At 64.3% G+C, this 49,684-nt stretch carries 43 protein-coding genes; 27 read left to right on the plus strand and 16 right to left on the minus strand.

The window, feature by feature from the left end; all coding sequences use genetic code 11:
- Positions 1–447: 447 nt before the first annotated feature.
- Positions 448–1,245: a DUF3047 domain-containing protein gene (locus W930_RS28665; RefSeq protein ID WP_063504897.1), complete on the plus strand. Its 798-nt coding sequence runs from the start codon at positions 448–450 to the stop codon at positions 1,243–1,245.
- A gap of 87 nt (positions 1,246–1,332) precedes the next feature.
- Here the strand turns inward: W930_RS28665 and W930_RS0123550 are convergent, their stop codons facing one another.
- On the minus strand, positions 1,333–2,529 hold the full coding sequence (locus tag W930_RS0123550; protein WP_023872396.1) for a M20 aminoacylase family protein: 1,197 nt from the start codon (positions 2,527–2,529) through the stop codon (positions 1,333–1,335).
- Positions 2,530–2,741: 212 nt separating this feature from the next.
- On the opposite strand from W930_RS0123550, the gene W930_RS0123555 reads away from it, so the two are divergent.
- A complete protein-coding gene (locus W930_RS0123555) occupies positions 2,742–4,817 on the plus strand; it encodes a molybdopterin-dependent oxidoreductase (protein ID WP_023872395.1) in 2,076 nt (691 codons plus the stop codon).
- A 217-nt stretch (positions 4,818–5,034) separates the two neighbouring features.
- On the plus strand, positions 5,035–6,126 hold the full coding sequence (locus tag W930_RS0123560) for an aminopeptidase (protein WP_028731365.1): 1,092 nt from the start codon (positions 5,035–5,037) through the stop codon (positions 6,124–6,126).
- A gap of 166 nt (positions 6,127–6,292) precedes the next feature.
- Here the strand turns inward: W930_RS0123560 and W930_RS0123565 are convergent, their stop codons facing one another.
- A complete protein-coding gene (locus W930_RS0123565; protein ID WP_023594048.1) occupies positions 6,293–6,772 on the minus strand; it encodes a MarR family winged helix-turn-helix transcriptional regulator in 480 nt (159 codons plus the stop codon).
- A gap of 153 nt (positions 6,773–6,925) precedes the next feature.
- The gene (locus W930_RS0123570; RefSeq protein WP_023594049.1) at positions 6,926–8,101 is read right to left on the minus strand and encodes a porin; all 1,176 of its coding nucleotides are present in this window, start codon (positions 8,099–8,101) and stop codon (positions 6,926–6,928) included.
- 318 nt (positions 8,102–8,419) lie between these two features.
- Here W930_RS0123570 and coq7 point away from each other — a divergent pair, with 318 nt between their 5' ends.
- The 17 genes from coq7 to lpxC all read left to right on the plus strand — a co-directional run bounded on the left by coq7 (position 8,420) and on the right by lpxC (position 28,566).
- Complete coding sequence (gene coq7, locus W930_RS0123575; RefSeq protein WP_023594050.1) at positions 8,420–9,070, plus strand: 2-polyprenyl-3-methyl-6-methoxy-1,4-benzoquinone monooxygenase; 651 nt, start codon at positions 8,420–8,422, stop codon at positions 9,068–9,070.
- A 502-nt stretch (positions 9,071–9,572) separates the two neighbouring features.
- On the plus strand, positions 9,573–10,001 hold the full coding sequence (mraZ, locus tag W930_RS0123580) for a division/cell wall cluster transcriptional repressor MraZ (protein ID WP_010806918.1): 429 nt from the start codon (positions 9,573–9,575) through the stop codon (positions 9,999–10,001).
- A gap of 46 nt (positions 10,002–10,047) precedes the next feature.
- Positions 10,048–10,977 (plus strand): 16S rRNA (cytosine(1402)-N(4))-methyltransferase RsmH, encoded by a 930-nt coding sequence (gene rsmH / locus W930_RS0123585; protein ID WP_023594052.1) that lies wholly within the window; start codon positions 10,048–10,050, stop codon positions 10,975–10,977.
- Positions 10,974–11,318, plus strand: coding sequence for a cell division protein FtsL (ftsL, locus tag W930_RS0123590; protein ID WP_023594053.1), 345 nt, complete (start codon positions 10,974–10,976; stop codon positions 11,316–11,318). Before rsmH ends, ftsL begins: the two co-directional genes overlap by 4 nt.
- Positions 11,315–13,090 carry a penicillin-binding protein 2 gene (locus W930_RS0123595; protein ID WP_023594054.1) on the plus strand — a complete coding sequence of 592 codons (1,776 nt, stop codon included), beginning with the start codon at positions 11,315–11,317 and terminating at the stop codon, positions 13,088–13,090. The genes ftsL and W930_RS0123595 overlap by 4 nt, the downstream gene beginning before the upstream one ends.
- A gap of 32 nt (positions 13,091–13,122) precedes the next feature.
- Positions 13,123–14,661: a UDP-N-acetylmuramoyl-L-alanyl-D-glutamate--2,6-diaminopimelate ligase gene (locus tag W930_RS0123600; protein ID WP_023872393.1), complete on the plus strand. Its 1,539-nt coding sequence runs from the start codon at positions 13,123–13,125 to the stop codon at positions 14,659–14,661.
- Positions 14,661–16,064 carry a UDP-N-acetylmuramoyl-tripeptide--D-alanyl-D-alanine ligase gene (gene murF, locus W930_RS0123605; RefSeq protein WP_024788774.1) on the plus strand — a complete coding sequence of 468 codons (1,404 nt, stop codon included), beginning with the start codon at positions 14,661–14,663 and terminating at the stop codon, positions 16,062–16,064. Before W930_RS0123600 ends, murF begins: the two co-directional genes overlap by 1 nt.
- Positions 16,065–16,079: 15 nt before the next feature.
- Complete coding sequence (gene mraY / locus W930_RS0123610) at positions 16,080–17,249, plus strand: phospho-N-acetylmuramoyl-pentapeptide-transferase (RefSeq protein ID WP_023594057.1); 1,170 nt, start codon at positions 16,080–16,082, stop codon at positions 17,247–17,249.
- Positions 17,250–17,381: 132 nt separating this feature from the next.
- Positions 17,382–18,908: a UDP-N-acetylmuramoyl-L-alanine--D-glutamate ligase gene (gene murD, locus W930_RS0123615; RefSeq protein WP_023594058.1), complete on the plus strand. Its 1,527-nt coding sequence runs from the start codon at positions 17,382–17,384 to the stop codon at positions 18,906–18,908.
- Positions 18,905–20,173, plus strand: coding sequence for a putative lipid II flippase FtsW (gene ftsW / locus W930_RS0123620; protein ID WP_023594059.1), 1,269 nt, complete (start codon positions 18,905–18,907; stop codon positions 20,171–20,173). The genes murD and ftsW overlap by 4 nt, the downstream gene beginning before the upstream one ends.
- The gene (gene murG / locus W930_RS0123625; RefSeq protein WP_023872392.1) at positions 20,170–21,273 is read left to right on the plus strand and encodes an undecaprenyldiphospho-muramoylpentapeptide beta-N-acetylglucosaminyltransferase; all 1,104 of its coding nucleotides are present in this window, start codon (positions 20,170–20,172) and stop codon (positions 21,271–21,273) included. Before ftsW ends, murG begins: the two co-directional genes overlap by 4 nt.
- 1 nt (position 21,274) lies before the next feature.
- Positions 21,275–22,684, plus strand: a complete 1,410-nt coding sequence (gene murC, locus W930_RS0123630) for a UDP-N-acetylmuramate--L-alanine ligase (RefSeq protein WP_023872391.1) — start codon at positions 21,275–21,277, stop codon at positions 22,682–22,684.
- Entirely contained in the window at positions 22,611–23,669 is a 1,059-nt protein-coding gene (locus tag W930_RS0123635) for a D-alanine--D-alanine ligase (protein WP_072619124.1), read from the plus strand. The genes murC and W930_RS0123635 overlap by 74 nt, the downstream gene beginning before the upstream one ends.
- Before the next feature lie 56 nt (positions 23,670–23,725).
- Positions 23,726–24,559: a cell division protein FtsQ/DivIB gene (locus W930_RS0123640; protein ID WP_023594063.1), complete on the plus strand. Its 834-nt coding sequence runs from the start codon at positions 23,726–23,728 to the stop codon at positions 24,557–24,559.
- Positions 24,560–24,581: 22 nt separating this feature from the next.
- On the plus strand, positions 24,582–25,814 hold the full coding sequence (gene ftsA, locus W930_RS0123645; RefSeq protein WP_010806905.1) for a cell division protein FtsA: 1,233 nt from the start codon (positions 24,582–24,584) through the stop codon (positions 25,812–25,814).
- 106 nt (positions 25,815–25,920) lie between these two features.
- The gene (gene ftsZ / locus W930_RS0123650; RefSeq protein WP_023594064.1) at positions 25,921–27,111 is read left to right on the plus strand and encodes a cell division protein FtsZ; all 1,191 of its coding nucleotides are present in this window, start codon (positions 25,921–25,923) and stop codon (positions 27,109–27,111) included.
- Between the two features lie 540 nt (positions 27,112–27,651).
- Positions 27,652–28,566 (plus strand): UDP-3-O-acyl-N-acetylglucosamine deacetylase, encoded by a 915-nt coding sequence (gene lpxC / locus W930_RS0123655; RefSeq protein WP_023594065.1) that lies wholly within the window; start codon positions 27,652–27,654, stop codon positions 28,564–28,566.
- A 92-nt stretch (positions 28,567–28,658) separates the two neighbouring features.
- Here lpxC and W930_RS0123660 read toward each other — a convergent pair whose 3' ends face one another.
- Positions 28,659–29,126, minus strand: a complete 468-nt coding sequence (locus W930_RS0123660) for a DciA family protein (RefSeq protein WP_023594066.1) — start codon at positions 29,124–29,126, stop codon at positions 28,659–28,661.
- Between the two features lie 302 nt (positions 29,127–29,428).
- Between W930_RS0123660 and secA the strand changes: the two genes are divergently transcribed.
- The 4 genes from secA (at position 29,429) to W930_RS0123680 (ending at position 35,252) form a co-directional block, all read left to right on the plus strand.
- Positions 29,429–32,239 (plus strand): preprotein translocase subunit SecA, encoded by a 2,811-nt coding sequence (secA, locus tag W930_RS0123665; protein ID WP_023594067.1) that lies wholly within the window; start codon positions 29,429–29,431, stop codon positions 32,237–32,239.
- Between the two features lie 163 nt (positions 32,240–32,402).
- Entirely contained in the window at positions 32,403–33,632 is a 1,230-nt protein-coding gene (gene argJ / locus W930_RS0123670; protein WP_023594068.1) for a bifunctional glutamate N-acetyltransferase/amino-acid acetyltransferase ArgJ, read from the plus strand.
- A gap of 217 nt (positions 33,633–33,849) precedes the next feature.
- Positions 33,850–34,734: an ATP-binding protein gene (locus W930_RS0123675; protein ID WP_023594069.1), complete on the plus strand. Its 885-nt coding sequence runs from the start codon at positions 33,850–33,852 to the stop codon at positions 34,732–34,734.
- An 83-nt stretch (positions 34,735–34,817) separates the two neighbouring features.
- On the plus strand, positions 34,818–35,252 hold the full coding sequence (locus W930_RS0123680) for an NUDIX domain-containing protein (RefSeq protein ID WP_023872389.1): 435 nt from the start codon (positions 34,818–34,820) through the stop codon (positions 35,250–35,252).
- A 138-nt stretch (positions 35,253–35,390) separates the two neighbouring features.
- Here W930_RS0123680 and yacG read toward each other — a convergent pair whose 3' ends face one another.
- The 9 genes from yacG to W930_RS0123730 all read right to left on the minus strand — a co-directional run bounded on the left by yacG (position 35,391) and on the right by W930_RS0123730 (position 43,400).
- Positions 35,391–35,585, minus strand: coding sequence for a DNA gyrase inhibitor YacG (gene yacG / locus W930_RS0123685; RefSeq protein ID WP_023594071.1), 195 nt, complete (start codon positions 35,583–35,585; stop codon positions 35,391–35,393).
- 4 nt (positions 35,586–35,589) lie between these two features.
- Positions 35,590–36,345 carry a cell division protein ZapD gene (zapD, locus tag W930_RS0123690; protein WP_023594072.1) on the minus strand — a complete coding sequence of 252 codons (756 nt, stop codon included), beginning with the start codon at positions 36,343–36,345 and terminating at the stop codon, positions 35,590–35,592.
- Between the two features lie 131 nt (positions 36,346–36,476).
- On the minus strand, positions 36,477–37,100 hold the full coding sequence (coaE, locus tag W930_RS0123695) for a dephospho-CoA kinase (protein WP_023594073.1): 624 nt from the start codon (positions 37,098–37,100) through the stop codon (positions 36,477–36,479).
- Positions 37,097–38,011, minus strand: coding sequence for an A24 family peptidase (locus tag W930_RS0123700; protein ID WP_023594074.1), 915 nt, complete (start codon positions 38,009–38,011; stop codon positions 37,097–37,099). The genes coaE and W930_RS0123700 overlap by 4 nt, the downstream gene beginning before the upstream one ends.
- Positions 38,008–39,228, minus strand: a complete 1,221-nt coding sequence (locus W930_RS0123705; protein ID WP_023872387.1) for a type II secretion system F family protein — start codon at positions 39,226–39,228, stop codon at positions 38,008–38,010. The genes W930_RS0123700 and W930_RS0123705 overlap by 4 nt, the downstream gene beginning before the upstream one ends.
- 150 nt (positions 39,229–39,378) lie before the next feature.
- Entirely contained in the window at positions 39,379–40,599 is a 1,221-nt protein-coding gene (locus W930_RS0123710; RefSeq protein ID WP_024788775.1) for a GspE/PulE family protein, read from the minus strand.
- A 120-nt stretch (positions 40,600–40,719) separates the two neighbouring features.
- Complete coding sequence (locus W930_RS0123715; protein WP_023872384.1) at positions 40,720–42,012, minus strand: HlyC/CorC family transporter; 1,293 nt, start codon at positions 42,010–42,012, stop codon at positions 40,720–40,722.
- 114 nt (positions 42,013–42,126) lie between these two features.
- Positions 42,127–42,882 carry an anti-sigma factor gene (locus tag W930_RS0123725; protein ID WP_023872383.1) on the minus strand — a complete coding sequence of 252 codons (756 nt, stop codon included), beginning with the start codon at positions 42,880–42,882 and terminating at the stop codon, positions 42,127–42,129.
- Complete coding sequence (locus W930_RS0123730; protein WP_023594080.1) at positions 42,879–43,400, minus strand: sigma-70 family RNA polymerase sigma factor; 522 nt, start codon at positions 43,398–43,400, stop codon at positions 42,879–42,881. Before W930_RS0123730 ends, W930_RS0123725 begins: the two co-directional genes overlap by 4 nt.
- 157 nt (positions 43,401–43,557) lie before the next feature.
- Here W930_RS0123730 and W930_RS0123735 point away from each other — a divergent pair, with 157 nt between their 5' ends.
- From W930_RS0123735 to W930_RS0123745, 3 genes are all read left to right on the plus strand, one after another.
- On the plus strand, positions 43,558–44,646 hold the full coding sequence (locus W930_RS0123735; RefSeq protein WP_023872382.1) for a catalase family peroxidase: 1,089 nt from the start codon (positions 43,558–43,560) through the stop codon (positions 44,644–44,646).
- The gene (locus tag W930_RS0123740) at positions 44,646–45,176 is read left to right on the plus strand and encodes a cytochrome b (RefSeq protein ID WP_023872381.1); all 531 of its coding nucleotides are present in this window, start codon (positions 44,646–44,648) and stop codon (positions 45,174–45,176) included. Before W930_RS0123735 ends, W930_RS0123740 begins: the two co-directional genes overlap by 1 nt.
- A gap of 289 nt (positions 45,177–45,465) precedes the next feature.
- Positions 45,466–46,563, plus strand: a complete 1,098-nt coding sequence (locus W930_RS0123745) for a site-specific integrase (protein ID WP_023594098.1) — start codon at positions 45,466–45,468, stop codon at positions 46,561–46,563.
- A gap of 7 nt (positions 46,564–46,570) precedes the next feature.
- Here W930_RS0123745 and W930_RS31020 read toward each other — a convergent pair whose 3' ends face one another.
- From W930_RS31020 to W930_RS28670, 3 genes are all read right to left on the minus strand, one after another.
- On the minus strand, positions 46,571–46,699 hold the full coding sequence (locus tag W930_RS31020) for a hypothetical protein (RefSeq protein ID WP_004541173.1): 129 nt from the start codon (positions 46,697–46,699) through the stop codon (positions 46,571–46,573).
- Positions 46,700–46,775: 76 nt separating this feature from the next.
- The gene (locus tag W930_RS0123755) at positions 46,776–48,296 is read right to left on the minus strand and encodes a hypothetical protein (RefSeq protein WP_004541200.1); all 1,521 of its coding nucleotides are present in this window, start codon (positions 48,294–48,296) and stop codon (positions 46,776–46,778) included.
- Positions 48,297–48,818: 522 nt separating this feature from the next.
- Positions 48,819–49,684 (minus strand): hypothetical protein (locus W930_RS28670; RefSeq protein ID WP_036656362.1); only part of this gene is annotated, 866 nt, incomplete at its 5' end.

The following is a 49,684-nucleotide window of genomic DNA, read 5'->3' on the forward strand; positions in this document are numbered from 1 at the left end:
CGCGATTTGTGTGGCCAGTGCCTGGAGATTCGAAGCAAAAAGCCGATCGATGTCATGGCGCATGATGCACGCGTCCGATGAACGAGCTACGCTGAGCGCGTCCCGCGGGGCGCAATGCGCAGACTCGTCGGTGAGCCGTCGGTGGTAGCCTGGCGGTGTGCGCCGGCCGTGGTCGTCGCATCTTCGGTTTTGAACCGCAAGGGTTTCGGCGTCCGAGCCCCCTGGTGATCGCTGCGTGTTGCGAAGGCCCGGTCGAGCGCGATGCGCGATCTGCTCCAATCCACTGTGCCTTGCCTTCGCTCCGTGTTGCGTCGGCGTCATGAAGTGATAATCCCGCTGGATTCGCATCTGTTTCTCGCTTAGCATTCCGCCACGGGGTTAGCGGTAGTTCGTGGAGCGAAACAGGTGGTAAATCGAGTTCGAAGCAGGCGGCCCATTGCCGCGCGCATGGCGGCGTTCTTTGCGATCGCTGCCGTTATCTCTATCGGCGTAGGCGGATGCGCCACGCCGAGTTCTAAGCCTAGCCGAACCTTATCGGACATCTCGTCGCAATACGAGAGCATTGCACCGTTGTCCGCCGCGATCAATTCAGTAGGACTCCCGCCGTATTGGGAAACCTATCTAGTGACCCGCCAGAAGCGTCTCACACGATACGAGCAAACCATGGACGGTGATGGTGTTGCGATGATTCGTGCGACTGTTGATGGATCCGCTTCGGGGCTCGCGCAGAAGCTCGATATTCCCATCTATCCGGGGGCACATCTGACTTGGCGCTGGCGCGCCGACGCCTTGCCAACGAATGCCGACATTCGCACCAAGCGGTACGACGATGCACCGGTGCGCATCGCGCTGGCGTTCGACGGAGAGCCGTCGAAACTGACGGTCCAGGATCACCTTCATCGGGAACTGGCACGCATGGTCAGCGGCCGTGAGCTGCCATATGCCACGCTTATGTATACGTGGGGTGACGACAAATTCGTTGCCGACGAGGTAGTCGCCAACCCATACACCGCGCGCATCCGCTCCATTGTCGTAGAGCGCGGCACCGCGCATCTGGGGAATTGGCAAACATACTCCCGCGATGTCGCCAAGGATTACGAGAAGGCATTTGGAGAACGCCCAGGGCGTCTCATCGGTATCGCGATCATGAGCGACGGGGATAACACCCAGACCAAATACACGGCTTGGTACGGCGACATCCAACTGCATACCGACCGCATTCCCACGGCAACAGCGTCGAAGTAGGTCGCCTTCGCACGACCCAGACAAAAGGGCCGGCAGATGACTGCGGGCCCTTTGCTGGACTCCTGATCATGCGCTCGCTGAGCGCGTCTACTTATTGCGCTCGAAATACGTCTCCACGAGCTTCACCCAGTAGGTGCCGCCCAGTGGGAGCAGGTCGTCGTTGAAGTCATAGCTGGCGTTATGCAGGTTGCACGGGCCCAGGCCATGACCGCTATCGCGGTGTGTGCCGTCGCCGTTACCAATGAAGACGTAGGCCCCCGGTTTCTCCAGAAGCATGAAGGAGAAGTCCTCCGCGCCCATCGTCGGTTCGACCTTGTCGTTGACGTTCTCGTCGCCTACCAACTGGCGCATGACATCGGCGCACAGCGCGGCCATGCGCGGCTCGTTGATCGTCGGCGGGTAATTTCGAAGGAATTCGATCTCCGTCGAGCATCCCAGGCCCTTGGCCACGAATTCGGAGATTTCGCGCAGACGCGATTCGATCAAGTCCAACACTTCGATGGAAAAGGTGCGAATGGTGCCACCCAACCACGCCACGTCGGGTACGACGTTCGTCGTGTCGCCGGCGTGAATCTGGGTGATGGATAGTACTGCGGCGTCGATCGGGCGCTTGTTGCGCGTAATGATGCTCTGCAGTGCCTGCGCGACCTGAACGGCGGCGATCACAGGATCGATACCCGCATTCGGAATGCCCGCATGCGTGCCCTTGCCGCGAATCGTGATCTTGAACTCGTTGCTTGAGGCCATCATCGGTCCGGGCGTCACGGCGAACGTGCCGGTCGGCACGCCCGGCCAATTGTGCATGCCGAACACCGCGTCCATGGGGAATCGTTCGAACAGGCCGTCGTTGATCATCTCGCGGGCACCGCCGCCGCCTTCTTCCGCGGGTTGGAAAATCAGGTAGACGGTGCCGTCGAAGTTGCGATGTTCTTGCAGATACTGCGCGGCCGCCAGCAGCATGGCGGTGTGGCCATCATGGCCGCACGCGTGCATCTTGCCCTCGTGCTTCGAGGCATGTTCGAACGTATTGGCTTCGCGAATCGGCAGGGCATCCATATCGGCGCGCAGGCCGATGGCGCGGTCGCTGCTGCCATTCTTGATGATGCCAACGACGCCAGTCTTGCCGAGACCGCGATGAATGGGGATGCCCCACTTCGTCAGCGTATCGGCGACGACGTCCGACGTGCGCTTTTCTTCAAAACACAATTCCGGATGAGCGTGAATGTCGCGTCGGATGGTCTGGATTTCGCCGCGGGCGGCGTCGATTTCTGGAATGAGCTTCATGACGAAATTTCCTGCGGAGCGCAATGACTCATCTTACCCCTATTGGAGAGGTCTGACATCTTGGTAGGAAATGGCTTAGGACGCCACCGGATTTCTCCGGAAAACGTCTCGGGTCCCCGTGTTGCGGGGCGCTGCGGGGGTGAACGTAATACAATATCGCCAGCACGCCACCATTTCCGGGCGCAGCAAACCGGCAGAGAGGAGTAGTTTTCATGACGACCAATACCCACGTCGTTCGGGCCGCGTGTCCGCATGACTGTCCCGACACGTGTGCATTGCACGTAACCGTGGAGAACGGCGTCGCGATCAAGGTCCAGGGAGATCCCGAGCATCCGACGACCAACGGCGTCCTGTGCACGAAAGTCTCGCGCTATACCGAACGAACCTATCACCCGGATCGTCTGCTGCATCCGCTCAAGCGCGTCGGCCCCAAAGGCAGCGGACAGTTCGTGCAGGTCGGTTGGGATGAGGCGCTAGACGGGATCGCAGCGCGGTTGCGCGCCATCGCGGCGCGCGAGCCGGAGGCCATTCTTCCTTACAGCTATGCCGGCACGATGGGGTTCGTGCAGGGCGAATCCATGGCCGCACGGTTTTTCAACAAACTCGGCGCGTCCGACCTCGACCGAACGATCTGCGCCAGCGCGGGTGCCGCAGGGCTGCGGTACACATACGGGGCAGGCGTTGGCATGCATGTCGAGCACTTCGCCGACAGCAAGCTGATCCTGATCTGGGGCAGCAACCCGATCACGTCGAGCGTGCATTTCTGGGCGATTGCGCAGGAGGCCAAGCGCCGCGGCGCGAAGCTGATCGCGATTGACCCCTATCGTTCGCTCACGGCGGAGAAGTGTCATCAGCACATTGCGCTGTTGCCGGGCACCGATGCCGCTCTTGCGCTGGGGATGATGCACGTGCTGATTGCGGAGAATCTCGTCGATCACGAGTACATCTCGCGACATACCGTGGGATACGCCCAACTCAAGGATCGTGTGCGCCGTTATACGCCCGCGCGCGTGGCGGAAATTTGCGGCATCGATGAGGCGACGATCATCACGCTGGCGCGTGAATATGCGAGTGCGAAGCCTGCGGCAATCCGGCTGAACTACGGCATGCAGCGGGCCAAGGGCGGCGGTCAGGCGACGCGCGCGGTGGCTTGCCTGCCGGCATTGATCGGCGCCTGGCGTGATCCTGCCGGCGGGCTGCTGATGTCGACGTCGGGATATGCGCCGGTGGATGCGGGTGCTCAGGCTCGTCCGGATCTGCGTCCGCATCGGGACAAGCCAGCGCGGGTGGTGAACATGAGCGCGATCGGCGATGCGCTTTGCCATCCGGGGGGCGGGACGTTCGGTCCGAAGATCGAGGCGCTCGTCGTGTACAACAGCAATCCGGTGGCCGTTGCGCCCGAATCGGGCAAGGTCGCTGCCGGTTTTGCTCGCGAGGACCTGTTCACGGTCGTGCTGGAGCATTTCCAGACCGACACGGCCGATTACGCCGACTTCGTGCTGCCCGCCACCACGCAGCTCGAGCATCTCGATATTCACAAGGCCTACGGCCATACCTATCTGCTGGCGAACAACCCGGCGATCGCACCGCTCGGTGAGGCCAAGCCCAACTCGGAGATCTTTCGTCTACTGGCCCGAAGAATGGGCTGGCAGGAGGCCTGCTTCTCGGATACGGACGATCAACTCGCGGCGCAATCGATGCGCTGGAGCGACGCGCGCATGGCGGGAAGCGATTGGGAAACGCTCAAACGGGACGGCTGGATTCGCTACGATCTGCCCGAGGCGCCATTCGCGAACGGAGGGTTTTACACGCCGTCCGGAAAATGCGAGTTCTACTCGGAACGCATGCTGGAAGAAGGCTTCGATCCTTTGCCTGATTGGGTACCGCCATACGAGTCGGTGGCGAGTAATCCGGGCCTGGCCGCGCGTTATCCACTCGCAATGATTTCGCCACCGGCACGTAACTTCCTCAATTCGAGCTTTGTGAATGTCGAGAGCCTGCGTGCTTCCGTCGGGGAGCCAACGCTGGACATCCACCCGTCGGACGCCGCGTCGCGTGGCATTGCCGATGGCGCCGGTGTGCGCATCTTCAACGACCGGGGGACGTTGCGCGCCAAGGCCAGAGTCACAGAGAAGGCGCGCGAAGGCGTTGTCGTGGGGCTGTCGATCTGGTGGAAAAAGCTGGCGCCGGATGGCAAGAACGCGAACGAAGTGACTAGCCAACAGTTGACGGATCTGGGCCGGGCACCCACGTTTTACGACTGCCTGGTGGAAGTCGTGCCGGCCTGAACCGATTTTTCATGCTGCCGCCGAAGGGGGCGCGATGCCGTCTTTGTTTGCGAAGCTCCCGGCGCGTTGTCGCCGACTCGCGCGGGAATGGTGGCGGAACGCCCGCATATCCCACATATCGGCGTTCCTGTCAGACGCGCCTGCGCGGCTTCCCGTGAATTTTCCGAGCGTGCCGACGTCCTGTTGGGAGCCGGTTGTCGTGCGGCGCCGGAAACGGGTGACCAGGGCATCGTTGACGTGCGGGTTCGCGCTTGTCCTCGCGGGATGTGGCCAGATCGGCTACTACGCACAGTCTATCAATGGTCATTTCACCGTGCTGCACGATGCGCAGCCGGTGGCCAATCTGCTCGCCGATCCGTCGATCGACCCACGCTTGCGCGCGCGCCTTGTCGAAGCCGAGCAGATTCGCAGCTACGCCGTGACGGCGCTGGATGAGCCGGACAACGGCAGTTACCGCAGTTACGCAGATCTCAAGCGACCCTTCGTCGTGTACAACGTTTTCGCCGCGCCGGCATTGTCACTTAAGCTACGCGAGTCGTGCCTGTTGGTCGTCGGGTGCGTCGAATACCGTGGCTATTACTCGCGGGAGTCGGCGCAAGCCTATGCCGACGAGCTGCACCGCGATGGCTGGGAGACGTTCGTCGCGGGAATTCCCGCCTATTCAACGTTGGGTTACTTCGACGATCCGCTGCTGAACACCTTCATTTATCTTCCCCGCGCGGAAGTCGCGCGCATGATCTTCCACGAACTTGCACACCAGATTCTGTTCGTCCGGGGCGATACACCGTTCAACGAGTCGTTTGCCGTGACGGTGGAAACCGTGGGTGTGCGGCGATGGCTGGCATCACATCCCGATGCCGCTGTGGAGTACGAGCGCTACGACGCGCATCGACGCCAGTTCCGCAGGTTGGTCGACGGCTATCGCAAGCGCCTGGAGGCGCTGTATGGAGGCGGCGGGACAGATGCCGAGAAGGCCAGACAGAAGGACATTCTTTTCGCCGGCATGCGTGCCGACTATGACGCATTGAAGGCCGGATGGGGCGGATATAACGGCTTCGACCGATGGTTTGAGAGCGATCTGAACAACGCCAAGATCGGTGCTTTCTCCACATACAACCAGTGGGTGCCGGCGTTCATGGCCCTGTTGGCGCAGGAGCAGGACGATTTGCCGACCTTCTACAAGGCGGTGAAAGCGCTGTCGAAGCGTCCCGAAGCGGAGCGCAACACCGAACTCGCCGCATTGGATGGCACGCCAGCAGCCGCCGCCGCCCGTGCACTGCTCGATACTCCGTTGCAGGCGAAGCGATAGGAAGCCGTTTCCGTGAGCGACAGGCCACCGTGGCGGCGGCCACCATGGTGCCGAAATACGGCGGCAATGCCGGAAATGACGGCGATGCAGCTACGATGGTGCAGCGATTTCACACGCGTACGGGCCCGCACCAGACGCGAAGGGGGGACCCGAGAACGGACAAGGATCAACCGATGACCGACTTCAGGTCGCCGAGCAGGCCGTAGAGTTGCTGCTGCCGATCCTCCGGCAGTCGGCCCAGACGCTGTTCGATCCAGCTTTCATGCGCTCGCGCCATATTGGAGAACGCCTTCTTGCCACGCGGCGTGAGCTTGATGAGAAAGGCGCGCCGGTCGTTCGCGACTGTCTCGCGCGTGACCCAGCCCTCTTTCTCCAGTTGGTCGGTGATGCCGGTGACATTCCCGCCGGTGACCATCATCCGCTTGCTCAGCTCCCCCATCTTCAGCCCTTCAGGATGCCGATCGAGCTGGGCGAGCAGGTCGAAGCGGGGCAGTGTGCAATCAAACTCCTGACGCAGGCGGGACCGGATATCCGTCTCGATCAGATTGGCACATGTCAGCAGCCGCAGCCAAAGCCGAAGGGCGTCGTGCTCGCGATCGTGGGCTCGCGTTTCGAGATCGAGAGAGTCGGAGTCGGCGAGGCTCATGATGGATGGCGTGAAATTTACAGTATGGAAATTTTAGGTTTGAAATAAACCCGGGGTCAAGCTGGGGGCGCCCCGCAGGGGGGGCGGAGGACATAAAAAAAGGGCACCCGAAGGTGCCCTTTCGTCAAAGACTAAGTGACAGAAGCTGTCAGCTTAGAACTTGTGACGGATACCAGCCGTAACGGCGAACTGGTTCGTGCTTTGCGAGTAGCCCAGGCCGTTCAACGATGCGCCGCCAGGAGCGTCGTTGTTGGCGTGTTGCCACAGACCAACCAGGTACGTGTCCGTGCGCTTCGACAGGAAGTAGTCGACGCCCAGGTTGACTTGGTGGTACTTCGGCGACGTGCCGTTCTTGTTGCCAACCGTACCATTGATCGTCGACCACGTGTACGTGTACGACGCACCCAGTTGCAGAGCCGGGGTCAGCATGTACTTGGCGTTGGCTTCGACGTTGTCGAACTTCCAGCTGCCACCGCCAACGTATTGATACACGCTGTGGCTATAGACCAGACCGATCGTAGCCGGGCCGAAGGCGTACGAGCCGCCTGCCGATGCGATCCACGACTTGTCGTTGGCACCACCAGCCGTCATGGCGGTGCTGGTATCGTTGACTGCGGTCGTCGGGTTGTTCATCAACGAGCCGGTGTTGTTGCTACCCGGGGCGCCGAGGTACAAGTAACCAGCACCGAACGACACCGGGCCGTTAGCGTAGCCCAGACCGAACGAGTATGCGCGGTTGTTAGCGAAGCCCGTACCGTCCGTACCGTTGTTAGCCGAGTTCGAGAAGCTGTACAGACCGCCGGCGCTGAAACCGTTGTAGTTAACCGTCGTGTACTTGATCGAGTTGTTCAGACGGAACGTATTGTTCAGGTTGTCGTTGTCGAACGGGTGAGCGCCCGCGAACGTCGCCCACTGGCTGCCCGAAGCGTACGGACCGACGAAATCAACTACGGAGTCGTACTGACGACCGATGGTCAACGTACCAGCCGTTGCGCTGCTCAGACCGACGTAGGCTTGACGACCGAACATGCGACCGTTTTGGCCCAGCGTGCCGTTACCAAGCGAGAAGCCGTTTTCCAAGACGAAGATCGCCTTCAGGCCGCCACCGAGGTCTTCAGCACCCTTCAAGCCCCAACGCGAGCCTTGCAGGTTGCCGTTGGCGAACTGGAAGTTCTTCGCAGTGGTAGCCGTGCTCGACAGGTTGCCGCCAGTCTTGCTGACGTATTGAACACCAGCGTCGATGATACCGTACAGGGTCACGCTGCTTTGTGCGTGAGCAGCGCCAGCGAATGCGCCGAGCACGCCCAGAGCGAGAAGCGACTTTTTCATTGAGTGATCTCCAAAGGATTGTGAGATTTGTTTAACAAGGTCACTAGTGATAACGTCCTTGCTAATCAACTTCGCGAGAAGTTGGACGTAATGTAACAAATTCAATGTGGGCGGCAAAGGAAAAGGCCGGTTTTGCGCGGGTTTGCGGGCACCTTTGTTTCGTTTACGCAACATCCCGGAAACCGGCTTCTGGCGGGGCTTCCGTGCGTTTGCGCCCGCGCAAGGCGCGCCGGGCAAAGGGGCGTATCATCGGCGGCGGACGCGAAATAATCGTCCAGCGTTCCACATTGTGAAAGATTGAAGTGAGTTGAATGTACGATGTTCTCCGACAGCCTGATCTCCGAACTTGACCGCGGCCTGCGAGCGATCGCCGGCGTCACCCGGGCCTCACGCCCGACGCCCGTTGCGACGACGCCTTCTTCCCCTCAGGATGTATCGATCGGCGATGATGCCCTGACCCCGCAAGAGCGACGCCACGTGGCCGGGCTCATGCGCGTGAATCACGTGGGTGAGGTCTGCGCGCAGGCGCTCTATCAGGCACAGAAGCTGGCGACGAAGCGTTCTGAGTTGCGGGCGGCCTTCGAGCACGCGGGCAAGGAGGAAGAAGACCACCTCGCGTGGACGGCGCATCGCCTGACGGAGCTGGGCTCGCGCCCGAGCTTGCTCAATCCCCTTTGGTACGCCGGGGCGTTCGCGATTGGTTTTGTGGCCGGCAAGTGCGGCGACAAGGTCAGCCTGGGCTTCATGTCGGAGACCGAGCGCCAGGTCGAGCATCATCTGGATGGTCACCTCAACGATCTGCCACCGCATGATCTGCGCTCGCGCGCGATCGTCGATCAGATGCGGCGCGACGAGATCGAGCACGGTCAGGCAGCGCGTGACGCCGGCGGTGTGACGTTGCCGGTGCCGGTACAGCGGGTCATGCGGGCCGCGGCCAAAGTCATGACGACGACCGCCTACTATATATAGAGGGATGCGCGGGGCGATGACAGTTCGCCCGCCCGACCCACAACGGCAACAGGAAGACGAAGCAGCAGAACAGCCCCATCGCGCGACGGCAATACCTCCCCGACTGACCCCCACCTCCCGTGTCGATTTTCCCTTTGCCCCACGGCCGCCGACCGGTATCGACCGGGTTCCGGCACGGCGTGAGCGCGCACTACCCGGTATCGATAGTGCTGGCGGGCCTCCTGCGAGGCGATGCACAAAGTTTGAGGTTCCACTTTCACTATCGCAGTTATGTCTTTAATTTTCCTGACAAAATTCCGTTTTCCGGCTTTAGGAAAGTGCGCTAAGTCATTGTTCTGTCTGACAAATTCCCCTGGAAAAACAGGTGAAACGCTTGACCGCCCAAACACTCTCCTCTAAAGTGGGAAATAGTGTGAGAAAGTGTATTTTTGTGTGGTGTAAGGCACGAAATCTTTCTCTTTCGGCATGACGGGCAGGCGGACGAAACCTCACGGGAGCGCACGTGTTTCAGGGAGCCTCGGCACTTTCACTGGATGCGAAGGGACGGATGTCGATTCCGGCCCGGCATCGTGACGTGCTTCAGGGCGACGCTGAAGGCAAGGTGACGATCACGAAGCACCCGGACGGTTGTCTTTTGCTGTTCCCGCGACCCGAATGGGAAATCTTCCGCGGCAAGATCGCCGCACTGCCGATGGACGCGCACTGGTGGCGGCGCATTTTCCTGGGCAACGCAGCCGACGTCGAGATGGATTCGGCGGGGCGCGTCCTGGTGGCGCCGGAATTGCGCGCGGCTGCGGGCATGGACAAGGAAGTCATGCTGCTGGGTATGGGCAGTCACTTTGAACTCTGGGATGCCGCGACATACGCCGCCAAGGAACAGGCGGCGATGGCGCAGGGCATGCCGGAAGCACTGAAGAACTTCACTTTTTGACAGATCAGGTGGTCCGACGAGCATGGCGCACGCGGTGGAAACGGTAATGCAGCACCGCACGGTCCTGCTGGAGGAGGCCGTGGATGCCTTGCTGTGGCGCGACGACGGCGTTTACGTCGACGGCACGTTCGGCCGCGGCGGGCACAGTCGCAGGGTTCTGGAGCGGCTGGGCGCAAAGGGGAGATTGATCGCGTTCGACAAGGATCCCCAAGCGATCGCGGAGGCGGCGAAGATTGCCGATCCGCGATTTTCGATTGAGCACGAGAGCTTCGCGACGTTGCGCGAAGCGCTGGCCCGACGCGGTATCGACAAGGTGTCGGGCGTTTTGCTGGACCTGGGCGTCTCGTCGCCGCAGATCGACGACCCTGCGCGCGGATTCAGTTTTCGTTACGACGGTCCGCTCGACATGCGCATGGATCCCACGCGCGGCGAGTCGGCGGCGGATTGGCTGGCCCGGGCAACGCTGGAAGAAATGACGGAGGTGATCAAGGACTATGGGGAAGAACGGTTTGCTTTTCAGATTGCAAAGGCGCTTGTTGCTCGCCGGGCAAACGCCGATCGCCTCGGTCCACTCGTCAGTACACGCGAGCTTGCCGAGATCGTGGCGGGTGCCGTCAAGACCCGTGAGAAGGGCAAGGACCCGGCAACACGTACCTTTCAGGCTCTACGGATTCACGTCAATCAAGAGCTTGCGGACCTGCAGATAGCCCTCGATGTGGCGGCCGATGTCCTCGAAACGGGAGGCAGACTCGTGGCGATCAGCTTTCATTCGCTGGAAGACCGTATCGTGAAGCGCTTCATGCAAGCGCGCGCGAGCGCGCCGGCGGTCGATCGCCGCGTGCCGTTGCGCGCCCACGAGATTCCCGAGCCGCCGTTCAAGGCCAGCCGCAAGATCAAGCCGTCCGCCGCCGAGGTGGAGGCCAACCCGCGTGCGCGCTCGGCGATCATGCGGGTCATGGAGCGGGTGTCGACATGAGCCGGCTCAACGTCCTCCTGCTTGTGCTGCTCATCGGTTGCGCATTGTCGTTGATCAACGCGCAATATCGTGCGCGCGGTACGTTCGTCGAACTCAACCGCGAGCAGGCGCTCGAGCATCAACTCCTGCAGGACTGGGATCGCCTCCAATACGAGCAGAGCGCGCAAAGCAAAAGCGCGCGCATCGAAAGCGTGGCGCGCACCGACCTGAAGATGCAGGCCGTCTCGCCGGGCCGCACGCAATATCTGTCCGCGCCCGCCGGCAGCGCCGGCGCCATGGTGGATGTGCCGGTGCCGAGCGCGAGCGCCGCGTCCGCCCCCGCGAGCGGAGGCAAGCGATGATTCGCCGCAAGGACGCCAAGGCCAAGACCAAGGATGTGCAGTTCTCTGCCAGCCCGGTCCTGTCCGTGCGTCTGCCGATGTGGCGCTCCAGGATGCTCGTGTTTGTGATCTTCGGCGCATTCGCGTCGCTGGTCGCGCGCGCGTTCTGGATCCAGGGGCCGGGCAACGCCTTCTATCAGCGTCAGGGCGAGAGTCGTTACGAACGCACACTGGAGATGTCCGCCACGCGCGGCAAAGTGTTCGACCGTAACGGACAGGTGCTTGCCACGAGTCTGCCCGTGAAAGCCATCTGGGCCATTCCCGAAGACGTGCCCGACGACATTTCGGCGCAGCAGGTGCGCCAGCTCGCCAGGTTGCTCGAGATGAGCGAGTCGGATCTGCGCCGCAAGTTCAACCAGGAAAAGAGCTTCGTCTACGTGAAGCGCCAGGTGCTGCCCGACGTGGCCAAGCAGGTGGCCGATCTGGACATCCCGGGCGTTTACCAGCGCAAGGAGTACAAGCGCTTCTATCCGGAAGGCGAGATCGCCGCGCACGTCGTCGGCTTTACCAATGTGGAAGACATCGGCCAGGAAGGCGTCGAGCTGTCGATGCAGAAGGCGCTGGCGGCCACGCCGGGCAGCCGGCGCGTGATCAAGGACCGGCTGGGGCGTGTGGTCGAGGATCTCGACATTCTGGCCCAGCCGCGCGACGGTCACGACATCACGCTGTCGATCGACAGCAAGATTCAGTTCCTCGCCTATAGCGAACTCAAGGATGCCATCGAGCGCACCGGCGCCAAGGCCGGCAGCGCCGTGGTGCTCGACGTGCGCACGGGCGAAGTGCTCGCGCTCGCGAACCTGCCCACGTACAACCCGAACAACCGCACGAACCTGACCGGTGCGCAGCTGCGCAACCGCGTGATCACCGACACGTTCGAGCCAGGCTCGATCATGAAGCCGATCACCATCGCCGCGGCCATCGAGAACGGCCACGTGAAGCCCACGTCGACGGTCATGACCACGGGCCGCGCCAACTTCTTCGGCGCAAACATCACCGATACGCACGACTACGGGCTGCTGACCGTGGCCGGCGTGATCCAGAAGTCGAGCAACATCGGTACCGCGAAGATCGCATTGCAGATGAAGCCACAGGAAATGTGGGACATGTTTACCAGCGTCGGCCTCGGACAGGCGCCGAAGATCGGTTTTCCCGGCGCCGTGGCGGGGCGTTTGCGTCCGGCCAAGAGCTGGCGCCCGATCGAGCAGGCGACGATGGGCTACGGCTACGGCCTTTCCGCCTCGTTGATTCAACTCGCCCGTGCATACACGGTGTTTGCCCACGACGGCGAGCTGCTGCCGATCTCCATCTACAAGACGGATGGCAGCGTGGTGAAGGGCACGCCGGTGATCTCGCCGAACACGGCCCGCGAAGTGCGCAAGATGCTTGAAATGGTGACGTCGCCCGGCGGCACCGCCACGCGTGCCCAGGTCGTGGGTTATCGGGTGGGCGGCAAGACCGGGACCGCCTACAAGCAGTCGGGACGGGGGTACGACAAGAGCAAGTATCGCGCATCGTTCGTCGGCATGGCGCCGATGTCCGAGCCGCGCATCATCGTGGCGGTCACGCTCGACGAGCCGGGACGCGGCTCGCACTACGGTGGCGTGGCGGCCGGACCGGCGTTTGCCGCGATTGTGGGCGGCACGCTGCGGGCGCTGAACGTCGTGCCGGATTCGCCCGTGACGAAGCTCGTCGTGAGCGACAAGGTGGAGGAGAGCGAGCCATGGGCACCGTGACTTCGACGCCCAAGCCCCCCGTCACGCTCGGCATGATCGCCGACGCCGCGCAGCGCGCCGCGCTCGCGCAGGCCTGGGACTGGCTGCGCCGCACGGTGCCGGCCGGGGCGAACCTGCACGCGGACAGCCGCCGCGTGATGCCGGGCGACGTATTCGTCGCGTACGCCGTCAAGGGCGCCGACAGCCGTGGGTTCATTGCCGACGCGGTCGAGCGCGGCGCTGCCGCGGTCGTCTGGCAAAGCGACGACTTCACATGGCCGGCGTCGCTTGCGAGTCTCGGGAATGTGCCCCAGTTCGGCGTGCCTCGCCTCGACTGGCTGGCCGGTCCGCTGGCGGCGCTGTGGTACGGCGAGCCGAGCGTCGGCATGTCGATGCTCGGTGTGACCGGCACGAACGGCAAGACGTCGTGCAGCCAATGGCTCGCGCAACTGCTGTCCAAGGCAGGCACGCGCAGCGCCGTGATCGGCACGCTCGGCAGCGGCTTTCCGGGCCATCTGACGGTGACCGGTTTCACCACGCCCGACGCCGTGCAACTGCAGCGCAGCCTGGCCGACCTGCGCGCGCAAGGCGCCGCCGCACTCGCCATGGAAGTGTCGTCGCACGGCCTGTATCAGGGGCGCGTCAACGGCGTGGCGTTCGACATTGCCGTATTTACCAATCTGACGCAGGACCACCTCGATTACCACGGCACGATGGCCGAGTACGAGGCAGCCAAGACGCGCCTGTTCGACTGGCCGGGCCTGAAGGCCGCCGTCGTCAATCGCGACGACGCCATGGGCCAGCGCCTGCTCGCGCGCCTGGCCGGGAAGACGCCGGTCGTCGAATACGGCATTCACGGCGACGCCACGTCGGCACACGGCAACCGCGTGCTGCGCGCCGAGGATATTCGGGCGACGACGTCCGGTACACGCTTCACGCTGCACGTCGACGACCGGAGTCAGCAGATCACGGTGCCGCTGATCGGCGAGTTCAACGTGAGCAATGCGCTCGCCGTGCTTGGCGCGGCGCTTGCCGGCGGCGTATCGCAGGACGCCGCGATCGCCGGGCTCGCCGCGCTCGCGCCGGTGTCCGGGCGCATGGAGCAGATCGGGCAGCCGGGGCAACCGCTGGTCGTCGTCGACTATGCGCACACGCCCGACGCGCTCGACAAGACGCTCGACGCCCTGCGTCCGGTGGCGACGGCGCGCGGCGGCAAGCTGGTTTGCGTGTTCGGCTGCGGCGGCGACCGCGATGCGGGCAAGCGTCCGCAGATGGGCGCGGTGGCCGAGCGTCTGGCCGACGCGGTGGTGCTCACGAGCGACAACCCGCGGACCGAAGTACCGGCCGAGATCATGGCGCAGATCGCCGCCGGTCTCGCGAACCCCGACGCCGTGCGTCGGATCGAAGACCGCGCCAGCGCGATCCTGCAGGCCGTTCGCGGCGCGCAGGCGGCCGACGTGGTGCTCATCGCCGGCAAGGGCCACGAAAGTACACAGGAAATCATGGGCAAGAAGCGGCCGTTCTCCGATCAGGAGCATGCGCGACTGGCACTCGCCGCGCGCGCGACGACTGTGCGCGGGGGAGGTGAATGATGCATTGGACGCTGAACGACGCCCGGCAGGCGGTGACCGGTTCGCGCGTGACGGGGGCGCAGACGACCGCCTTCGCGCGCGTTGTGACCGACAGTCGATCGGTACAGCCGGGCGACTTGTTCGTCGCGATCAAGGGTGAGCGCTTCGACGCACACGACTTCCTGGCCGACGTGGCGCGCGCCGGCGCGGCCGCCGTGGTTGCCTCGCGCGTGCCCGACGGTTTCGAGACGCCGGCCCTGATCGTGCCGGACACGCGCATCGCGTTGGGCGAGCTGGCCGCCGCATGGCGCCGCCGCTTCGCGATTCCGGTGGTCGCCGTGACGGGCAGCAACGGCAAGACGACGGTCAAGGAAATGATTTCGGCGATCTTCGCCGAGGCGGTCGGCGCCGAGTCGCGTCTGGCCACCGCAGGCAACTTCAACAACGACATCGGGCTGCCGCTCACGTTGTTCCGCCTGAAGGACGGCGACCGACTGGCCGTGCTCGAGCTTGGGATGAACCACCCGGGCGAGACGGCCTACCTGGCAAGGATTGCGCAACCCACGGTGGCGGTAATCAACAACGCCCAGCGGGAGCATCAGGAGTTCATGGTGAGCGTCGCGGCCGTCGCGCAGGAGCATTCGGCGGTGCTCGCGGCCCTGGCCGACGACGGTGTGGCCGTGTTTCCCGCCGAGAGCGAGTTTGCGTCGATGTGGCGCGAGATCGCGGGCAAGCGCCGCGTGCTCGACTTCGCGCTCGACGCCCGAGCCGCCGTCTCGGGGCGCTACGACGTGGCCACCCGCGTGCTGCGCGTGACGTCGCCCGCGGGCGAGTTCTCGCTCACGTTGCCGCTGCTCGGCGAGCACAACGCGCGCAATGCCCTGGCGGCGATTGCCTGCGCGTTGGGCGCGCATGTGGACATTGGCTCGATCGTGCGGGCACTCGAAGGCTTCTCGGCCGTCAAAGGTCGGCTGCAGGTGTCGACGCTCTCGAAGGGGCCGCTCGCCGGTGTCACGCTGATCGACGACACCTATAATGCGAACCCCGATTCGGTCCTCGCCGCCATCGACGTGCTTGCTTCGACGCCTGCGCCGCGTGTGCTGGTGTTGGGCGACATGGGCGAGGTGGGCGACAACGGTCCGGCGTTTCACCGCGAAGTAGGCGAATACGCGGCGCGGCGCGGCATCGATCGATTGCTGGCGATGGGCGAATTGGCGCAGGCCAGCGTGGTGGCGTTCGGCGACGGTGGCCAACATTTTTCGAACGTGGACGATGTGACTCCCCTCGTGGCGGAACTCAACGCCACGCTGAGTGCGCCGGCCACGGTGCTGGTGAAAGGAAGCCGCTTCATGCGGATGGAGCGCGTGCTGGAGCAGTTGCGCGCTACGAGTGAAAGCGGGGGCGGCAACGCCCCGGCCAAGTGATAAAGGATTGATGGAATGTTGCTGACGTTGGCGCAATGGCTGCAAGCGGATGCGAGCTATTTGCGCGTGTTCAACTACCTGACGTTTCGGGCCGTGATGGCAAGCCTCACGGCGCTGGTGATCGGGCTCTCGTTCGGGCCGATGGTCATTCGCAAGCTGACCGAAATGAAGGTGGGCCAGGCCGTGCGCACCGACGGCCCGCAGACCCATCTGGTGAAGTCGGGTACGCCCACGATGGGCGGCGTGCTGATCCTGATCGGCATTACCGTCGCCACGCTGCTCTGGGCGGATCTGAGCAACCGTTTCATCTGGATCGTGCTGACCGTGACGTTGGGCTTCGGCATCATCGGCTGGATCGACGACTACCGGAAGGTGGTCTACAAGGACCCGCGCGGCATGTCGTCGCGCGAAAAGTATTTCTGGCAATCGCTGATCGGTCTGTTCGCCGCCATTTACCTGGCATTTTCGGTGTCGGAGACGAGCAACCTGAAAGTGTTCGAGCTGTTCATCAGCTGGGTGCGCAACGGCTTTCCGCTCGATCTGCCGCCGAAGGCCGACTTCATCGTGCCGTTCTTCAAGACGATGAGCTATCCGCTGGGCGTGTTCGGGTTCATTGCGCTCACGTACTTTGTCATCGTCGGCTCGTCCAACGCCGTTAACCTCACCGACGGTCTCGACGGCCTGGTCATCATGCCGGTGGTGCTGGTCGGCGCGGCGCTGGGCGTGTTCGCGTACGTGATGGGTAACGTGGTGTATTCGAAGTACCTGCTGTTCCCACATATCGCCGGCGCGGGCGAGTTGCTCGTGTTCTGCTCGGCCATGTCGGGGGCGGGTCTCGCCTTCCTTTGGTTCAATACCCATCCCGCCCAGGTGTTCATGGGAGACGTGGGCGCGCTAGCGCTCGGCGGCGCACTCGGCACCGTGGCGGTGATCGTGCGCCAGGAAGTCGTGCTCTTCGTGATGGGCGGCGTGTTCGTGGCCGAGACGCTCTCCGTGATGTTGCAGGTGACCTGGTTCAAGTACACCAAGCGCCGGTTCGGCGAAGGGCGACGCATCTTCAAGATGGCGCCGCTGCATCACCACTTCGAACTGTCGGGATGGAAGGAAACGCAGGTGGTGGTCCGGTTCTGGATCATCACGCTGATGCTGGTGCTGATCGGTCTGTCGACGCTCAAGCTGCGCTGACCGGGCGGCGCACGACCGCGCGTTGTGCGGTGGCAGGACTAAAGGTGGGGCCGCTCGCGCCGATAGCGAAATATCGGCGTCTGGCAAGCGATGCATTCGTAGGTTGTTTGAATCGATAAGGAAAAGAGCGACGTGTTCGGCGAGAAGTTTGGTGAATCCTGGCAACCGCGTGTCCTGATCCTGGGTCTGGGAGAGTCCGGCCTGGCGATGGCGCGTTGGTGCGCGCGTTACGGCTGCCGCGTGCGTGCAGCCGATACGCGCTATGCGTCGTCGGAGACACCGTCGAACGTTGCGACCCTGCGCGCCGACGCGCCGCAGGCCGAATTCGTGGGCGGCAAGTTTGCCGACCAGATCGATGCGTTGCTCGACGACATCGAGCTGATCGGCATCAGCCCGGGTCTCTCGCCGCTCGCGCCCGACGTGGCCGGGCTGCTGGCCGAAGCCGCGCAGCGCGGCATTCCGGTCTGGGGCGAGATCGAGTTCTTCGCGCAGGCGCTGCGTCACATGCAGGCCACGAGCGGCTATGCGCCGAAGGTGCTCGCCATCACGGGCACCAATGGCAAGACGACCACCACCAGCCTGACGGGACTGCTGTGCCGCCGCGCCGGCAAGCGCACGGCGGTGGCGGGCAACATCAGTCCGACGGCGCTCGACCGACTGAGCGAATGCATTGCCGAGGCCACGCTGCCCGACGTGTGGGTGCTGGAACTCTCGAGCTTCCAGCTCGAGACCGTGTACTCCCTCGCGCCCGATGCGGCGGCGATCCTCAACATTACGCAGGACCACCTGGACTGGCACGGCGACATGGACGCCTACGCCAGTGCCAAGGCGCGGATCTTCGGGCCGCAGACCGTGCGCGTGCTCAACCGCGACGACGCCCGCGTGATCGCGTTCGCGTCGCCCGAGGCCAGTGTCGTGACCTTCGGCACGGGCAAGCCCGACGCCGTGGGCGACTTCGGGCTGGAGATGGAAGGCGGCATGTGGTGGCTGGTCGAAGGGTATACGCGCGACGACGCGCCGCCCGCGCCGAAGCGCCGCAAGGCCGGCGCCGTCGAGGCGAGCGTCGAAGTGTTCGGCAAGCGCCTGATGCCCGCCGACGCGCTGCGCATTCGAGGACAGCACAATGCCGCCAACGCGCTGGCGGCGCTCGCACTCGCTCGCGCGATCGATCTCCCCATGGCCAAGCTGTTGCACGGCCTGCGCGAATATCCGGGCGAGCCGCATCGCGTGCAATTGATCGCGAGCATCAACGAAGTCGAGTACTACGACGACAGCAAGGGCACCAATGTGGGCGCCACGGTCGCCGCGATCTCCGGACTGCAGAAGACGCTCGTGCTGATCGCCGGCGGCGACGGCAAGGGCCAGGACTTCTCGCCGCTCGCCAATCCGGTGGCGCATCACGCACGCGCCGTGCTGCTCATCGGTCGCGACGCCGGGATTCTGCGAGAGGCGCTGACCGACACCGGCGTCGAACTCATCGATGCGCCGACGCTCGAGGACGCCACGCGCCAGGCCGCGAAGCTGGCCCAGCCCGGTGACGCCGTGCTGCTCTCGCCGGCGTGCGCGAGCCTCGACATGTTCCGCAACTATGAACATCGCGCACAGGTGTTTCGCGATACCGTGGTTGAACTGGCCGCCGACGCGGGGGTGATGCTATGAACCGTATCAAGTCGTTCTTCAGCAAGAAGCGTCAGGCGGGGTTCGCGGGGGCCGGCACGGCGAGCGCGCCCGGTGCCGCGACGCAGGCCGCCAGTCGTACGCTCGGCAGCATCAAGCCCACCCGCTCGCGCATGCTCGAATACGATCACGCGCTCGTGTGGGTGGTGATCTCGCTGCTGTCGCTGGGCCTGGTGATGGTGTACTCGGCGTCGGTCGCGTTGCCCGACTCGCCGAAATACAGCGGCTACTCGACGTACCACTTCCTCGCGCGCCACATCATCTCGCTGACGATGGGACTGATCGCGGCCATGATCACGCTCCGGATTCCGGTCAAGACGCTCGACAAGCTCGCGCCCAAGCTGTTCCTGCTGGCGCTGGTGTTGCTGGTGATCGTGCTGATCCCGCACGTGGGCAAGGGCGTGAACGGCTCGAAGCGCTGGATTCCGTTCGGCGTGCTCAACCTGCAGCCGTCGGAAATCATGAAGCTCGCCGTCACGCTGTACGCCGCGAACTACACGGTGCGCAAGCAGGAGTTCATGCAGAGCTTCGGCAAGGGCTTCTTGCCGATGGGCATTGCCGTCGTGTTCGTCGGCATGCTGCTGCTGCTCGAGCCGGACATGGGGGCATTCATGGTGGTCGCCGCCATCGCCATGGGCATTCTGTTTCTCGGCGGCGTGAACGGACGCCTGTTCGGCGGCCTGGCGCTCACTGCCGTGGGCACGTTCGCCATGCTGATCTGGCTCTCGCCGTGGCGCCGCGAGCGGATTTTCGCGTACCTCGACCCATGGCGCGAAGACTACGCGCTCGGCAAGGCCTATCAGCTCACGCACTCGCTCATCGCGTTCGGGCGCGGTGAGTGGACCGGTGTCGGGCTCGGCGGCAGCATCGAGAAGTTGCACTACCTGCCCGAAGCGCACACCGACTTCATCCTCGCCGTGATCGGCGAGGAATTCGGCTTTGTCGGCGTGGTCGTCGTCATCCTGATGTTCTATTGGCTGGTGCGCCGTGCCTTCGAGATCGGACGTCAGGCGCTGGCGCTCGAGCGCACGTTCGCGGGGCTGCTCGCCAAGGGCGTGGGTGTCTGGCTGGCCGCGCAAACCTTCATCAACATGGGCGTGAACCTGGGTCTGTTGCCGACCAAGGGGCTTACGCTGCCGCTGGTGAGCTACGGCGGCTCGGGCATTCTGCTCAACTGCGTGGCCGTGGCGATCCTGCTGCGGGTGGATTACGAAAACCGAGTGCTGATGCGGGGAGGCAAAGTATGACCGAGCGCGCTACCGCGATGCCGGCACCGCAGACGAAGACACGCACGCTGCTGGTCATGGCCGGCGGCACGGGCGGTCACGTCTTCCCGGGGCTCGCGGTCGCCAACTTCCTGCGCGTGCAGGGGTGGCGCGTGGTGTGGCTCGGCAATCCGTCGGGCATGGAAGCGACGCTCGTGCCGAAATACGACATCCCGATGGAATTCGTGAAATTCGGCGGGCTGCGCGGCAAGGGCCTGATGACCAAGCTGCTGCTGCCGCTCAACCTGCTGCGCGCGTTCTGGCAGAGCCTCCGTGCCGTGCGCCGCGTGAAACCGTCCGTCGTGTTGGGCATGGGCGGCTACATCACCTTCCCTGCGGGCATGATGGCGTCGCTGCTCGGCCGTCCGCTGGTGCTGCACGAACAGAATTCGGTGGCCGGTCTGGCGAACAAGGTGCTCGCGCGCGTGGCCGACAAGGTGCTGCTCGCGTTCCCGGACACCATCGCCGGCGGCGAATGGGTCGGCAATCCGATCCGGGCCGATTTCGACGAGATGGCGTCGCCGGCCGAGCGCTACAACGCGCGCACCGGGCCGCTACGCATTCTCGTGGTCGGCGGCAGCCTCGGGGCCACCGTGCTCAACGAGATCGTGCCCAAGGCGCTGGCGAAGCTGCCGCGCGAAGATCGCCCGCAAGTCACGCATCAGGCGGGCGTCAAACATATTCAGACCCTGCAGGCGAATTACGCCGCGGCGGGGGTGACGGTCGAGGCCGTGCCGTTCATCGACGACATGGTCGCGGCTTACGCGGCGGCGGATCTGGTGATTTGCCGCGCAGGTGCGATGACGGTGGCCGAAGTGGCCGCGGCCGGGGTGGCGGCGCTGTTCGTGCCGTTCCCGCACGCGGTCGACGACCACCAGACAACGAATGCGCGTTTCCTCGCCGACAAGGGCGCGGCAACGCTGATCGACCAGCGCGAGCTGTCGGTCGAGACCCTGGCCGAGTGGCTGCGCCGTCAGACGCGCGCGTCGCTGCTCGCGATGGGAGAGAAAGCCAGGGCGCTCGCCAAGCCGGACGCCACCGAACAAGTGGCGCGCGTGTGCGCGGCTCTGGCCAAGGATTGAAATGAAACACATCGTCAAACACATTCACTTCGTCGGCATTGGCGGCTCGGGCATGAGCGGCATTGCCGAGGTACTGCTCAACCTGGGTTACCAGGTGAGCGGCTCCGATCTCGGCGACAACGCGGTAACACAGCGTCTCGCGAGCCTCGGTGCGCGCATCGCCCGCGGCCATGCGGCCGAACATATCGAAGGCGCCGACGCCATCGTCGTGTCCACGGCCATCACGGCCGACAACCCGGAAGTGCTCGCCGGTCGCGCGCGCCAGATTCCCATCGTGCCGCGCGCGCTGATGCTCGCGGAACTCATGCGCCTGAAGCAGGGCGTGGCCATCGCCGGCACGCACGGCAAGACCACTACCACGAGCCTCGTGGCGAGCGTGCTCGCGCAGGGCGGGCTGGATCCGACCTTCGTGATCGGAGGGCGTCTGAACAGCGCCGGGGCCAACGCCAAGCTCGGCACGGGCGACTTCATCGTGGTCGAGGCCGACGAGTCGGACGCGTCGTTCCTCAACCTGAATCCGGTCATCGAAGTCATCACGAACATCGATGCCGACCACATGGACACCTACGGGCACGACTTCGCCCGTCTGAAGCAGTCGTTCGTGGCCTTCACGCAGCGCCTGCCGTTTTACGGCATTGCCGTGCTGTGCGTGGACGACCCGAACGTGCGCGAGATCCTGCCGTTCGTCTCGAAGCCGATCGTGCGCTACGGCCTGTCGGACGACGCCCAGGTGCGCGCCATCGACGTGCGCGCCGACGCCGGTCAGATGCGCTTTACCGTGTTGCGCCAGTTCGGCGCGGGCGCCGCGCCGCTGGACATCACCCTCAATCTGCCGGGCGAGCACAACGTGCGAAACGCGCTCGCGGCCATTGCGATCGCCACCGAACTCGAGGTTCCGGATGCCGCGATTCAACAGGCATTGGCCGAGTTCAACGGCGTGGGACGCCGCTTCCAGCGCTACGGCGAGATTGCGCTGCCGAAGGCCAGCGGCGGCGGCACGTTCACGCTCATCGACGATTACGGGCATCACCCGGTGGAGATGGCCGCCACGCTCGCGGCCGCGCGCGGCGCGTTCCCCGGGCGTCGCATCGTGCTGGCGTTTCAACCGCATCGCTACACGCGCACGCGCGATTGCTTCGAGGACTTCGTGAAGGTGCTCTCGGACGCGGACGCCGTGGTGCTCGGCGAAGTGTATTCGGCCGGCGAGGCGCCCATCGTGGCGGCCGACGGCCGTTCGCTCTCCCGCGCGGTGCGCGTGGCGGGCAAGGTGGAACCGGTTTTCGTGGAAGACGTCGCGCAGTTGCCCGACGCCATTCTGCAAGTCGCCCGGGCGGGCGATGTTGTCATCACCATGGGTGCCGGCTCCATCGGCGCGGTGCCCGGCAAGTTGCAAGTTCAGCAAGGAGTCTGACGTGAGTGCATTCGATCCGAAACGTTTCGGCAAGGTTGGCGTCCTGATGGGCGGGCGCTCTGCCGAGCGTCAGATCTCGCTGATTTCGGGCAAAGGCGTACTCGAGGCGCTGCGCAGCAAGGGCGTGGACGCCCACGGTTTCGATACCGGCATGAACGATCTGGCGGCGCTGGCCGCGCAGAAGTTCGACCGCGTGTTCATTGCGCTGCATGGGCGCTACGGCGAGGACGGCACGCTGCAGGGTGCGCTCGAGCATCTCGGCATTCCCTACACCGGCAGTGGCGTGCTCGCCTCGGCGCTGGCGATGGACAAGGAAATGACCAAGCGCGTGTGGATCAACGAAGGCCTGCCCACGCCGCGCTTCAAGATGCTCGACGCCGACAGCGACTTTGACGCCGTGGCGCGCGATCTCGGCCTGCCGCTGATCGTCAAGCCGTCGCGCGAAGGCTCGACCATCGGCCTCACGAAGGTCACGGAAGCGTCGCAGCTCAAGGCGGCCTACGAGAAGGCTGCCGCGCTCGATCCCGACGTGCTCGCCGAGGAGTTCATCGATGGCGACGAGCTGACCGTGCCGGTGTTGGGCGTGGGCACGAAGGGCGCGGCCGCCGCGCGCGCGCTGCCGGTGATCCGCATCGTGGCGCCGGACGCGAACTACGACTATCAGAACAAGTACTTCAAGGACGACACGCGCTACGAGTGCCCGCCGCCGTTGTCGGTGTCGTTGCAGGAGGAAGTGCAGCGCCTCGTGTTGCGCGCCTACCTGGTGCTGGGATGCCGGGGCTGGGCGCGTGCCGACGTGATGCTGCGCAAGCGCGACAACAAGCCGTACCTGCTGGAAATCAATACGTCGCCGGGCATGACCGGTCACTCGCTGGTGCCGATCTCGGCACGTGCGGCGGGCCTGTCGTATGAAGACCTGGTCGTTGAAATCCTGGCAACCGCGACGCTCGATCTGCATCCGAACGCGCAGTGGAAGCCAGAGTGAACCGAGTCGAACATTGAACGCGTTGAACAACGCCCTGATACGGAAAGCAAATCGCCATGTGGCACAACGTACGCCTGCTCAACGCCATCGCGAGTGCGCTCGTCGCACTCGTCGTGCTGGCGGCGCTCGCGGCGGGCGGCCACTGGTTGATCCAGCGGCCGGTCTTCACGCTCAAGGCGATTCAGATCGATGGGGATGTCTCCCACATCAACGGGCCGACGTTGCGGGCGAACGCCGTCTCGCGGCTCAAGGGCAACTTCTTCACCATCGATCTGGACGCCACGCGCGCGGCGTTCGAAGCGGTGCCCTGGGTGCGTCATGCGAGCGTGCGGCGCGTCTGGCCGAACCAGCTCGCGGTGACGATCGAGGAATACAAGCCGCTGGCCACGTGGAACGACGGACGGCTGGTGAGCGTGGACGGCGAGCTCTTCGCGGCCAACCTGGCGGAAGCCGAGGACGAGGGCAAGCTGCCCGAGTTCGCCGGACCGCCGGGCAGCGAGAAAGACGTTACGGCGCGGTACTACGACTTCGTGAAGTGGTTCGCGCCGTTGAACATGAAACCCGAAGCGGTCACGCTGTCGAATCGTTACGCATGGAGCGTGCGACTCGCAGGTGGCGTGCAACTGGCGCTGGGTCGGGAACGTACCCCCGAAACCCTCGCCACGCGCAGCCGGCGCTTCGTACAGGCGTATCCGCAGGTCGCGGCGCGCTGGGGAAACCAGATCGAGTATGCCGATCTGCGCTACCCGAACGGTTTTGCAGTACGTGCCGCGGGCATGCGTTTCTTGAGCGAGGAACAGGCCAAGAAGCTAGCCACGGCGCCGGTGCAAAAGCGGGATTCGCAGAAGCCGGCAGCGAAACCTGCCGCGCCGGCCAAGCGAAGCCAGTGAGACTTCAGGACTTACACACGCTATGAGCAAAGATTACAAGGATCTGTTGGTCGCCCTGGATATCGGCACGTCGAAAGTCGTGGCGGTGGTGGCCGAGCTGCGCCCTGAAGGCCGCTATGAAGTGATCGGCCTCGGCCAGAGTGAATCGCGCGGCCTGAAAAAGGGCGTCGTGGTGAACATCGAGGCCACGGTGCAGTCCATTCAGCGTGCGCTCGAAGAAGCGGAGCTGATGGCCGACTGCAAGATCACCAATGTGTTCACCGGCATTGCCGGCAGCCACATCCGCAGCTTCAACTCAAGCGGCATGGTGGCGATCAAGGACAAGGAGGTGACGCAGGCCGATGTGGCGCGCGTGATCGAGACGGCCAAGGCGATCAACATCCCGACCGACCAGCAGGTGCTGCATATCCTCACGCAGGAATTCATCATCGACGGTCAGGAAGACGTGCGCGAGCCGATCGGCATGAGCGGCATTCGCCTCGAAGTGAAGGTGCATATCGTGACCGGCGCGGTCTCGGCGGCCCAGAACATCGTGAAGTGCGTGCGTCGCTGTGGGCTGGAGGTGAACGACCTGATCCTCCAGCCGCTCGCCTCGAGCATCTCGGTGCTCACCGAAGACGAGAAGGAACTGGGCGTGGTGCTGATCGACATCGGCGGCGGCACGACCGACATCGCGATCTTCAGTGAAGGCGCCATCCGTCACACCGCGGTCATTCCGATTGCCGGCGACCAGATCACGAGCGATATCGCGATGGCCGTGCGCACGCCGACACCGGATGCCGAGGACATCAAGATTCAGCACGGCATCGCCAAGCAGTCGCTGGCCGATCCCGACGAGATGATCGAGGTGCCGGGCCTGGGCGAGCGCGGTCCGCGCACGCTTTCGCGCCAGGCGCTGGCGGCCGTGATCGAGCCGCGCGTCGAAGAGTTGTTCTCGCTCGTGCAACAGGTGGTGCGCGAGTCGGGTTACGAAGAGTTGCTGTCCTCGGGCATCGTGCTCACCGGCGGCGCGGCAATGATGCCGGGCATGGTCGAGCTGGGTGAGGACATCTTCCTCAAGCCGGTGCGCATTGGCGTGCCGGAGTATGCCGGCGGGCTGGCCGACGTGGTGCGCAGCCCGCGCTACGCGACGGCGATGGGCCTGCTGCTCGAAGGACGCTCCCAACGCATGCGCGGGCGCAAGGTCGCCGTGCAGTCGGGACAGGCGAACCAGGTTTGGACGCGCATGCGCGACTGGTTCTTCAGCAATTTTTAAGGTGTTTTTTTGAGGGGTGTGGATTCGGCATTGAAAACACGCGCGGCTTACCCGAGCAACACGTGACCCGCAATACCGGATCCGCTTTTATGTCACTGGAGGCGATATGAACTTTGAAATGTTGGAAACGGAAACCAACGGCACCATCATCAAGGTGGTGGGTGTTGGTGGCGCTGGCGGCAACGCTGTTCAGCACATGATCAACCGTGGTGTGCAAGGCGTGGAATTCATCGCCATGAACACCGACGCCCAGGCGCTCGGCCGCTCGCAGGCGAGCGTCAACATCCAGCTCGGCAAGACCGGTCTGGGCGCGGGCGCCAAGCCGGAAATGGGTCGCTCCGCCGCGGAAGAAGCGCGCGAGCGTGTGGCCGACGCCCTGCGTGGCGCGCACATGGTGTTCATCACCGCGGGCATGGGTGGCGGCACGGGCACGGGGGCGGCGCCGGTCGTGGCCCAGATCGCCAAGGAAATGGGCATTCTGACCGTGGGCGTGGTCTCCAAGCCGTTCGAGTTCGAAGGCGGCAAGCGCATGCGTGTGGCCGAGACGGGCGCGCAGGAGCTGGAAGACAACGTCGACTCGCTCATCGTCGTGCTCAACGACAAGCTCTTCGAAGTCATGGGCGACGACGCCGAGATGGACAAGTGCTTCCAGTGCGCCGACGACGTGCTGCATAACGCCGTGGCAGGTATCGCCGAAATCATCAACGTCGACGGTCTCGTGAACGTCGACTTCGAAGACGTGAAGACGGTGATGGGCGAGCAGGGCAAGGCGATGATGGGTACGGCGACCGTTGCCGGTGTCGATCGTGCGCGTCTGGCGGCCGAACAGGCCGTGGCGAGCCCGCTGCTCGAGGGCGTGGACCTGTCGGGCGCGCGTGGCGTGCTGGTCAACATCACGGCATCGCGTTCGCTGCGTCTGTCGGAAACGCGTGAAGTGATGAACACCATCAAGAGCTACGCCGCCGAAGACGCGACCGTGATTTTCGGTACCGTCTACGACGACAAGATGGGCGATGCACTGCGCGTGACCGTTGTGGCGACCGGCCTGGGCCGTGCCGTCGCGAAGAAGGCCGCCGCACCGATGACGCTGCTCAAGACCGGTACCGACAACATGCCGATCGCGACGGGCCACGTGCCGAACGTCGGTCAGGCAGCCGGTACGGACTACGGCGCGCTCGATACGCCGGCCGTGTGGCGCAGCACGCGCGAGACTGCGGCCTCGCACGTCGCCGCGTTGCAGGAAAAGGGTGTCGATACGTACGACATCCCGGCGTTCCTGCGCAAGCAAGCCGACTGACAGGGTTGCGCGCGGGCCGGGTGCCAGTGCCTGGCGCCGCCGCACCTTGGGAATCGCGAGACCTACGCAGGTCGTCGTGAGGATTCGTCGTCGCTCCGTCGACCATGCCGTGTGGCGTGGGGAAGGCGCGCCGCGGTACGAATTCGAACGACGATACGGCAAGGTTGTGATGGCACGCGATGTCTCGTAGTTGCGACAGCCAGAGTCGCAAGAGATGTCAACGCCCCACAGATGACGGACGTTACGGGTAAGCGTCCGTGATCCCGGACCCGGTCTCGCGGATCTGTCCCCCCGACCGCTGCGGCATGCCTCCGTCGCAGCGGCCGGGGTGCCCCGAAAATTGAAGTGACGCGGCCACGTGGCCGGCGTCTGAAATCGAAACGACCTATTTCGTATGGCGGTATGGGTGCGGACGAATGAATGGGGCAGAATCCGGAATGTTCAGTAACGAATCGTTGTGTTTGTGGCACAGCGATGAAGGCGCCGATCTGGTATAATTGGATCTATGGTCATTAGCGTCCGATAGTTTTAATAAATAGCATGCTCAAGCAGCGCACACTCAAATCCATCGCCAAGACAGTCGGCATCGGCTTGCACTCCGGTCGCAAGGTCGAGTTGTCGCTGCGTCCGGCGCCGCCCGATACGGGCATTGTCTTTTGCCGTACCGATCTGAATCCTCCTGTGGAGATTCCGGCGTCGGCAATGGCAATCGGCGACACGCGTCTGGCGTCTGTGCTGCAGAAGGATGGTGCGCGCGTTTCGACCGTCGAACACCTGATGTCGGCGTGCGCCGGGCTGGGGATCGACAATCTGTATGTCGATGTGACGGCCGAAGAGATTCCGATCATGGACGGCAGCGCCGCGACGTTCGTCTTCCTGATCCAGTCGGCGGGTATCGAAGAGCAGGCCGCTGCAAAGAAATTCATTCGCGTGACCAAGCCGGTCGAGATTCGCGAAGGCGACAAATTCGCCCGCCTCGAGCCGTACGACGGGTTCAAGCTCAAGTTCACGATTGATTTCCGCCATCCGGCCGTGGATCGCACGGGCCAGGCCCTTGAAGTCGATTTCGCCGACACGTCCTACGCGAAGGAAATCGCACGTGCCCGCACGTTCGGCTTCGCTCATGAGGTCGAGATGCTTCGTGAGCTGGGGCTGGCACGCGGTGGCAGCATGGACAACGCCATCGTGCTCGACGAGTACCGCATTCTGAATAACGATGGCCTGCGCTACGACGACGAGTTCGTGAAACACAAGATGCTCGACGCGATCGGCGATCTGTACGTGATTGGGCATCCCTTGCTCGCGTCGTACACCGCGTACAAGTCAGGCCATGGTCTGAACAACCAACTGCTGCGCGAGCTTCTCGCGCAGGAAGCCTATGAAATCGTTACGTTCGAGCGCGCCGAAGACGCTCCGCGCGGTTTCCAGTTCGAGCCGCAGACACACTTCGCGTAAGTCACGCAAGATGTCGCGTGCCGCGGCACGAATGTAACAAAACGAAAGCGCCGGTGATCCGGCGCTTTTTTATTTGACGCGCGAGAAATGTTTCAGGGCTTGCGCGTGCCGCCGTGCGAATGGCGGGCCACGAGCCGGGCGAGGGCATCGCGCAACGGCGAGGGTTCGAGCGAGTCGCGCAGGTCGCGAAAGCTGACGAGCCCCTGGCGCGAGAGCCTTGCCTCCTTCGGCGGCTTGAGCGGTTCGGGGGTGGCGATGCTCACCCGGATCCGGATGGAGCGAATCAGCCATCCGCGTTTGGCCAGACCTTCGATCAGCGAGGGCGTCTGCTGACGCAGCCGGGCCGCGAGCGCGTTATTGGCGACGAGAAACACCAGCGCACCGTCGCGCGGCGGGGCTACCTTCACGCTGGCCGTGAGCGGCGCAGGAAGCAGGGCATGTACGTCCCGCTCGAGCCGGCCGAGCTGCTCGGCGGCGACCAGCAGCGATCCGGCACCGTCGGAGGCGGAAAGCAGGTCGGTCAGCGGACGGGCGATGCGTGGCGCTTTGGGTCGTTTCATATGATGAGACAGAGGTTGCCGCATATTTTACCTCGCCATCGGGCGTCGCCTTCGCCCGTGGCCCGCCATCCCCGCCCGGCTGGCGCTCTGCGCCGCCCGGGCGCGCCGCGACAGCATGCTAGAATCCATTTTTCAGTACAGGTATCGAACCGGAGCGAGGCCGAAGTGCCAAACACCGGTGACCCGCATCGCGCAGACGATCGGGGGCGGTACGCACGGGGCACCACGCCGCGGGCGCGAGCCGTCTCCATCGATCGACTGCGGGATCGCGATCGACATTTGCCGCCCTAACCAGTGATCCGATGATTCCCGGTCTTCTTAAAAAAGTATTTGGCAGCCGCAACCAGCGGCTCATCAAGCAGTACCAGAAAACCGTCGCGGCGATTAACGCCCTCGAGCCGCAGATCGCTCAACTGAGCGACGAGCAACTGCGCGGAAAGACTGAGGAATTCAAGCAGCGCATCGCCCAGGGGGCGAGCGTGGATTCGTTGCTCGTCGAAGCGTTCGCGGTGTGCCGCGAAGCCGGCAAGCGCGTGCTCAAGATGCGCCACTTCGACGTTCAGCTCATCGGTGGCATGGTGCTGCACTACGGCAAGATCGCCGAAATGCGCACGGGCGAGGGCAAGACGCTCGTCGCAACGCTGCCCGCCTATCTGAACGCGCTGTCGGGCAAGGGCGTGCACGTGGTGACCGTCAACGATTACCTGGCACAGCGCGACGCCGAGTGGATGGCGCGTCTGTACAACTTCCTCGGCCTGTCGGTGGGCATCAACCTGTCGCAGATGCCGCACGACCAGAAGCAGGCCGCCTACGCGGCCGACATCACGTACGGCACGAACAACGAGTTCGGTTTCGATTACCTGCGCGACAACATGGTCTACGAGACCGAGCAGCGGGTTCAGCGAACGCTCAACTACGCCATCGTCGACGAAGTGGACTCGATCCTGATCGACGAGGCGCGCACGCCGCTCATCATCTCGGGTCAGGCCGAAGATCACACCGAGCTGTATGTGAAAATGGACCGCCTGCCGGCGATGCTCGAGCGCCAGATCGGCGAGGAGAAGTCGGACGGCACCGGCGTCGAAGTCCCGGGCGATTACACACTCGATGAAAAGGCGCGTCAGGTGTTCCTGACCGAGCGCGGTCACGAGAAGGCCGAGCAACTGCTCGCCGAGTGGGGCATGATCGCCGAGGGCGACAGTCTTTACGCGCCGCAGAACATCACGCTCATGCACCACGTGTACGCCGCGCTGCGCGCGCACACGCTGTTCCACAAGGACCAGCATTACGTGGTGCAGAACGACGAGATCGTGATCGTCGATGAGTTCACGGGGCGCCTGATGGCCGGCCGCCGCTGGTCCGAAGGTCTGCACCAGGCCGTCGAGGCCAAGGAGCGCGTGTCGATCCAGCACGAGAACCAGACGCTCGCGTCGATCACGTTCCAGAACTACTTCCGCATGTACGCCAAGCTCTCGGGCATGACCGGGACGGCGGATACGGAAGCCTTCGAATTCAACGAGATCTATCGTCTCGAGACGGTGGTGATTCCGACGAACCGTCCGCCCAAGCGGATCGACCGCCAGGATCAGATCTACAAGACGGCCAAGGAAAAGTACGACGCCGTCATCAAGGATATTCGCGATTGCGTCGAGCGCGGCCAGCCGGTGCTGGTGGGCACGACATCGATCGAAACGTCGGAATACCTCTCGCAACTGCTCACGCGCGAAAAGCTGCCGCACCAGGTGCTCAACGCCAAGCAGCACGCGCGCGAAGCCGAGATCGTGGCGCAGGCCGGCCGTCCGGGCGTGATCACCATCGCCACCAACATGGCCGGCCGCGGTACCGACATCGTGCTGGGCGGCAATGTCGAGAAGCAGTCGGCCTTCATCGAAGTCGACGACAGCCTGGCCGAGGCCGAGAAGCAGGCCCGCATCAAGCAATTGCAGGACGAGTGGCAAGGGCTGCACGAGCAGGTGAAGGCCGCCGGTGGCCTGCACATCATCGGTACCGAGCGCCACGAGTCGCGTCGCATCGACAATCAGTTGCGTGGCCGCTCCGGCCGTCAGGGCGACCCGGGGTCGTCGCGCTTCTATCTGTCGCTGGAAGATCCGCTGCTGCGCATTTTCGCGGGCGACCGCGTGCGCGCGATCATGGACCGTCTGAAGATGCCGGAGGGCGAGGCAATCGAGGCGGGCATCGTCACGCGTTCGATCGAATCCGCGCAGCGCAAGGTCGAAGCGCGCAACTTCGACGTGCGCAAGCAACTGCTCGAGTACGACGACGTCGCCAACGACCAGCGCAAGGTGATCTACCAGCAGCGCAACGAATTGCTCGAGGCGCAGGACGTCTCGGAAACCATCGCGGGCATGCGTCAAAGCGTGTTCCAGGATCTCGTGCGCACCTATGTGCCGGCGGGTACCGTCGAGGAGCAGTGGGACCTGAAGGGGCTGGAGACGACGTTGCGCGAAGAATGGCAGCTCGATCTGCCGCTGCAGTCGCGGATCGAAGGCACCGAAGAGATCGACGACGAGGACATCCTCAAGGAAGTGATGGATGCCGCCGAGGCGTCGTACAACGCCAAGGTCGAACTCGTGGGTCGCGAGTCGTTCTCCGGCTTCGAGCGCTCGGTGATGCTGCAAAGCGTGGACTCGAACTGGCGCGAGCACCTCGCGGCGCTGGATCACCTGCGCCAGGGCATCCACCTGCGCGGCTATGCGCAGAAGAATCCGAAGCAGGAATACAAGCGCGAAGCCTTCGAACTGTTCGCGCAACTGCTCGAGACGATCAAGCTGGAAGTCACGCGCGTGATCATGAACGTGCGCATCCAGTCGCAGGAAGAACTGGAGCAGGCGACCGAATCGCTCGACGAGAGCTCGGGCGGTCTGGTCAACATCGAGTTCAAGCATGACGAACTCGAGACGGTGGGCGGCGAGGGCGAGGTCGACGAGGACGCCGGTCGCCCGGTGGTCGCGGCGCTCGCGCAGGCGGCCGCGGGCATGACGGGCGCCAGCGCGATCGGCGGCGGCGACCTGATGCCGAAGGTCGGACGCAACGACCCGTGCCCGTGCGGCAGCGGCAAGAAATTCAAGCACTGCCACGGCAAACTGTCTTAAGATGTGAACCGATCGACGCGGCGCCGACTCATGATCGGCGCCGCGTCGTTTGTGGCGCCGGTTTTTCCGCCGGCCGCACCGATCAACCGCCGCCCCGGCGGGCTGTCGTGCCGACATCGCCTGGGCGGGAGCTGCAACCCTTTCCTCTCGCGGGCGAACCCACATGGCCGTCAATTTCCCCTCGATCGAAGCCTCCCAACTGCGCGCCGTGCCCGGCGTCGAGCTGGGTTGGGCCGAAGCCAATATCCGCAAACCGAACCGCAAGGACGTGCTGGTCATGCGCCTGGCCGCCGGCAGCACCGTGTCGGGCGTGTTCACCACGAACCGCTTCTGCGCCGCACCGGTGACGGTGTGCAAGGCGCATCTCGCGGCGCAAGCGGGCATCCGCGCGCTCGTGGTCAACACCGGTAACGCCAACGCCGGGACCGGCGAACCCGGCATGGCCGCCACCCGCGCCACGTGCGACGCGCTGGCCAAGCTCCTGTCGGTGGCGCCGAATCAGATCCTGCCGTTTTCGACCGGCGTGATTCTCGAGCCCCTGCCGGTCGATCGCCTCGTGGCGGGGCTGCCGCAGGCGATTGCCAACCTGGCGCCGGCGCACTGGTATGAAGCCGCGCAGTCGATCATGACGACCGACACGCTGCCCAAGGCCGCGTCGCGCGAGATCGTGATCGACGGCAAGCCCATCGTGCTCACGGGCATCAGCAAGGGCGCCGGCATGATCAAGCCGAACATGGCGACCATGCTCGGCTTCGTCGGCACCAACGCGCGCGTGGCGCAGCCGGTGCTCGACGCCCTCGTGAAGTACGTGGCGGACCGCTCGTTCAATGCCATCACCATCGATGGCGATACGTCGACCAACGACTCGTTCATCGTGGCCGCCACCGGACAGACCGATCTGCCGGAAATCGCCAGCACGGATACGCCCGCATTCGCCGCCTTCCGCGACGCCCTGCTGTCGATCTCGCAGGAGTTGGCGCAGTTGATCGTGCGCGACGGCGAGGGCGCCACGAAGTTCATCACCGTGACGGTCGAAGGCGGCCGCGACGTGGCGGAATGCCGCCAGATCGCCTATGCCATCGGGCACTCGCCGCTGGTCAAGACGGCATTCTTCGCCTCCGATCCGAACCTGGGCCGCATTCTGGCCGCCATCGGATATGCCGGCGTGAACGACCTCGACGTCAGCAAGATCGACCTGTATCTGGACGATGTGCTGGTCGCCCGCGCCGGTGGGCGCAACGCGGATTACCGCGAGGAAGACGGCCAGCGCGTGATGAAGCAAAGCGAGATCACGGTGCGCGTGGTGCTCGGCCGGGGCGACGCCGCGGCAACGCTGTGGACGTGCGACCTTTCGCACGACTACGTGAGCATCAACGCCGACTACCGTTCCTGAGCCCTGACGCGACGGCCTGGCGCTTCTCACCCGAAGCGCGGCCGTCGGCGCAGAGCGGCGACGCCCGACCGGCGTCGCGCGTGCGTCGGTGGAAGCGGCCGTTCTCATCGGCCCACGCCGGCAGGTGGCACGAGCACCGTGGCGCACAGCGAAGGGAAACGACAACACGACGAAGCATCCACATAGACGCCCGTGAGTGGCGTGGGGATTTCGAATCATGGACAAGCTTGAGCAGTTCCTTACGCGCGCCGAAGGCGTGCTCGCCCGACTGGAGGCCATGCTGCCCCCGGCGACGCCCGAGATCGATTGGGATTCGGCCGTTGCGTTTCGCTGGCGCAAGAAGCAAGGCCGCGGGTTTCTGCAGCCGGTGGCACACGTCTCCGCCATCACGCTGGGGGATCTGCAGAACATCGAGCGTCAGAAGGCACTTATCGAACAGAATACGCGCCAGTTCGTGCAAGGCGAACCGGCCAACAACGTACTGCTCACCGGCGCGCGCGGCACGGGCAAGTCGTCGCTGATCAAGGCCTGTCTGAATCAGTACGCCTCGCAAGGGTTGCGCCTCATCGAGGTGGACAAGGACGATCTGACCGATCTGGGCGACATCGTCGACCTCATCTCGCAGCGACCGGAGCGTTTCGTGGTGTTCTGCGACGATCTGTCGTTCGAAGACGGTGAGTCGGGCTACAAGGCATTGAAGGTCGCACTCGACGGCTCGGTGGCCGCGCAGTCCGACAACGTGCTGATCTACGCGACGTCGAACCGCCGTCACCTGTTGCCCGAGTACATGAAGGACAACGAGAGCTACCGCCATACCGACGACGGGGAAATCCATCCGGGCGAAGTGATCGAGGAGAAGATCTCGCTGTCCGAGCGCTTCGGGTTGTGGGTGAGCTTCTATCCGTTCAAGCAGGACGACTACCTGACGATCGTCTCTCACTGGCTGCAGCATTTCGGTGTGCCCGAGAGCCAGACGGAGAGCGCGCGCCACGAAGCGCTGATCTGGGCGCTGGAGCGCGGATCGCGCTCGGGCCGCGTCGCGTTTCAGTTCGCGCGCGACTGGGCCGGCAGGCAGCGCGGTGCTGCGTCGACGGCGCCGTAACGATCCGGCGCGGGCGGCGTCTGACGTGGTCCAGAGGCCTTCGCTCGCCCGCAACGGAAATTCCGCAGGTATTGTGCAGTGATATGACAGATTCGAAACAAGTGGCGCCCGATGGGCGTCCCATCACGGAAGTGGCCGTCGGCGTGATGGTGCGCCCGGACGGTACGGTGTTGCTCGGGCAGCGCCCAGCAGGCAAGCCTTACGCCGGTTACTGGGAGTTTCCGGGCGGCAAGCTCGAGGCCGGCGAGTCGGTCGCGGCGGCGCTTGCGCGCGAGCTGCACGAGGAACTGGGGGTAACCGTCGAGCGCTGCGCGCCGTGGCGCGTGCTTGAACACGACTACCCGCACGCTTATGTGCGGCTGCATTTCTGCAAGGTTACGGCATGGCAGGGCGAGCCGCATGGCAAGGAAGGCCAGGCGCTGGCGTGGGAGCGGCCACCGGTAAGCGTCGAACCGTTGTTGCCTGCGGCACTTCCGCCCTTGACGTGGCTTGCCGAAGAGTTGGCGGCACGATCGTAGCCGGCGCAGGCCGCGCGAACGCCGGCATGGTGCTGGCAGCGCTGGGCGGATTGAACGAGATTGGACGCCGTGGCGCGTGATTGCGTGGATTTGAAGCGATCGCCGAGACGCGCGACGATGCCGGCGTAGCGACGCCGGTCAGCGGTCTGTCGGATCGAGCGGTGCGTCCCTCGAGGGGTCGTCCGGCGATTCGGCGGGGATCGTATACTTTTCGGCGGCCCAGGCGCCCATGTCGATCTGCTTGCAACGTTCGGAGCAAAACGGACGGAACTTGGCTTGCGGCCCCCAAACCACCTTCTTGCCGCAGGTCGGACAGTTCACGACGGTCGTCATGGCCTTACAGATTGCAGAGCGTGAGCAGGAACGGCACGTCGTTGTCGACAGGACGCGGCTTCAGATCGCCGTCCTGCGTCGTGAAGCGCACCCACAGCATGTACTTGTTGGCGCTCGCCTCGGGGATGACGCGCAGATCCGCGGCGACCCGTACCTGCATGAGCTGGTACACGCGGCCGGTCAGCATCTGCTGATAGCTGCCCTGCTGCGCCATCGCCTTGCTCGCGTGGCCAGATTCGCGGGCGAGGCCGAGCACGATGCCGATGGCGTCGCGCAGCGGCAGGAGCGGCCCGATCCATTTGTCGATGTCGCTACGGCGCTGCTCGGTGTCATTGTGACGCCATGCGTAGTAGGACGGGAGATCGAAGCGGCAGGTGCCGCCCGGAATGACCGAGCGGCTGCGAATGCTCGCGAGCCACTCATTGTCGTTCAGGTGCTGGCCGGGCTTGCCGGGAATCTGGTTGAGATTCGCGATCGCCAGCTCGACTTCGCCGATGAACTGTTCGAGCGCGTCGGAAGCGATATCGGGATTGCCGCGATACGTTTGCAGGGTCTGACGCTGCCGGTCGAGCTCCTTGACCAGTTCATTCTTCAGGTCGGTGCGCCCGGCAATGTCGGCGATCTCGAACATCGTGGTCAGCGCCGCATGGTGATCGAGCGGCTGATCCTGTCCCACGAAGAAGGCAAAGCGCCCGAACAGCTCTTCGAGCCGAAGCAGCGTGCGAATGCGTTCGTTGAGCGGATATTCGTACAGGATCAAGCGCGGTGGCCCAAAAGTTGGCGCTGTTCAGCGTAATGGCGACATTCTAATGCGGGAATCTGTCGAGGTGCAACGCGAGTGGGCGCTCAATCGAGGCCGAAGCTCGTGCGTTACGCAGGAAATGCGGTGCACTAGGCCGATTCGCCGCCCTTTTCCTGCGTCGCGAGCCTCAGATAGGCCGCGTGCAACCGATCGACCTGCGGCTCGAGAGGCGCGTGCTGGGCGTCGTTGTCGATCACGTCGTCCGCTTCTGCCAGACGCTGTGCGCGCGTCGCCTGACGCGCCATGATCGCCTGGACCTGCTCGCGCGAAAAACGATTGCGCGACATCACGCGCGCGATTTGCGTTTCTTCCGTGCAGTCGACCACGAGCACGCGCTGCACGCGGGCCCGCCATGTGCCGGACTCCACCAGCAGCGGCACGACGAATATCAGATATGGCCCGTCGGCCTCGGCGGCGGCCCGTTCACACTCGGTCCGGATCAAGGGATGGGTAATCGCCTCCAAACGGGCTTTTGCGGCGTCGTCGGTGAATACCGCTTCGCGCATCCGGGCCCGGTCGAGCGAGCCGTCGGGGGCCACGAACGCGTCGCCGAATTCGCGCCGGATCGCCGGCATCGCCGCGCCGCCGGGCGCCGTGATGCTGTGCGCGATGGCGTCGGTATCGATGATGGCGATGCCATGCGTGGCGAACAGATTGGCGACGGTCGTCTTGCCGCTGCCGATGCCGCCGGTCAGGCCGATGGCGTAAGTCATGGGGTTCCTCCAATCCAGATCATCAGTCCGTTGCCGCCGAACAGCGTGATCATGCCCGCTGCGGCGAGAAAAGCGCCGAACGGGAACATCTGGTCGCTGCGCAGTCGTCCGGCGAGCCACGCCGCCCCCGCTACGCCGACCGCAAGCAGGCAGGCGAGCGTGATGATCTGCAGCAGTGCGCTCCATCCGAACCAGGCGCCCAGGGCGGCATAAAGTTTGAAGTCGCCGAAACCCATGCCTTCGCGGCGCCGCAGCCACCAGTACACCCAGTACAGGGCCCAGAGGCTCAGGTATCCCGCGGCCGCGCCGATGACGGCCGAAGGCAGCGCCGCGAACCAATGGCCGAGATTGCAGAGCAGGCCCGCCCAGAGCAGCGGCAGCGTGAGAATGTCGGGGAGGAGTTGCGTGTCGTAGTCGATGTAGGCGAGCGCGATGAGCGTCCAGACCAGCGCGAGCGCGCCAAGGCTCTGCCAGGTCGGGCCGAAGCGCCAGCCGATCGCCGCGCTGAGCATGCCGGCGAGCGCCGACAACTGCCATCGACGGTGCGGCGCCGTCGCGGATCCCGCAAGGCCGGGCTCGCAAAGGTAGGCGCCGGGCGTCAATGCGGCGCAGGGATGCTCGCTCTGATGCGTCGCTGCCGCACGCTGAAGGCCGTGTGCGCCGGACGTGCAGGGGGATGAAGGTGTCGCGGCTGCCGAGGCCGTGGTGAATGGCGTCGGCACGAAGTCGGCGGCCTGCATTTCTTCGCGCCATGCCCGCTCGACCGCTGCCGGCACACGGCGAATGACGACATCGAGGCCGAGCCCGGCCACCATGCCCGCCAGTGCAAACAAGGCCAGGCGCCAATGGGGTTCCAGTTGCGCGAGCCAATCGACGAGAAGCGGTTCCGCGAAGCCATTCATGCTGTTCATGCAACACCGTATCCGAGTTGGAACATCGGCAGGTACATGGCGAGGACCATGCCGCCGATCAGCAGGCCGAGAAACGTAATCATCATGGGTTCCAGCGTCGCGCACGCACGAACCAGTGCATGCGAGGCTTCTTCGTCGAGCAGGCCGGCGGCCTGGTTGAGCATGCGCCCGAGTGTACCCGATTCCTCCCCGATTACCGACAGTTGGGCCAGGATCAGAGGCCAGTGCGCACTGGCTTCGAGCGACGTGGCAAGGCGCCCGCCGCGCACGACGCTACGGTGCACGTCATGCGCCGCGCGCTGCATGACGAGATTGCCGCAGGCGCCTGCGGCGGCGTCCATCGCATCAGGCAGCGCAACGCCGGCGTCGAGCAGCGTGCCGAGCGTTCTCGCCCAACGAGCCGCACATAACAGGCGCACGATTCGACCCGCGCCCGGCAGCGTCAGCAACACGCGGTCCATGGCTGTGCGCATGCGTGCGCTCCGCCGCATCGCGCCCGCCATCACGAGGCCGCATCCGCCCGCACCGGCCAGCAGCCACGGCCCGTTCACGAGTGACGCGCGTGAAACGTCGATCAACCATCGGGTGAGCGGCGGGAGCGGCACGCCGCCGCCGGCGGCGCTGGCAAAGAGGCGTTCGAACTCCGGAATGACCCATTGCAGCAGCGCGACCACAACGACGATCGCCACGGCGAGCACGGTCAAGGGGTAGGCCAGGGCGCGTTGCAGCTTCTCGCGCACGGCACGTGTGTGGTCGTACTGAGCGCTCAGTCGCGCCAACGTCGGGCCCAGTTGCCCACCGAGTTCCCCGGCGGCGATCAATTGGCAGTCGACGCGGCTGAAGCGGCGACTCGTTCGCGCCAGCGCCTGTGCCAACGGGTGCCCCAGTCCGACATCCAGCGCCACATCCGATGCCAGTTGTCTGAGTCCGCGCGTGTGCGCGCCGCGCGCGAGGACGTCGAGCGCGGACGTGAGCGGCACCCCGGCCCCGAGTAGCGTGGCGAGGCGTCGAACGAAGTCCGTGGCATCGCTTGCCGCGACACGCCCCGACGCGATATGGCGCCGCCCGGGGCGCAGGTGCGTGACGCTCAGGCGTTGGCTTCGCAACGCGAGTCGTGCAGCGGCTTCGCCATTGGCGATCACTTCGCCTCGTCTGCGCTGGCCGTCGGCATCGCGCCCCTCCCAGTGCCAGCGGCGTTTCGTTGTGGCGCGGGTCATGAGGCGTGACCTCGCCATTCGCGCAAGGCCAGCGGCGAACCATGCAGGCACGGCGTTTGCCTGAACCGTCGGCGGTCCGCGGCTCGGGTGAGCGCCGGGGATGCCAATGCCGGGGTGCGCATCGCCGCGTCCGTCTCTGGTTCGATGGTGTCAGGCCGGCGTGATGGCATCGACATCCTCCCTGCTGACGGTGCCCGAGGCCGCGTGCCAAAGCCCTGCCTCGCGCAAGCTCATCACACCCTCGCTTTCGGCCTGGGCCGCCAGTTCGTGCGGACTTCGCGCCTGCGCGATGTTGGTCGCCTGTGTCGCGCTGATTGGCATGACCTGGAAGGCGCCGATGCGTCCCGCGAAGCCGGTGCCGTGGCATCGCATGCACGCGTGGCCCGCGCGTGCCGCCGTCTCACGAGCGCGATTCGGCTCGCACCCGGCAGGGCAGCGGCGACGCAGCAGCCGCTGTGCGCTGATGAGGAGCAGTGTCGATGAGAGATTGAACGGTGCGACACCGAGGTCGAACAGGCGCGCCAGTGTGCCTGGCGCATCGTTGGCGTGAACGGTGGCGAAAACCAGATGTCCGGTTTGGGCGGCCTGCACGGCAATTTCCGCCGTTTGCGCGTCACGGATTTCGCCGACGACCAGCACATCCGGGTCCTGCCGGAGAAACGCGCGAAGGGCCGTGGCGAAGTCGAGCCCGGCCCGTTCGTTGAGATTGACCTGCGTGAGACCCGGCAACCGGATTTCCACCGGATCCTCGATCGTGACGATATTGCGCGACGTGTCGTTCAGGCGGCGCAGGCAGCTGTACAGCGAGACAGTCTTGCCGCTGCCGGTCGGACCGGTGAGCAAAATCATGCCATGCGGTCGCGCGATCGCTCGTGTGAGCGCCAGATACTGCTTCGGCGTGTAGCCGAGCCCCTCCAGCGACAACGGGACCTTGGCGCCGTCGAGCAGCCGCACCACGAGTTTTTCGCCGTACAACGTGGGCAGGGCACTCACCCGGCATTCGACCGGGTCTCCCGCGTCGCGCCACACCATGCGGCCGTCCTGGGGCAGGCGTTTCTGCGCGATGTCCAGGTTGGCCAGTACCTTGATTCGCGAGACGAGCATGTCGCGCCACGGCAAGGGCACGTCGTGATGCTCCTGCAGTTGCCCGTCGACGCGCAGCCGAACGCGAAAGCGGTCGGCCATCGGCTCGAAGTGGATGTCGGAAGCGCCGGCGCGAATCGCGTCGCTCAGCACCTGTTCGAGCAGGCGCAGTGGCGACGTGGCGTTACCGGACGCGTAGACCTCGATGTCAAGCGCTGCCGGCGAAGGGGCGATCGTGCGACCGGACGGGGGCGCCCCCGCGGCAGCATCGGAAGGATGCAAGGACATGGCAAGGAATGACGAGAGCTTCGTGAGGCTCCAGTCTCGTCAAAACCTCGGGCTGGCTCAATCGGAATTGCCCGAAAAATGAGCGTCGTCACGCGCAGTGATCGACCTGCCGATGCGCGTCTAGTCGCGAGACGGCGTGCGTGCCGTGGGCCTGAACAGGCGCACCGTCTTGATCGCCTGGTTGTCGATCTGCACGATCTCCATGCGCACGTCGCCGATCTCCAGGCTGACGGCCGCCTCGGGAATTTCGCGCAGCATTTCGAGGATCAGGCCGTTGAGCGTCTTCGGGCCATCGGTCGGCAAATGCAGCCCCAGGCGCCGGTTCAGGTCGCGCAGTCCCACGCCGCCACCCACCAGGCACTCGCCCTGTGTCGTCCAACCGGAACGGCTGCCGCCGGCCCCCGGCACGCTGGTCGTGAACTCGCCGATGAGCTCCTCGATGATGTCTTCCGTCGTGACAAGGCCTTCGACTTCCCCGTATTCATTGACGACCAGGCCGACACGCCGGTGGTTCTCCTGGAAGTATTGCAATTGACGCAGGGCCGGGGTGTCGCTCGGGATGAAATACGGATCGACGAGCAGGGCGCGCAACGTGTCCGCCGAGAGGTCGTCGGGATGACGCAATGCCGAGAGCGTGCGGCGCACCGGCAGGATACCGATCACGCGATCGATGTCGCCGTCGTACACCGGCAGCTTGTTGTGGTAGCACGTCTCGAGTTGGCTGAGAATGGTGTCAAGCGGCGCGGAGATGTCGAGCGCCTCGATGCGCGCGCGCGGCACCATCACGTCGTCGACGGTGATGTTCTCAAGATCGAGCAGGTTGAGCAGCACGCTGCGCGGCTTGGTCGGCATGTAGTTGCCGGCCTCGAGCACGATCGTGCGCAGCTCTTCGGTGGTGAGGCGCACGTCGCCGGCCGCGCGGCGCGTGTCGATGCGCAGCACGCGCAGCAGGCCGCGCACGAATCCGTTGAGCACCCATACCAGGGGCGTGGCGACCGTGACGATCGGCTTGAGCGGCATGCTGACCGAGAGCGCGATGCGCTCGGGATAGGTCGCGCCGACGATCTTCGGACCGATTTCCGCAAAGATGATGATGAGCAGCGCGATCACGGCGGTCGCGATCGACAGCGTGAGCGCGTCGTTGCCAAAGTAGCGCACCGCGATCGACGTGGTGAGCACCGGAACGACGGTATTGATGACGTTATTGCCGACGAGGATCGTCGAGAGCAGATCCTCGGTGCGCGACAGGAGCCCTTGCGTCGACCGGGCACCGTGCACGTTCATGCGCACGAGATGCTTCAGGCGATGACGGTTGAGCGCCATCATGCTCGTTTCCGAAATGGAAAAGAATCCCGAGCAGATGATCAGGAGAGCGACGGCGCAAAGCTGCGCCCATAAGGGCAAGGATTCCAAGCGATGGGGTGCGCGTATGGCGCAGGGGGTTCACAATGAGTTGCCACTATAGCAGAGGGCATCGCGGCGTTTGGCGTCTCGGCGGCGGACGACGGGGGGCCCGGCCCGAACGGCTCACGTCTGCTGATTCAGCGCCCGGACCACGGCCTTTTGCGCGAGACTGTCCGCCGGACCGACCACTGCGTAATTCATTCCGTTGACCGACCCGTAGCGCGCGAGCAACTGTCCGTCCATGCGTTCGCCGGCCGCCATCAGATGCTGCGCCGACTCCGGCGGTCTCAGGTAGAAGCTCAGCGTGCGTCCCGCATCGTCCTGATACAGCACCATTGCGGCGGCGCCGTGCCCGGTCGCGAACAGGCGTCCGCCAACCGGTCGGAATCCCGCCGCGCTCAGATCGGGCAACACTGCCGACTTTCCGACGCGCGTGGTGAGCCACGTCTGCAATTCGCCCGCGCTCGATGGCCTGAAGTCCACTTTCGCCGTCCCATCCACGACCATCATCCGGTACGCCTCGACCGCATCGCTCATCGGTGGCACGCCCGGTGACGCGCTCCAGCCCCGCGCCTGCCATCCGCCGAACGTGCCCAGTCCGATGCAGAACACGAAAGAGGCGGCCATCGCAAACCGCATGCGCGAGCGCGCCGAGCGGCGCGCGCGGATCGCACGCGGATCGAGCGCCGGATTGTCGCCTGGCATGCGCACGCCTTCGAGCGCCGCGCGCAGTCGCTGTGCATCCTGGCGCCATTGCCGGACCCGCTCAGCCTGTGCCGGATGCAACGCGAGATGACGTTCCACGGCAGCGCGCGCTTCGTCGTCGAGCTGCCCGTCGACATAAGCCTGGAGATCATGTTCGTCGGGACGGATGTTCATTTCTTCATCAACCGCAAAGAAGGGGTGGCAGGTTCGCCGTCGCTCAGTTGACGCAGCGCCTGGCGTGCGCGTGAAAGCCGCGACATCACTGTGCCGATCGGCACATCGAGCAGATCGGCGACTTCCTGGTAAGTGCAGCCTTCGACCGCGACGAGCAGCAACAGACTGCGTTGCTCGTCGGACAGCCGCCCGAACGCTTCGAGCGTCGCGCGCGCGGCCACCTCGCGTTCGGCGGAGGGCCAGTGCGACTCGTCGTCGTCGCGGATGCGGCCAAGCAGCCAGGCGTAACGCTTCGCGCTGCGCTTGCCGTCGAGAAACTGCCGGTAAAGGATCGTGAACAACCAGCTGCGCAGCGATGCATCCTCGCGGCGGCTCGTCCAGCGCGACAGCGCGCGCTCGAGCGTCGCCTGCACGAGATCGTCGGCGGCGTGGACGTCGCGCGCCAACCAGAGCGCGAAACGTCGCAGCCGGGGGATGAGTTCGCGTAACGCGTCGTCGTCGGGAGCGTTTGAGGGCATGGCCGGGCCGGTTGCCGAAAGCATGGAGATGCCACGTAAGACGCCGGTCGGCGTCATCTATTCCATCAGCATACGAAAAATTTCGTCGATGGAATAAGGCGGCGCGGGGAGCGTCCTAAGCGCGTTCGACAATGATCTGACGATCGGGAGTGAATTCATGGAGCAATCTTCTTCCTCGCAGCCGCCGACGCGTGTCGCGTGGCGCTGGGCCGTGATCGGCGGCGCGGTGGCTGGCGTGGCCGTCGCGTTCGGGTATGTCGGCGGCTGGCTCGCACCCGCGCGCCTGACGCCGCATCGGCTCGTCGACGCGCTGCAGGCCAACAGCGGCGTGTATCCCGGCTTTCGGCGCAATCACGCGAAGGGCGTGTGTGTGACGGGGTACTTCGAAGGCAATGGCGCCGCGAGCGAGTATTCCATCGCGCAGGTCTTCAAGGCCGGGCGTACACCAGTAGTCGGCCGCTTCGCGTTGCCGGGCGGCAATCCGTATGCGCCCGACAGCAGCGTGCCGATTCGAAGCCTGGCGTTGAAGCTGACGGCGCCGGACGGCGAGCAATGGCGCACTGGAATGAACGCGATGTCCGTGTTTCCGGTGGCGACGCCGCAGGCGTTCTACGAGCAGACGGTCGCGACCCGGCCCGATCCGAAGACCGGCAAGCCGGACCCCGCGAAGGTGAAGGCGTTCTTCGACGCGCATCCGGAGACGGCTGCGTTTCGCGACTGGATCAAGGGGGCGAAGCCGAGCGCGAGTTTCGTCACCGAGCGCTATTACGGATTGAACGCGTTCTATTTTGTCGACGCGGCCGGAAAGCGACGCGCGGTGCGGTGGCGTGTCGAGCCTGAGCAAACGGCAGGCGCGGGCGAGGTCGCGACAGCTTCGGATCCCGACGTGCTGGCGCAGGATCTGACGCGCCGCATCGCGCAAGGCGCGCAGAAGTGGAAGTTGTTGGTCACGCTTGCAGCCCCCGGCGATCCGGTCGACGACGCGACGAAGGTCTGGCCCGCGCAGCGCACGACGATCGACGCAGGCACGCTGGTGCTTGACCACGTGGCGCCGCAGGACAGCGGGTCGTGCCGGGATGTGAATTACGACCCCACGGTGCTGCCGCAGGGGATTCAGGTATCCGGAGATCCGTTGCTGGCGGCGAGGTCGGCCGCGTATGCGGATTCGTATCTGCGCCGAACGAGTGAAGAGGCCGGTGTGGCCGGGGTGGCCGGTGTGGCGCGATTGAGTGCGGAGGGACGGTGATGAGGGCTTCTACGACGTTTGGTTTGCCGGCGCGCGTGTTGCATTGGGTGATGGCGGCGATGGTGCTCACGATGCTGTTCGTCGGCGTGGGGATGGTGGCGTCCGTGTCCGAGCGGCACGAATTCCTGGTCGCGTTGCACAAGCCACTGGGAATCGCTGTGCTGATGCTGGTGTGTGTGCGGATCGTGGTGCGGTTTTCGTCGAAGCCCCCCGCGTTGCCCGAGGATCTGCCCCGATGGCAGAAATCGGCCGCGCATGGATCGCATGTCGCGCTGTATGCGTTGATGATCTCGATGCCGTTGATCGGGTGGGCGATGCTCTCGGCGGGCGGGTATCCGGTGACGCTGGGCGGTGGCGTGCAGTTGCCGGCAATCGTATCGGCCAGTCCGGTGACGTTTGCGTGGCTCAGGGTCGCGCATCGCGTGCTGGCGTATCTGTTCTTTCTGACATTCCTGGCGCATTTCGCGGCGGCGCTTTACCACGGCCTGATTCGCAGGGATGGGGTTGTGCGGACGATGGTGGGGAGGTGAGAGAGGTGCGGCGAGATGCGTTTTGTGCGTCTTGCCGCAGCGACGGTCGGCAACGGTGGAAGCCTGGCGGCAGAACCGAGGGACAGTGGCGACGGATTCGCCAATGCCGACCGCACAAACAAAAACAGCGGGTTGGATAACCCGCTGCTTCGTCATACAAATGTTTGGTCGGGGTGAGAGGATTCGAACCTCCGGCCTCTACGTCCCGAACGCGTTAGCCAAAAGACGGTTTGACGGGGTTAATGTCGCCATCGTAGTATTTGTTGGGACAAATTTGGGACAGCGGTGGATGGGCACGATTACCAAGCGAGGCGATCTGCAGTGGCAGGCGAAGGTGCGGCGGAAGGGGTTTCCGCAGCAATCGCGCACCTTCATGTACAAGGAGGACGCCGAGAAGTGGGTGCGGACCGTCGAGCGAGAGCTGGAGACCTCGGGGTTCGTTGATCGTCGTGAGGCGGAGAAGAACACGCTTGCGGAAGTGCTCCGGCGGTACCAGAAGGAGGTTACGCCGCAAAAGAAGTCGGCAGCGATCGAGTCCGTCAAGATCGACGTGCTGCTGCGCGACAAGGCGCTCGTGGAACTGAAGATGTCTGCCGTAACGAGCGCCGCGTTGGCGAAGTGGCGCGATCGCCGACTCAAGGAGGTGACTGGGGCAACGGTCAACCGGGAGATTGACGTGCTTTCGACGGCGCTAAACCATGCGCGGCGAGAGTGGGGCATCCATGTTGAAAACCCGGTTCCGTACATCAAGCGGCCGGAAAAGGCACGCTCGCGGGATCGCCGGCTGGCACCTGACGAAGAGCGCTACCTGATGGCCGCGCTGACGGGTGGTGAGCGACGGGAGGATGGAACCTTCAGCAAGGGTGCGCGGAACCCTTGGTTGCTGCCGCTCGTCGAACTGGCCCTTGAAACAGCAATGCGACGCGGAGAGCTGCTATCACTGCGATGGGAAAACGTAGATCTCGAGCGACGCACTGCTTATTTGCCCGATACGAAAAATGGGGACGCGCGAACGGTGCCGCTTTCGACACGGGCTACCCACATCTTGAAGGCGCTACCGTCGTATATCGCCGACAAAACTGGCGAACGTGCCGTCGGTCCCGTCTTTGCTATTACCGCAATGGCGCTCCGGAAGGGGTTCGCGCGGGCGATTGAGAGAGCACAGCAGCAATACGCAGCTGATTGCGAGGAAGCTGGAAGGGTGCCTCTCCCAGGATTTCTCAGTGACTTGCATTTCCACGATACCCGCCATGAGGCAGCGTCGCGTCTGGCAGACAAGCTCTCCAATGTGCTGGAGCTTTCAGCTGTGACAGGACATCGCGATTTGCGGATGCTAAAGCGGTATTACCACCCACGTGCAGAGGATTTAGCGAAGAAACTGGACTAGCGACGCATCAGGATTGGTGAATACACGCGGCGGCCGTCAGATTCTTGGTCTCGATGGTCGCGTCGAGCCATGCGACGAAGCGCTCCACGGTGTCGATTGACGCCTTGAGCAGTCGGCGGTTCGGAAACCAGGCCACGTCCGCAGTGTTCCCCGATTTGGTGTGCTCGAACCGTTGCGCCCGGCGCTTTGCCTGACACCGGGCGCAACTGTGCTCACGCGGTCTGACGCGAGCGTTGGGCCTTGTGTTTCGCTAGGAACGTCTCGATCCCATGGCTGCGCGGGAACGCTTCCTTAACGGCCTCATGTGTGACCGTACCGGTGTTGAGCAATCGGGTCAGCTCGTCCTCCCACCGCAACAGGCGGTGGGCGGTCAGGAACTCATCGACCTCCTTAAACCGCTTCAGCGCCCCAACGTCGTGCCCGTCCGCGATGTAGAGGTCGGCGACTGAGGCGGTGCCGCTGCTCGTCGGAATGTCGACCGCGGCCGCGATGGCGATGATGCGGCTCAGTAGGCTTTCCTCTTCCTCGGCGTTACCGTAGCGGGCGGAGGCCATGAACACCTGCGAGAGGTCGCTGCCGTAAGCCCCGCTGATGAGCAATGCGTCCTTGCTGGCCTCAAGCAGCCGGTCCGAATGGGTGTAGCTCGGCGTGTAGACGATCCGGCGGTACCCTTGGGCGTAGGCGCTTTCGATTGAGGGCAGATACGGCAGCGCCCGGATGGCGTCCGGAACGTCCCAGTCCTTCGACGGAGTGGAGCGGTGCCGGGGCATGACACGAACGGCTGGGCCCGCGTGTTCGGTCAGGGCGAGTGATGCGGCTACCAGGTGGATAGCAGCGTGGTCTTCGATGGCGCCCGAGCCGAACAGCACAAGGCCGCTCGTCTTGCCCGCCAAGGCGTCGCGCAGCGGACCAACAACGGAGGCCGGAAACGAGTCCGTCGTGGCCACGGTGGGCACCAGCTCGATGCGTGGCCATGGCCGAGCGAACGGAGTGATCGCTTCCAGCTCTCCCGCATCGGTGACGACGCCGATCAACGCGGTGTCGTGGTCCGTGTGGTTGGGGCGTGACGTCACGATCAACCGGACGTCCTCCTTGATGGTTTCCGGCGTCGGGGTGTCGAGAAGAACCGCGATGCGATGCCCAGAGTTCAGGGCGTGGTTGCAGGCCATTTCGAGGCGCTCGCCAGCGTTGTTCCACGACTGCTGGTCGAGCTTGAGCGGCCCGACGACCAGCAGCGTGCCGCTGGGCACCCGATCGAGGCCCGACGACCATAACCCGTAGTCGCCTAAGTCGATGCTGCCGGACCATCCGTTGCCTGCGCTCTCGGCGTAGACCAGTGCGCCGTCGGTCGCGTCCTCGTACGCTTCCAGCAGGGCGTCGATCGCGTCCGAGGAGGTTGTGACGTAGACACCCGGGACGGGGCCCGTCGGCCAGATCTGCGGGGCACTGCGGGCGACGACGGCACCGGGCGGCGATAGAGCGACAAGCAATTCCTGTGGTGTCACGTCCATCGCGAAGCGCTTCTTGATCCGGAACGCTAGGCGGTTGGTCGACGTGGTATCCAACTCTGTGGCGGCGACACGTTCGGGGAACGCCATAACCTCGGGCCAGTTACGAAGCCCGGGCAGTGCTGCGATTAGATCGAGCGCCTGGCCATGACTAAGGGAGGGGTGCGTGCGCTGCAAAAGGCCGCGGACGAGCCCGGCCAGCAGCTTCAACTGCTGCGTATCCATTGCTTTCTCCTGGGCGGCAAATCCGGTGCACGCTTTGCGGACCGCCCATCGAAAACAAGGACTATGGAATGGGGTAGGTGCGTTGACACATCGTCTTCGTCATGCCCCGAAGGGCGCGTGCGGCAGGCGACGACAGCCTGGGAAGAATATAACAGGAAACGTCTTTCATGCGGCGAGTTGTGGACAACCCGGTTGGGCTTCGGGATAGCGTTCCACTGTCATCGGGATAGCGTGCCGGCATGTCGGGATAGCATTCCGCTTTCTCGGGATAGCGTTCCGCTACTGCCCCAAAGAGCCTTGCTGGTAAAGGCTCTCCGGGCCGTAATGGAACCTCTACCTTTCTTCTACCTTTTTCTACCAGCTACAGCCTGTGGATAGGGTCGTATATCGCCGACGGCCCGTGAGGATGGGGAGCGGCTGGACTTGAATCTCCGAGGAGGTCGGAAGCTGTAGAAAGCAGCATCCAAGAAGCCCTGAATCCGCTTAGGAGCTGTTTTCGACGCGGGCTTCTTGCTTTTCGCCCTACGGGTTGAGTTGCCGTTGGGAGCGGGGGGTTCCCGCACTGGGGTAATACGTCTTGTAGATGTCAACGGCTTCGGCCCAGCAATCCAACAGTTCGGATGAGTGCTGCCGCACCCAGGCAGATAGCGCAGGACCGTTTGGGTGGCTCGTGCCATACAACGGAGCGCCATTTACCAAGTCAAAAACATAGTCTTTGCCGCCACCTCGAATGACCACGCATGCGGCTTGTTTCGGGTCCGCGCAGAACGCAAAGGCCTTCGGGATTTCGAAAGGATGTTGGCAGTGCATCAAAGGGCGCAGAGATTGCAAGGTCGCTGCGCAGGGTGCCACAAATCCCGCGTCTTGGAATGGCCGTCTCCCGTGAATCTCGAATTCATAGTCAACGAATCCAGTAGGACCGTTATATTCCACTCGCGTAATCGCACTGGCGGAGATCGGGCCAAATGACAGCCACCATGAGTTTTCCTTTGTGGCCGTGTTTTTCATCAAATGTCGCTGCTTTGCCCGGGGTAGGCGCCAAGGATTCTCGACGTAGGCGGATAGCCCCATGAGTTTCGCTTCGTCAGGCTTTTCGCCACGCTGCGCATAATAGTCCACGAACGGCATGAGCAAGCTATCGTCAGCCGGCAGATCCACTGTGATGCGAATCCGCGTCTTGTTGAAGACAACGCTATTCTTGGGCACGGTACCTTCGACGCGGGTTACGTATGCGAGCCGACTGGCGGTCATCTTCTCCTGACCGGTCAGTAACCCGTGGCCATCGGCTTGCGGGTCGGTCGTCAACCAAACCACTGGTTTTCGGATGCTTCCATCCCCATGCTTGATATGGCCTTCCGAAAGGCCCTTAGAGACCATTTCAAAAAGAC

Source organism: Pandoraea sp. E26, assembly GCF_000681415.1.
In the GTDB taxonomy this organism is placed as follows: domain Bacteria; phylum Pseudomonadota; class Gammaproteobacteria; order Burkholderiales; family Burkholderiaceae; genus Pandoraea; species Pandoraea pnomenusa.

What these genes read in the sequence shown, in the direction of transcription:
- W930_RS28665 (WP_063504897.1), top strand. Translation starts at nt 448, where the DNA reads ATGGCGGCGTTCTTTGCGATCGCTGCCGTTATCTCTATCGGCGTAGGC.
- W930_RS0123550 (WP_023872396.1), bottom strand. Translation starts at nt 2,529, where the DNA reads ATGAAGCTCATTCCAGAAATCGACGCCGCCCGCGGCGAAATCCAGACC.
- W930_RS0123555 (WP_023872395.1), top strand. Translation starts at nt 2,742, where the DNA reads ATGACGACCAATACCCACGTCGTTCGGGCCGCGTGTCCGCATGACTGT.
- W930_RS0123565 (WP_023594048.1), bottom strand. Translation starts at nt 6,772, where the DNA reads ATGAGCCTCGCCGACTCCGACTCTCTCGATCTCGAAACGCGAGCCCAC.
- W930_RS0123570 (WP_023594049.1), bottom strand. Translation starts at nt 8,101, where the DNA reads ATGAAAAAGTCGCTTCTCGCTCTGGGCGTGCTCGGCGCATTCGCTGGC.
- coq7 (WP_023594050.1), top strand. Translation starts at nt 8,420, where the DNA reads ATGTTCTCCGACAGCCTGATCTCCGAACTTGACCGCGGCCTGCGAGCG.
- rsmH (WP_023594052.1), top strand. Translation starts at nt 10,048, where the DNA reads ATGCAGCACCGCACGGTCCTGCTGGAGGAGGCCGTGGATGCCTTGCTG.
- ftsL (WP_023594053.1), top strand. Translation starts at nt 10,974, where the DNA reads ATGAGCCGGCTCAACGTCCTCCTGCTTGTGCTGCTCATCGGTTGCGCA.
- W930_RS0123595 (WP_023594054.1), top strand. Translation starts at nt 11,315, where the DNA reads ATGATTCGCCGCAAGGACGCCAAGGCCAAGACCAAGGATGTGCAGTTC.
- W930_RS0123600 (WP_023872393.1), top strand. Translation starts at nt 13,123, where the DNA reads ATGATCGCCGACGCCGCGCAGCGCGCCGCGCTCGCGCAGGCCTGGGAC.
- murF (WP_024788774.1), top strand. Translation starts at nt 14,661, where the DNA reads ATGCATTGGACGCTGAACGACGCCCGGCAGGCGGTGACCGGTTCGCGC.
- mraY (WP_023594057.1), top strand. Translation starts at nt 16,080, where the DNA reads ATGTTGCTGACGTTGGCGCAATGGCTGCAAGCGGATGCGAGCTATTTG.
- ftsW (WP_023594059.1), top strand. Translation starts at nt 18,905, where the DNA reads ATGAACCGTATCAAGTCGTTCTTCAGCAAGAAGCGTCAGGCGGGGTTC.
- murG (WP_023872392.1), top strand. Translation starts at nt 20,170, where the DNA reads ATGACCGAGCGCGCTACCGCGATGCCGGCACCGCAGACGAAGACACGC.
- murC (WP_023872391.1), top strand. Translation starts at nt 21,275, where the DNA reads ATGAAACACATCGTCAAACACATTCACTTCGTCGGCATTGGCGGCTCG.
- W930_RS0123635 (WP_072619124.1), top strand. Translation starts at nt 22,611, where the DNA reads ATGTTGTCATCACCATGGGTGCCGGCTCCATCGGCGCGGTGCCCGGCA.
- W930_RS0123640 (WP_023594063.1), top strand. Translation starts at nt 23,726, where the DNA reads ATGTGGCACAACGTACGCCTGCTCAACGCCATCGCGAGTGCGCTCGTC.
- ftsA (WP_010806905.1), top strand. Translation starts at nt 24,582, where the DNA reads ATGAGCAAAGATTACAAGGATCTGTTGGTCGCCCTGGATATCGGCACG.
- ftsZ (WP_023594064.1), top strand. Translation starts at nt 25,921, where the DNA reads ATGAACTTTGAAATGTTGGAAACGGAAACCAACGGCACCATCATCAAG.
- lpxC (WP_023594065.1), top strand. Translation starts at nt 27,652, where the DNA reads ATGCTCAAGCAGCGCACACTCAAATCCATCGCCAAGACAGTCGGCATC.
- W930_RS0123660 (WP_023594066.1), bottom strand. Translation starts at nt 29,126, where the DNA reads ATGAAACGACCCAAAGCGCCACGCATCGCCCGTCCGCTGACCGACCTG.
- secA (WP_023594067.1), top strand. Translation starts at nt 29,429, where the DNA reads ATGATTCCCGGTCTTCTTAAAAAAGTATTTGGCAGCCGCAACCAGCGG.
- argJ (WP_023594068.1), top strand. Translation starts at nt 32,403, where the DNA reads ATGGCCGTCAATTTCCCCTCGATCGAAGCCTCCCAACTGCGCGCCGTG.
- W930_RS0123675 (WP_023594069.1), top strand. Translation starts at nt 33,850, where the DNA reads ATGGACAAGCTTGAGCAGTTCCTTACGCGCGCCGAAGGCGTGCTCGCC.
- W930_RS0123680 (WP_023872389.1), top strand. Translation starts at nt 34,818, where the DNA reads ATGACAGATTCGAAACAAGTGGCGCCCGATGGGCGTCCCATCACGGAA.
- yacG (WP_023594071.1), bottom strand. Translation starts at nt 35,585, where the DNA reads ATGACGACCGTCGTGAACTGTCCGACCTGCGGCAAGAAGGTGGTTTGG.
- coaE (WP_023594073.1), bottom strand. Translation starts at nt 37,100, where the DNA reads ATGACTTACGCCATCGGCCTGACCGGCGGCATCGGCAGCGGCAAGACG.
- W930_RS0123700 (WP_023594074.1), bottom strand. Translation starts at nt 38,011, where the DNA reads ATGAACAGCATGAATGGCTTCGCGGAACCGCTTCTCGTCGATTGGCTC.
- W930_RS0123705 (WP_023872387.1), bottom strand. Translation starts at nt 39,228, where the DNA reads ATGACCCGCGCCACAACGAAACGCCGCTGGCACTGGGAGGGGCGCGAT.
- W930_RS0123710 (WP_024788775.1), bottom strand. Translation starts at nt 40,599, where the DNA reads ATGTCCTTGCATCCTTCCGATGCTGCCGCGGGGGCGCCCCCGTCCGGT.
- W930_RS0123725 (WP_023872383.1), bottom strand. Translation starts at nt 42,882, where the DNA reads ATGAACATCCGTCCCGACGAACATGATCTCCAGGCTTATGTCGACGGG.
- W930_RS0123730 (WP_023594080.1), bottom strand. Translation starts at nt 43,400, where the DNA reads ATGCCCTCAAACGCTCCCGACGACGACGCGTTACGCGAACTCATCCCC.
- W930_RS0123735 (WP_023872382.1), top strand. Translation starts at nt 43,558, where the DNA reads ATGGAGCAATCTTCTTCCTCGCAGCCGCCGACGCGTGTCGCGTGGCGC.
- W930_RS0123740 (WP_023872381.1), top strand. Translation starts at nt 44,646, where the DNA reads ATGAGGGCTTCTACGACGTTTGGTTTGCCGGCGCGCGTGTTGCATTGG.
- W930_RS0123745 (WP_023594098.1), top strand. Translation starts at nt 45,466, where the DNA reads ATGGGCACGATTACCAAGCGAGGCGATCTGCAGTGGCAGGCGAAGGTG.
- W930_RS0123755 (WP_004541200.1), bottom strand. Translation starts at nt 48,296, where the DNA reads ATGGATACGCAGCAGTTGAAGCTGCTGGCCGGGCTCGTCCGCGGCCTT.